Below are 56,390 nucleotides of genomic sequence, written 5' to 3'. Positions count from 1 at the left end.
CTCGATGACCTGCGGCGGCACCTCGATCGGGGTGAAGGGGAAGGGTAGGTCGCGGTAGCCGGTTTCCACATGGCGGCGCTCCGGCGGCCAGTAGGCGGCGATGGTCTGGTAGTAGAAGGTGTGCAGGTGGCGGTCCAGCTCGCCTTCCAGGTGCAGCACGCCGTAGGTGATCAGGGCGATGGCCGCCTGGGGCCGGGCGATGCGCCGGGCTTCTTCGTAGAACTTGTCGAGGTCCAGCCAGTGGGCGGCCTGGGCCACGGTGATGAGATCGACGCTGTTGGCTTCGAGGCCACTGTCCTCGGCCGGTGCGGTGCGGTAGACCACGCCCTCGCGGGGCTCGGCGGCGGCGATCTGCGCGGCGCTGGCGTCAGTGGCGATGACTTCGTCGAAACGCTCGGCCAGCAGCACCGACAGTTGCCCGGTACCGCAGCCGCAATCCAGGGCCCGGCCAGTGTCGGGGCTGATGCTGGTCAGCTCGTCGATCAGCTCCAGGGGGTAGCTCGGTCGGTAGGCCGCGTAGCCGGCCGAGCCGCTGGAGAAGTGATCCTTGAAAAGGGTGCTTGTCATGAAACCGGCCTCTGTCTTTCTTTTTGGATCCGGCGATCGTAGCGCGGCGCGGCGGCTGCGGACATTCGACTTTTTTCTGCCCCGGGCGACAGGAACTGCCTTTATTGCGACGGGGTCGGCAGGACTGGCTCGATGCCGCCGTCGGTCACCTGCACCTGCTGGTTGGCATTCAGGGTCAGTTGATCGCCGACCCGGCTGCTGCCGGCGAACTGGCTGATGCGGGTGGTGCCTTGTGAGTACTCGACCTTCAGGCGAGCGTCGTGGGTATCGATGCGGGTCTGCGGGGTGATGACCTGGAGCGGGGCAGGGCCGGCCTCCAGGAGTATCTGGCCGGCGATCAGGTGAATCCGGTGGGGATCTTCGTTGAACTGAAGGGTAACCGAGGAGCTTTCGGCCAGGGTCAGCAGGCTGCCGTCGGCAAGCCGTTCGCTGTGCGACTGGCCGCTGCCGGTGCTGAGGTCGGCGAGGGCGAACTCTTCACGCCAGTAGGGCAGGCCGAGCAGGGCCGAGGCCGCGATCAGGGCGACCATGCCGATAAGGACAGTGATGCGGTTGTAGGTTGAGCGGGACATGGCACAACCCTAGACCATCTGTTGTGTTCTTGCGGGCCTCATCGCTGGCAATGCCAGCTCCCACAGAGACCGCGCCGGGCGCAGGTACGATGGCGGGCCAGGAACCCTGTGGGAGTCGGCTTGCCGACGATGAGGCCAGCAGTCACAAGATCAATCTGCTTGCCTGCCGCCATAGAATCTCCCACAGGTTTTGTGTCGGGCCTGAATCAGGCGGTCGATCGGGGGCCTGTGGGAGCCGGCGTTGCCGGCGATGAGGCCGGTGAAGGCACAGCAGGACTAACGATCCTTCACCGCCCGCACATGCTTGACCAGCAACTTCTCCAGTTGCTCCCACAACGCCGGTTCGGTACTGAACGCCACGTTGAAGCGCATCCAGCCGGTGGCCTGGCTGTCGACCATGAACAACTGCCCGGGGCCGAGCATGATGCCCTGGTCCAGCGCATCGTCGAGCAGCGCGGCGCTGTCCGGGATGGCCGGGTGGCGGGTCCAGATGTACATGCCTTCGTCGCTGTCGATAAAACGCTCGAAACCCAGCCGCGCCAGTTGCCGGCCCACTTCCTGGTGCGCCTCGGCCAGGCGCTGGCGCAGGCGCTTGAGGTGCTTGCGCCAGCGGCCGTCGGTGATCGCGGCATACACCACCCGCTCCATCACCTGGGAGGTGGTCAGGCCCGAGCGCATTTTCAGTTGCAGCAGCTGCTGCATGGTTTCCGGGTTGGCCAGCATGTAGCCGACCCGCACGTTGGGCGAGATGCTCTTCGAGTAGCTGCCGACATAGACCACCTGCTGCAGGTGGTCGAGGCTGGTCAGGCAAGGCAGCGGTTCTTCGATCATGTCGGCGTACAGGTGGTTTTCCACCAGGCGGAAGCCGTGCTGGCTGGCCAGTTGCAGCAGGCGGTGCAGCTGCACCAGCGGGGTCCGGGTGCAGGTCGGGCTGTGCAGGTGCGGCTGGGTGAAGAACACCGTCGGTCGGTATTGGTCGAGCAGGCGCTCCAGGTGATCGAGGTCGTAGCCGTTGGGGGTACGCGGTACGCCGACCAGGGTCGCACCCTGGAAGCGCAGGATGCTCATCAGGTTGGGGTAGCCGGGATCGTCCACCAGCACCACGTCGCCCGGGCGCACCAGGGTGCGTACCGCGAGGTCCAGGGCCTGGCTGGCGCCGTGGGTGAGCATCAGCTGGTTCGGCGGCACGACGATGCGCAGGTCCTGTTGCAGGTTCTGCGCGGTGAGGGTGCGCAGTTCGGCCAGGCCCATCGGGTCGCCGTAGCCGCTCAGTTCCAGCACGCTGCTGGCGACCTGGCGCAGGCCGCGACGCAGGCCGTCCTCGAACATCCAGTCGTTGGGCAGCCAGCCGCAGCCGGGCTTGAACGCCAGCTGGCGGCTTTCGAAGATCTGTTGCAGGTACCACTCGGAATTGAACGCCGGCTTGGCCGTGTCCGGCTCGCTGGCCTGGGCCTCCAGCAGGTCGCCGGCGGCGCGGTTGACGAAGAAGCCGGCGGTGCCGCGGCTGACCAGCAGGCCCTGGGCCACCAGGCGATCGTAGGCCTCGACCACGGTGAAGGTGCTCACCGAGTACTTTGCCGCGAACGCGCGGATCGACGGCACCTTGGCGCCGGGCTTGAGGGTCTGGTTCTCGATCGCTTCGCGCAGTCCGTTGATGATCTGGTTGACCAGGGGAGGCGAGGCGTCGGGGCGGAGTTCGAACATGGGAAAACGGTGCCTTCGGGTGAGCGTAACGCCGGCCGCGCATGCGCTGTATTGCAATGACGACCTGTACAGTGCAGTGACAATCAGTGGGCACTGTGCATGGCTCTTGAGGCCGGACATTTTTACATTAGGTATCAGTTACCGCTAGATCAAAGCCGTGAAGCTTCATGAACAACCGCTCGTCGAACCATGAATTCCCGAGGCGGGGATCATTCTCCGCGTCTCACTCGCTGTCCGCCGCGCCCGCAAGCGTTGCCGACAGTGCCTTCGCAGTAACTTTCAGGCTTAGCGGACGAGCCTGAGCACGACAACTGACTGCCCAGCACTTAGCCGTTCGTCGGCCCGGGCAGTGTCGTGCACGTCGAATCAGAGCAGCTGATGCAACAGGGGGCGCGACGTCATGCCGCGCCCCTGTCGAGTTTTTCCTTGGATAAAAAGAACACGGGGTAGACCACTGATGGACGCAACATCCACATCGACTTCGGCAGCGAAGTCGGAGCATGAGAGCAAGCTGGCGGCTTCGCTCAAATCGCGCCACCTGACCATGATGTCGATCGCCGGAGTGATCGGCGGTGCACTGTTCGTCGGTTCCGGCAGCGTGATCCACAGCGCCGGCCCGGCCGCAGTACTGGCCTATCTGGCCGGCGGCATCCTGGTGGTGCTGATCATGCGCATGCTCGGCGAAATGGCGACGTCCTCGCCGGACACCGGCTCCTTCTCCACCTACGCCGAACGTGCCATCGGGCGCTGGGCGGGCTTCACCATCGGCTGGCTGTACTGGGGCTACTGGGTGATCCTGATGGCCTGGGAGGCCTATGTCGCGGGCAAGATCCTGCACGGCTGGTTCCCGTCCGTCAGCATCAACAGCTTCGTGCTGATGGCGACCCTGGCGCTGATCTGCGTGAACTTCTTCAATGTGAAGCACTACGGCGAGTTCGAGTTCTGGTTCGCCCTGATCAAGGTAGTGGCGATCGTCTGCTTCCTGGTGGTCTGCACCGCCGCAGTGATGAACCTGTGGCCGACCGGTGAAGTCAGCGGCATGGCCAACCTGACCGCCCACGGCGGCTTCATGCCCAACGGCATCGAGTCGGTAGTGGTGGCGATGCTCGGTGCGATGTTTGCCTTCCTCGGTGCGGAAATCGTCACCATCGCTGCGTCCGAGTCGAAAGACCCGGCCGGGCAGATCGTCAAGGCGACCAACTCGGTGGTGTGGCGCGTGTGCCTGTTCTACATCGGCTCGATCTTCCTGATCGTCTGCCTGGTGCCATGGAACGACCCGCTGATGGGCACCTCGGGCTATGGCTCGTACCGCCGTACCCTGGAACTGCTGGGCATTCCCGGCGCCGAGTTCGTGATGAACTTCGTGGTCCTGACCTCGGTCAGCAGCTGCCTGATCTCGGCCCACTACACCGCCTCGCGCATGCTGTTCTCCCTGGCTACCCGTGGCGATGCACCGAAGATCTTCAAGATGACCCGTGCCGGCACCGGCGTACCGGTGTTCGCCATCATCGGCTCGTGCGCCATCGCGATCTTCTGCGCGCTGATCAACTTCAACGAGGCCCTGCGTCCGAAGGACGTGCTGGACACCCTGATGAACACCACCGGCATGATCGCCATGCTGGTCTACCTGGTGATCGCCTGCTCGCAGCTGAAGATGCGCCGCAAGCTGGAAGCCGAGGGCAAGCAGATCCGCCTGAAAATGTGGCTGTTCCCGTGGCTGACCTACCTGAGCATCGTGTTCATCGTCGGCTGCCTGGTGACCATGGCTTTCGTCGAGGAGTACCAGGTGCTGGTGATCTCCACCGGTGCTGCGGCGATCGTCGTGGCGCTGATCGGTGTGATCGTGCATCAGCGGGCGCTGAAGCAGGCCGCTTGATCACATAGGCGCCGCTAAATCTGTGGGAGCTGGCTTGCCAGCGATTGCTGCTGTGAATTCACCATTGCAATCGCTGGCAAGCCAGCTCCCACAGGTTCTCCGCCTGCATCAAACCCTCAATGCTGCTTGGCCTTCCTGATCCGCAACAGGATCACCCCCAGGATCAAGCCCACCACCGGCGCCAGCCCGACCAGGGCATCCCGCGGCGCAATATGTGCCCCCAGGGTATCCAGCCCGGCATAGAACAGCTTGAACAGGCTCAGCAGGTAATAGGTGATGGCGATGATCGACAGGCCTTCCACCGCCCGCTGGATCTTGATCTGCGATTCCGCGCGGGCATTCAGGCTGTGCAGGATCCCGGCGTTCTGCTCCTCCATTTCCACCTGCACCCGCGCCTGCAACAGGTCGCCGAGGTTGGCCACGCCCTTGGCCAGATGATCGAGGCGCTGCTCCGTCGCTGCGCAATAGCGCACGGTGGGCTTGAAACGCCGCTCGATGAAGATCCCCAACCGCTGGCAATCGCCGACATGCCCCTCGCGCAGTTCCGCCAGGCGCTCGAACACCAGTTGCGCATAGGCCTGGGTGGCGCTGAAGCGGTGGCGGCTTTTCACCGTGGCGGCCACTACCTGGCGTGACAGCTCGGCGATATCTTCCAGCAGCACCTTGGCCTGTACCCCGCTGGCCCCGGCATTGCGCTGCGACAGCTGGACCAGCCCACGGTCGAAGCCATCCAGTTGCGGCGCGAGTTCCTTGGCGGTGCCCAGGGCCAGGGACGCCATCATCCGGTAGGTCTCGATTTCCAGCAGGCGGCGGATCATCCGCCCCAGGCGGTAGGCATTGAGCCGGCGATTGACGAACAGCAGGCGGTTGCTGCCCTGGTCGTCCAGGCGAAAGTCGCTCCACACCACCGCATCACCGCCGCCGACGCTGGAGCCGGCGGGGTCCTTGAAGCCGTAGCGCGCCAGTTGCAGGCCGTCTTCCTCGCGCACCAGCACCTGCATGGCATTGATGATCAGCTCGCGCCAGGGGGCGATGGCGTCGGCCAGCGCGGCGGGCAGCTCGCTCCAGTCCGGCGCGTGGTCGCTGGCGGGACGTACCAGGGTCAGGGTGAAGAACTCGGAATGCCGCTCCCATTTGAACGGGCAGCCATCGAAGCGGGTGATGCCCTGCACCGCGTCGGTATTGCCCGCATCGGGGCAGCAGCGCCGCAGCAGGTCATCGCACTGCTGCGGGCTGCCGACGAAGGCCAGGTGGAAGACATGCGCCGGGGCGTCGAAATACAACGAGGGGCGGGCGTGCAGCTCGTTGTGCAAGGCGGTGCGTTGGGGATGCATGGGTCAACCCTGATGTTGTGATTGTTGTCTTCAGAGAAAGACAACCACGGGTGACCGGCGGGTCACGTCCTGTGACCCGGGCGAAATGTCGCAGGCTGGGATCAGCCGTTGTCCGCCAGTGCAGCGCCTGCCTGGCGGCCACGGCGGCGGTACATCAGCAGGAGGAAGACGAACCAGAATGGCATCGCCAGCAAGGCCGCGCGGGTATCGGCTTCCAGCGCCAGCAACGACAGGACGAACAGCAGGAAGGCCAGGGTCGCCGCTGCCATGGGCACGCCACCCGGCATCTTGAAGGCGGAGCGCTGGTGGGCGGCCGGGTTGACCCGGCGATAGGCGATATAGGCAGCGAGAATCATCGACCAGGTGAAGATCACCAGCACTGCCGACACCGTGGAGATCAGGGTGAACACGGTCATCACCTCGGGAATCACGAACAGCAGGGTCAGCCCGACGAACATGCAGATCCCCGAGAACAGCAGGCTGTAGACCGGCACGCTAAGCCGCGACAGACGGCCGAAGATCCCCGGCGCATTGCGTCGCTCGGCCAGGCCGAAGAGCATGCGGCAGCCGGAATACACGCCGCTGTTGGCCGAGGAGGCGGCCGAGGTCAGCACCACGAAGTTGATCATCCCGGCGGCGGCGGGGAAGCCGGCGAGCAGGAACAGTTCGACGAAGGGGCTGCGGTTGGCCGGCACTTCGGCCCAGGACACCACGCTGATGATGCACACCAGGGCAAGGATGTAGAACAGCAGGATCCGCGCCGGAATGGTGTTGATCGCCTTGGGCAGGGTGCGCTCCGGGTTCTTCGCTTCGGCGGCGGTGGTGCCGATCAGTTCGGTGCCGGCGAAGGAGAACACGGCGATCTGGAAACCGGCGAAGAAGCCGCTCAGGCCGTGGGGGAAGATCGCCCCGGGCGTGACCATATGCGAGAGGCTCGCCTGCACGCCGTTGGGCGAGGTGAAGGCGGTGGCGATCATCACCAGTGCGGTGAGGATCAGGGCGACGATGGCGATGATCTTGATGATCGCGAACCAGAACTCGACCTCGCCGAAGATCCGCACCGCCAGCATGTTCAGGCCCAGCAGGAGGAACAGGGTGAAGAACGCCGGCATCCACGCCGGCAGGTCCGGGTACCAGTACTGCATGAAGCCGGCGACCACCACCACGTCACCGACCACCGCGACGCTCCAGCTCAGCCAGTACGACCAACTGAGGACGAAGCCGGCCCGTGGCCCGAGGTAGGCGGCGACGATATCGGCGAAGGACTTGAAGCGCAGGTCGGACAGCAGCAGCTCGCCCATGGCGCGCATCACGAAATACAGGAAGAACCCGATGATGGCGTAGACCAGGATGATCGAGGTGCCGGCCAGGGCGATGATCTTGCCGGAGCCCATGAACAGCCCGGTGCCGATTGCCCCGCCGATGGAGATCAGCTGGATATGGCGGTTTTCCAGGGTGCGCTGCAGGTGCCCGGCTGCCTCCGGGCGTGCGGAAGACGTGTGCATGATCGAACCTCTCTTGTTGTTCTAGTGGATCGCTGGAAAGCCCCGCCAAGGCGGGCGGGGCGGGGTTTCAGGTGTTGGCTTCGAAGCCTTGCAGGGTGTTCACCGCGTTGATGCCGATCTCGTCGACCATGTAGCCGCCCTCCATCACGAACAGGGTCGGCAGCCCGGCGCTGGCGATGCGTTGGCCCAGGCGCAGGAAGTCCTCGCTGGTCAGGCGGAAATGGCTGATCGGGTCGTCTTCGAAGGTGTCGACGCCGAGGGAGATGATCAGTTGCTCGGGGCGATAGGCGACGATGCGCGCCAGGGCATGGTCGAGGGCTTCGCTGAAGCGGCTCCACGTCGTGCCGCGGGCCAGCGGGTAGTTGGCGTTGCAGCCTTCGCCGGCGCCGATCCCGGTTTCCTCGGCATAACCGGAGAAGTACGGGTAGGACACATGGGGATCACCGTGGATCGAGGCGAAGAATACGTCGGCGCGGTCGTAGAAGATGTTCTGCGTGCCGTTACCGTGGTGGAAGTCCACGTCGAGGATCGCTACCCGCCGCGAGCCCTGGGCCAGGCAGCGTTCGGCGGCGATGGCGGCGTTGTTCAGGTAGCAATAGCCGCCCATGTACTCGCGGGCGGCGTGGTGTCCTGGTGGGCGGCACAGGGCGAAGGCGGCGTGATGCCCGGCGAGCACCTGGTCCATCGCGGTCAGCGCCACATCGGCGCTGGCGCGCACCGCCTCCCAGGTGCCGGCGGTGATCGGCGAGCCGGCGTCCATGGCATAGAAGCCGAGCTTGCCGTCGATGAAACCGGGCTCGGGGGCGCTGGCCAGGTCGCGCACCGGCCAGACCAGGGGCAGGGCATCGTGGGTCTTGCCGGTGGCGGACCACTCGCTCCAGGCGTTTTCCAGGAAGCTCACATAGCGCTCGCTATGGGCGGCGACATAGCAGGCGCGGTCATGCCGCTGCTCGCCGATCACTTCACCCAGGCCGCTGCTGCGCACCCGGGCCAGGACCGTTTCGGCCCGTTGCGGTTTTTCGAAGGAGGGCGTCAGCGCGCCGTCCTTGAGCTCGGTGCCATGGTGCAGGCGGTGGCTGGAACTGAAAACGGTCAGCACGGGGGAGTCCTCTTCGCGGTGTTGTTGTGAAGAAGATTTTCTCCCTGGGTCAGGAAAATTGTTTTGCTTTATTTCCGTTGAATCGGCTTAAGTGAGCAAATTCATTCCGCCAGGTGGGTTTCATGAGCAAAGACAGTTCTTTCGATTCGCTGGACGGTGTCGACCGTACCTTGCTGGGCCTGTTGCAGGAGGACGGCACCCTGTCCAGCGCGGCCCTGGGCGAGCGCCTGTCGATGTCGGTCACGCCATGCTGGCGGCGGCGCAAGCGCCTGGAGGACCTGGGCATCATCCGCGATTACCAGGCCAACCTGGACCGGCGCAAATTGGGCTACGACGTCATGGCCTTCGCCCAGGTGCGCTTCGGCAATGTCTCCGACAACGCCCCGGACCAGTTCGAACGGGCGATCAAGGCGCTGCCCCAGGTGCTGTCGTGTCACAAGGTCACGGGCGAGGCGGACTACGTGCTGACGGTGGTGGCCACCGACCTGGAAAGCTACGGGCGTTTTGTCGAGGACGTGCTGCGCCGCCAGCCGGGGATTGCCTCGATCCAGTCGAGCCTGTCGTTGCGCGAGGTGAAGGCAGTGACACGGCTGCCGGTACCGGAGTGAGATCCCGGAGGCTGCTCAGGGCCCCTGTGGGAGCTGGCTTGCCAGCGATAGGGCCGGCAGTGGCAACGATTTTGTCCGATCTGACCTCATCGCTGGCAAGCCAGCTCCCACAGGTCCCGCGGTGCATCGGCAAGCGGGAACCTTCACCCCAGAGCTGTTGCCTGATGTTGCCCGGAGTGATTTTCATTCGAACTCCGCCCCCGTTTTTGTCTAAGCTGCCCAAGCGTTTTTTCTGCAATGAAATAAGGAATGTGCCCAATGAAAAAGTGGATTGCTCTCTCAGTCGCCCTGTGTGCCAGCGCCGCGGTGCAGGCCGCTGACTCGATCAAGGTCGAACTCAAGGAAGCCACCGCCCAGGGCGAGGGCAAGAGCGTCGGCTTCGTGACCATCACCGAGAGCCCCTATGGTGCGGTGTTCACCCCCGAGCTGAGCGGCGTGGCGCCAGGTGTGCATGGTTTCCATGTACACGCCAATCCCAGCTGCGCACCGACCGAGGCCGACAGCAAGCCGGTTCCTGCCGGTGGTGCCGGCGGTCACTGGGATCCGAAGAACACCGGCAAGCACAGCTTCCCGTGGGATGACGGCGGCCATATGGGCGACCTGCCGGCGCTGATCGTCACCGCCGACGGCAAGGCCGCGCAGCCGCTGCTGGCGCCGAAGATCAAGAAGCTCGATGAGCTGAAGGGCCATGCCCTGATGATCCATGCCGGTGGCGACAACCATGCGGATCACCCGGCGCCGCTGGGTGGCGGGGCGGCGCGGTTTGCTTGTGGGGTTATCAAGTAAATAGCGCTTGAACATGAAAATCCCGGTCCATTGGCCGGGATTTTTATTGGATTCCGGGGCCTCATCGCTGGCAAGCCAGCTCCCACAAGGACCGCAAGCACAGCTGAACTTGTGGGAGCTGGCTTGCCAGCGATGAGGCCCGAAAGAACAGTAGAAAAGTCAGGCCACTGCCAGCCGTCTCCCCGGCACCGCCTCCAGCAACTCCCGGGTGTAGCGCTCCCGCGGCTGCTCCAGCACCTGCCGCGCTTCTCCTTGTTCCACCACTTGTCCCTGCTTGAGCACCACCACCTGGTGCGCCAGGCTGGCGACCACCGCCAGGTCGTGGGACACCAGCACGTAAGCCACGCCCAGCTCAGCCTGCAACTCGCGCAGCAGGTCAAGGATCTGCGCCTGCACCGAGACATCCAGCGCCGACACCGGCTCATCCAGCAGCAACAGGTCCGGCTTTAGCGCCAAAGCCCGGGCGATGGCGACCCGCTGGCGCTGCCCACCGGACAATTCCCGCGGCAGGCGGTCGAGGTAGCTGGCTGGCAACTGCACCTGCTCCATCAATTGGCGCGCCGCCTGTTCCAGTTCGCGCCCCTTGAGCAGACCGAAGGACACCAGTGGTTCGACCACGCTCTGGTACACGCTGAACCGCGGGTCGAGCGCGGCGAAGGGATTCTGCTGCACCAGTTGCATGCGCTGGCGCAGCGGCCTGAACTGCTTCCAGCCCAGCCCGCCGATTTCCTGCCCGGCAAAGCGCACCCGGCCGCTGCTGGGCTGTTCCAGGCCGAGGGCGATGCGCAGGCTGGTGCTTTTGCCCGATCCGGATTCGCCGACGATGGCCAGGGTCTGCCCCGGATAGACCGCCAGGCTGAGGTCCTGCAAGGCCTGGAAATGCTGGCCGCGAGGCAGTGCGAAACGCTTGCCGACAGCGTCGAACTCCAGCAGTGGCGCGGCTCCGCGTGTTTCCACAGGTACCGGTTTCGGGGTGGCACCGAACGCCGGCGCAGCGGCCAGCAGATCACGGGTGTAGGCGTGGCTCGGCGCGGAGAACACCTCCCGGGCGATACCACTTTCCACCACCTCGCCCTGGCGCATCACCAGCACCCGGTCGGCGCGGTCGGCGGCGACGCCGAGGTCGTGGGTGATGATCACCAGGGCGATGCCCCGTGCCCTGACCAGTTGTTCCAGGTGATCGAGGATGCGCTTTTGCACCGTCACGTCCAGGGCGCTGGTGGGCTCGTCGGCGATGATCAGCTGCGGCTCGCCGGCCAGGGCGATGGCGATCAGCACCCGCTGGCGCATGCCGCCGGACAGCTCGTGGGGATACTGCCCGGCGCGCAGGGCCGGGTTGTCGATGCCGACTTGCTCCAGCAGTTCCAGCACATCGGCATCCAGCCCCGGATAGCGCTTGCCATGGCGCAGCAGCAGGCTTTCGCCGATCTGCTTGCCGATGCTCAGGGTCGGGTTGAGGCTGACCATCGGGTCTTGCGGCACCAGCCCGACCACCCGCCCGCGCAGGCGCTGCTTGCTGCGCTCGCTGGCATGGCTGATGTCCTGGCCGGCGACCGCCAGGCGTCCGCCATCGATCCGCGCGGTGGTCGGCAGCAGGCCGAGCAGGGCGCTGGCGACGGTGGTTTTGCCCGAGCCGGACTCACCGACGATGGCCAGGGTCTCGCCCGGCTGCAGGTGAAAACTCACTCCGCGCACCGCCTCGGTGACCCGGCCGCCACTGTGGTAGCTGACCCGCAGGTCCTGCACATCGATCAGGTGGCTCATCGCTGGATCTCCTCGAAGGTGCGGGCGATATGGTTGAGGCTGAACACCACCAGCACCAGGAACAGCCCCGGCAGCAGCGAAACCCAGGGCGCGGTGATGAGGAAGTGGCGGCCATTGGCGATCAGGGTGCCCCATTCCGCCGCCGGCGGCTCGGCGCCGAAACCGAGGAAACTGAGGCCGGCAGTGGCGAGGATCGCCGCACCGATATCCAGGGTGGCGAGCACCGCCACCGGGCCCCAGGCATTGGGCAGCACATGGCGCAGCAGGGTGCTGGTCCAGCTCGCGCCGCCGAGACGCGCCGCCTCGACATAGGGCAGGGTCTTGATCCGCAGCACTTCGGCGCGGGTGGTGCGGGCGAAGCCGGGAATGATGCCGACGCCCACGGCGATGGCCACGGGGATGGTGCCGAAGCCGATGGCAGTGACGATGGCCAAGGCCAGCAGCAGGCCCGGCAGCGCCAGCAGCACATCGACGATGCGCATGATCACGGCATCGACCCGGCCGCCGATAAAGCCCGAGACGATGCCCAGGCCGAGGCCGCTGAGCAGCGCCAGGCCCACCGCCAGCAGCGCTGCCTCCACCGACAGGCGCGCGCCATACAGCACCCGGGTGTACAGGTCGCGCCCCAACTCGTCGGTGCCGAACCAGTGCAGCGCGCTGGGCGGCAGCAGCTTGGCCGAAGGCTGGGTCGCATAGGGATCGACCTGGGTGAACAGCCACGGCGCCAGTGCGGCGACCAGGGTGAACAGCACCAGGATCAGTGCCACCACGAACCCCGGCCGACGCAGCAAGGGGCCGGCCTGGTCGAACAGGCGTTGCAGGCGCCGCCGCGGGCGCCATGGCGCGGCGTCGCCGGCCACGGGAATCAGACGTTGCAGGACGGTCATCTCAGGTCACCTTGGGCGCATGGGTGATGCGCGGGTCGAGGATGGGGTAGAGCAGGTCCACCAGCAGGTTGACCAGCACGAAGGCGGCGGCGGACACCGTGACCACCGCCAGCACCAGCGGGATGTCCTGGCGCAGTACCGCTTCCTGGACCAGGCGGCCGACGCCGTTGCGGGCGAAGATGGTTTCCACCAGCACCGCGCCGGACACCGTGTTGCCCACCTGCAGGCCGATCAGGGTCAGCAGCGGCAGGGCGGCATTGCGCAGGCCGTGGCGGGCCTGGACCTGGGCGCGGCTCAGGCCCTTGGCGAAGGCGGTGGTGATATAGGGTTCGCGCCAGACATCGATAAAGCCCCGTTGCAGCACCTGGGCGTACACCGCCGCGCTGGGAATGGCCAGGGTCACCGCCGGCAGCACCAGGCTTTCGAAGCCGACGCTGCCGGTGGCCGGGAACCAGCCCAGGCCGAAGGCGAAGACCTGGATCAGCAGCAGGCCCATCCAGAACACCGGCACCGAGAAGCCCAGCGCCGGCAGGCGGGCGAGGAATACCTTGAGCGGCTGCCAGCGCACATAGGCGGCGAGGTAGGCCAGGCCGACCCCGCCGATCAGCGACAGGACGATGGCCAGGCCGGCCAGGGCCAGGGTCTGCGGCAGGCGCTCGGCGAGGATCTCGGTGACCGGGCGATTGAGGGTCAGGGACTGGCCGAGGTCGCCCTGCAGCACGCCGAGCAGCAGGTTGACGTAGCGCTCCAGCAGGCCCTGGTCCAGGCCATAGAAGGCCCTGGCCTTGGCCAGTTGCTCCGGCGACAGCGCATCGATCTCCATGCCCGAGGCGCTGAGCATGATGCTCAGCGGGTCCCCCGGCAGCAGGTAGAGGATCAGGTAGGTGATGCTGTAGGCGCCCCAGAGCACCAGCGCGGCCTGGGCGATGCGGCCGAGCAGGTAGCGGCTCATGGCTTGACCTCGATGTCATTGAGGAAGGCGAAGCCCTCGGCGCTCCAGCGGAAGTTCTGCACGCGCTTGGAAGTCGCCGCCTGCCAGACCCGCTCGTACACCGGGATCGCCGAGCCCTGGTCGATCAGCAGGTCCTGCAACTGGCCGTAGGCCTGGGCCCGCTGCTCGGGGGTGGTGGCGGTGAGGCCGGCGTCGAACAGGTTCTGGGCCAGGGGCAGCACGGCCGGGGCGTAGGTGTTGGTGGCCAGGGTCGAGCTGTTGGCGCTGCGCGGATCGAGGACGGTCTGCAGGATGATCGGATCGGCGCGGGTCATGTAGGTGAAGGTCAGGTCGTAGTTGCCGGCGGCGTTGGCCGCGGCCCACTCGGCGGTGGTCTGCACCTTGAGCTTGAGTTCGATGCCGAGCTTGCGCAGCTGGTCCTGGATCAGCACGTCGCCGGGGGTTTCCTTGCCGGCCAGGTTGTACACCAGGCTCAGGCGCTTGCCGTCCTTGTAGCGGTAGTTGTCCGCACCGAGGGTCCAGCCGGCATCGTCGAGCAGCTTCGCCGCACCCTGCGGGTCATAGGCGAGCTTGGTGCCCTGGCTGCGGAAGTACGGGGTGGTCACGTCGTAGACGCCGTCGACCACCGGGAACGCCTCGTTGTACACGGTGCTGGCGTAGCTCTTGCGGTCGATGGCTTTCTGCACGGCCAGGCGCACCTGCTGGTCGGCGAGGATGCGTTCGTTGCGGGTGTTGGGGTAGAGGTTCCACGCCGGGCCGGGCAGGGAGCGGCTCTGGATAGTGGCGTCGTTGCGCTGCAGCAGTTGCAGGTCGACCTCGGAGAACGGCACCCGTGGCCAGAGGATGTCCACCTTGCCTTGCAGGAACAGGCCGTTGCGCACGCTTTCCTCGGGCACATAGCTGACCTCGATGGTCGACAGGTGCGCGTCACCCTTGTTCTGCACGTTGGCCGACGCCCAGCGGTAGCCTTCGCGGCGGACCAGCTTGAGGCCGCTTTCCGGGGTGTAGTGCTCGATCTTGAACGGCCCGCTGCCGATCACCGCGCCGAGGGAACGCTCCTTGGCGCTCTTGCGATAGGACTCGGGAGCGAGGATCGACAGGTTGGTGGTCGAGGTGGCCTGGAGGAAGCCGGCGTTGGGCTTGCTCAGCACCAGCTTGATGGTGTGCGGGTCGAGGATCTCGGCGTGGTCGTAGCCGGCCAGGTAGGTGGCGCCGAAGGTGCTCGGCAGCTCGGCGGCGAAGGCCTTGTTGCTGTCGAAGGCGGTTTTCACCGCCTGGGCGTCGAAGGCCTCGCCGTTGCTGAAGGTCACGTCCTTGCGCAGATGGAAGGTGTATTCGCGGGCGTCCGGGCTGATCTCCCAGCGTTCGGCCAGCCAGGGGATGATCTGGCCGGTCTGCGGGTCCTGGTCGGTCAGCGCTTCGACCACGTTGCGCAGGACCACGCGGTGCTCGATCCAGTAGACCTGGAAGGGGTCGATGCTGACCAGTTGGGTGTTGTCGCTGAAGAAGGCGATCTTCAGCGTGCTGGCCGCCTGGGCGTCCGGTTGCGAGGGCGAGCAGCCCGGCAGGGTCAGGCCCAGGGCCAGCAGGATGGCCGCGCTGGCCAGGGTTCGTTGCAGTCTCATGGGCGTTCCTCCTCGAAGCATGGGTATCTTCATATCTCGGTCAAAGGTGACGCGGACCCTGTGGGAGCTGGCTTGCCAGCGATGACGTCGGTGAATTCAGTACCGCAATCGCTGGCAAGCCAGCTCCCACAGGATTCGCGTTGCGCTCTCAACCTTTGTTGTCTCTTGGATCAGAAGTCGTAGGCGATCTTGCTGTACCAGTAGCCGCCACCAGGGTGGAACGGCGGGTTGCCGTAGGGCGCCAGGCCCAGCGAGCTGTACACCGCGTTGCGCGACGGGCGCACGTCGAACAGGTTGGTGGCGCCGACGCTGATGGTGAGTTGGTCGAAAAAGGTGTAGGCAACGTCCAGGTCGGTGATCCAGCGCGCGTTGAAGCTGCGGTCGCCGCTGGGGTTGACGGCCAGGGTCTTGACGCTGCCGTAGCGGGTGGTCTGCAGGTTCACCGCCCAATCGTCGACCTTCCAGTTGGCGCCGAGGATCCACTTGGTCCGCGGGCTGGCCACGGTCAGGTCGCCCTCGCGGTCGCGGCCGACCAGGGTCACGCCGGAGCCGGCCAGGGACGCCGGGGTATCGCGCACGTCCTCGATGCTGGTCTTGTTCCAGTTGAACGCCAGGCTCCAGCGCACGTCGCCCCAGGCGCCGAAATCGGTGCTGTGGTCGGCGACGATGTCCAGGCCTTTGGTACGGGTGTCGTAGGCGTTGGTGTAGTAGTTGACCCAGGTCCCGGGGGCGACGCCCTGGCTTTGCAGGATCGAGGTGATGACGCCATTGCCCTGGTCGTAGATGTTGCTGGTCAGGGTGATGCGGTCGTCGATGTCGATCAGGTAGGCGTCGGCGGTAAGGCTGGTGCGCGGCGCCGGTTGCCAGGTCAGGCCAAGGCCGAGGTTGCGCGATTTCTCCGGCTTCAGCTTGTCGCCGCCGAGGGCCGCGGCCAGGCTGCTGTCGGACGGGGTCAGGCGGGTCACCGCCGGGACCACGTTGCCGTTGACGTCGGTGGCCACGCGGTTGTCGGCCACGGTGTAGCCGATCTGGGTCAGCGACGGCGCGCGGAAGCCGGTGCCGACGGTGCCGCGCACGGCGACCTGGTCGGTCAGTTCATAGCGCGAGTTGAGCTTGAGTCCGAAGGTGTTGCCGGAATCGTCGTCGTAGTGCTCGACGCGCCCGGCCAGATCGAGGAACCAGCGTTCGGTCAGGTCGAAGCCGAGGTCGAGGTAGGCCGCGTAGTTGTTGCGGATCAGGCTGACTTCGTCTTCCGGGCGCAGGGTCACTGCGGCCTGGGCCCCGGACGCGGCGGGGTAGCTGCCGGTGATGTAGGCCTCGGGGTCGCCGGCGAAGGTACTGAAGCGCTCCCAGCGGTGTTCCAGGCCGGCCGACACCTGCACCGGCGAGGTCAGGCCGAACAGGCTGTCGTAGCGGCGGGTCAGGTCGAAGTTGTTGACCCACTGCTCGAAGCGGAAGGTCGCCAGGTTGTCGAATTTGGTCGGGGTCGCGGTACCCAGCGACGGGTTGATGTTGAAGTCGCTGTAATGGTGGATGTTGTTGCGCCCGTAGGTGGTGCTCAGGTCCCAGTGCCAGTCGGCGCGCTCGCCCTTGCCGCCGAAGAGGAACTGGTAGTCGCGGTCCTTGATGTTGTTCAGCGGGTAGTAGCCGTCGGGGAACAGCTCGGGCACGGCGGCGGTGCCGGTGGGCAGGCGGAAGTAGTTGTAGGCCTCGGCCTCGCGTTCGCCGTAGGTGGCGTAGGAGTAGAGGGTCAGGGCGTCCAGCGGCAGCTCGGCGTTGTAGGCGAGGTTGAAGGCTTTCAGTTCCGGGTCGCCGTTCTTGATTGCCACGCGGTCCCAGGCGGCCTGCTTGGCCGGGTCGCTGAAGGCACGCACGCTGCTGTCGGCCTTGTCGTTCCAGGCGGCGGTGCCGCGCTTGCGGGCATCGGCGGACAGGTGCAGGAAGCCGCTTTCACCGAGCTTGAAGCCCTGGTCGCCGGCCAGCTTGAGGGTCTCGCCCTGGCCGGAGTAGAGCTTGCCGTAGCTGCTCTCGACATGGCCGCCGGAGGCGCTGGACTTGAGGATGATGTTGATCACCCCGGCCACCGCGTCCGAGCCGTACTGGGCGGCGGCGCTGTCCTTGAGCACTTCGATATGGTCGACGGCGCTGACCGGGATCAGGTCGATGTCCACCGCGTTGGCGCCGCTGTTGTCGATATTGCCGCGCTGGCCGACGGCGCCGTTGTGCCGACGTTTGCCGTTGACCAGCACCAGGGTGTAGGCCGGGCCCAGGCTACGGTTGCTCAGGGGGCGAGTGACCGAGTTGTAGCCGGCGATATTGGTGCCGAAGTTGAACGATGGCAGCAGCCGCGAGATGGCTTCCGACAGTTCGGCACGGCCGGTCTTGAGCAGTTGCTCGCTATTGATCACATCGATCGGCGCCGGGCTGTCGGCCACGGTACGTTCCTGGCCGCGGATACCGGTGGAGATCACGGTCACGGTGTCCAGGTGGGTGTCGTTGCTGGCGGCCTGGGTAGCGGGGGCGAGGCTGGCCAGGAGCAGGGCGGCGGTCAGGGCGCTGAAAGGGAAATGCTGGGGCATGCGGGCTTGGTCCATCGAAGCTGGCACTGGCCCTGGGTGCGGGTGCAGGTGGATCGCCTGGGGTCTTGAAGGGGTGACGAGATCGTCTGGTATTGATCTTATTTTTATAAGAATCGGAGTGGAAATTCTTTATTGGAATATCAATATTATTCTTTTGAGGAATTATTGATCTTTATCAATATGCTTAAAATTTATTTATTGCTGGGTCTGAAATGCACTCGTCAGGCTGATGGAAAAACCTGTGGGAGCTGGCTTGCCAGCGATAGGGCCCGACAGAGCAACAAAGGTTGTTCCTGCTGGCCTCATCGCTGGCAAGCCAGCTCCCACAGTGATTGTTGGGGTTTGAGAAAGAGTGCTGTGTCAGATCACGAAGAACCCATGGGTACCATCCCGACCCAACTGCTCCACCAACCCGAACTCCCAGTCCAGATAGCCTTGCATCGCCTCCCGCGGATTGTCGGTGCCTTCATACGGCCGGCGATAACGGTCGCTGCGCGGCACCGCCAGGTGCGTCTCGCCATGTTCCAGTGCACGGTCCTCGGCGATCCAGCGCCCGGTCCCACCTTCCAGCAGGAACACCGGCTTGCGCGTCAGCGCCTGCAGGTCGACGGCGGCAAAGCGCGCCAGCAGGCTGCTGCCGCAGGTCACAACGTAGCGCTCCGCCACCGGCAACTGTTCCAGAGCCTGGGCCAGTTGCGCGCGGATCGCCCAGTGCGCGCCGGGGATATGCCGCTGCACGTAGTTGGCGCTGGTGGTGAAGTCGAGCAGCACGGTGTCGCCGGCCTCCAGCCACTGCTGCAACTGCTCGCCCTGGATCGATGGCGGTTGCGGCAGCTCCGGCAGCGGTGCCTGCCAGTCGCCGGTTTCACTGAAGTCAGCGGAGTCCAGGCCATCCAGCACTGCTACCTGCCAGCCCATCTGCGCCAGCCAGGACCCGCTCATGTTGGCCCGCACGCCATCGTCGTCCACCAGCACGATGCGCGCGCCACGCACGCTGGCGTTGTGGTCGGTTTCCTGGACCAGTTGGCCGCCCGGGGTGGAGCGACTGCCCGGGAGGTGACCCTTGGCGTATTCCTCCGGCGTGCGCACATCGAACAGGTAGGTGGTGCGCTGGGATTCGGCTTGCCAGATCGCCAGGTCATCCTTGGAGATCCGCGCCACGCCGGCCTTGTCGGCCACCGCGCGGGCACGCTCGGCGGCGTTGTCGCGGGTCTCGTTGCTGACTTCGGCAAAGCGCTGCGCCTGGCCGTGGGCCAGTTGCTGCCCGGCCAGGGTCCAGCCGATGGTGCCGTTGCGCAGGGCCGACACCGGGTTGGGGATGCCGGCATTCACCAGCGATTGGGTGCCGATGATGCTGCGGGTACGCCCGGCGCAGTTGACGATGACCCGGGTCTGCGGATCCGGTGCCAGCTCGGCCACCCGCAGCACCAGTTCGGCACCCGGCACGCTGATGCCGCCGGGAATGCTCATGGTCTGGTACTCGTCGAAACGGCGGGCATCGAGCACCACCACGTCGGCCTTGTCATCCAGCAGTTGCTGGACTTCCTCGGCAGCCAGCGATGGCGTATGACGCTTGGCCTCGACCAGCTCGCCAAAGGCCTTGCTCGGCACGTTGACGTCGCGGAACAGCTCGCCACCGGCTTCGCGCCAGCCGGCCAGGCCGCCTTCGAGCAGGGCCACGTCGCTGTAGCCAAGGGCGCGCAGGCGCTCGGCGGCCAGCGCGGCGAGGCCCTCGCCATCGTCATAGACGGTGACCGCGGTATCGCGCCGCGGCACCCGGGCGTAGATCTCGATTTCCAGTTTCGACAGGGGAATGTTGGCGGCGAACAGCGGATGCTCCAGGGCGAAGGGCGCTTCTTCGCGCACATCGATCAGGGCCAGTTCATCCTTGGCCAGCAGGTGCTGGCGCAGCTCGGCGTAGGAGCGGGTAGGCACGGTACTCATGGGGCGGGGTTCTCTTTGGACAGGTCCCAGATATTGGGCAAGCGGGTGTTGGAATAGCCGGAAATAAAGGGTTTCTCGCTACCGTCGGCGAGGTAGACGGCGCGTTTTACCGCGCCGATGTTGGCGCCATAAACGTGGATGCTGATCGACACCTGGTCGTCGTGGGCATTGCGTACTTCGTGGATATCGCCGATGCGCGGCGACACCGCTTCGACCTGGCCAGGGGCGAGGCGCACGGCGTCACCGGCAGGAATCAAGGCACCGCTCTCGGTGCGGGCGAAACCCTGGGAATACTCGGCACCACGCAGCATGCCGATCAGCCCCCAGACCCGGTGATCGTGGATCGGCGTGCGCTGCCCGGGGCCCCAGACGAAGCTCACCACCGAGAAGCGCTGGCGCGAGTCGGCATGCAGGAGGAACTGCTGGTAGCGCTCGGGGCTGGGTTGGGCCAGTTCGTCCGGCAGCCAGTCGTCATGGGCTACCAGTTGCTGCAGCAGGTTCTGCCCGCGGTCGAGGATGGCGGCTTCTTCGTTCTCGTTGTCCAGCAGTTCGGCCAGGTCGCCGATGAACTGGCGCAGGCGGTCGAGACGTAGCGGTTGGGTCATGGTTGAAGGCTCAGGCTGCGGTTTTCCAAGAACCCTAGCAACGGCCAGATGATTCTCAAAATTCAAATTCCGCATAAGCTAATATGCGGAAAGAGAATTTTAAAGATAAAAGATTATTCTTTATTTTTTGTATTAGCTTATACCTTAAAAGAATTTCACAGCGGATGAAGCGATCGTTAGATTATAAGCGATCGTTTGGGGGAAGCCTCTTTCTATAACCAGCGGTCTTTCCCTTCCGCCTTCAAGGAGATCCAGCATGAGCGTTCAATTCATCGGCATGATCGGCCATCGACTGTCCTCGGAAACCATCGACGCCACCGGCCCGATCTTCGACAAGGCGTACATCACCCGTTTCGCCCAGGTCCATGAGGAGGCGGGGTTCGACCGCATCCTGGTGGGCTACTGGTCCGATCAGCCGGACGGTTTCCTGGTGACTGCCCTGGCCGGACTGGCCACTTCGAAAATCAATTTCCTCTTGGCTCACCGTCCCGGCTTCGTCGCCCCCACCGTTGCGGCGCGCAAGCTGGCGACCCTGGAACATCTGCTCGATGGCCGCCTGGCCGTGCATGTGATCAGCGGCGGCAACGACGGCGAGCAGCGCAAGGACGGCGACCACCTTGACCACGACCAGCGCTATGCGCGCACCGATGAGTTTCTTGACGTGGTGCGCAAGGTCTGGACCGAAGAGCAGCCGTTCGATCACCAGGGCGCTCACTACCAGGCGCAGAACGCCTTCTCGGCGATCAAACCGCTGCAAAAGCCTCATCTGCCGGTGTATTTCGGCGGCTCGTCCGAAGCCGCCTTGCAGGTGGCCGGCAAGCATGCCGATGTCTTCGCCCTGTGGGGCGAGTCGCTGGAGCAGACCCGCGAGACCATCGCCGCCGTGCGCGCCGAGGCTGCCCGCCATGGTCGCGAGATCGAGTTCAGCGTGTCGTTCCGGCCGATCATCGCCGACACCGAGGAAGCCGCCTGGGCCAAGGCCGAGACCATCCTCGGCAGCGCCCGCCAGCGTATCGAGCGGGCTGGCCCGGTGATCGCCAACAAGCCGCAGAGTGTCGGCGCCCAGCGCCTGCTCGACACCGTGGCCAAGGGTGATCGCGTCGACGAGCGCCTGTGGACCGGAATCGCCGGGCTGGTTGGCGGCGGGCACAACTCCACCGCGCTGGTCGGTACTCCGGAGCAGGTCGCCGATGCGCTGCTGGCCTACTACGACCTTGGCGTAAAGACCTTCCTCATCCGTGGCTTCGACCCGGTGGTCGATGCCGAGGACTATGGCCGCGAGCTGCTGCCGCTGACCCGGGCCAAGGTCGCCGCGCGCCTGTCCTAAGAGACCTTGGGGCTGCTTCGCAGTCCACAGGGACGCACTTGATCCGTGGGAGCGAGCTTGTCGGGGCGCCGAACCGTCGCGAAGAGCCGCACAGCGGCCCCAAAAAAGACCCCTCGTCACGAGACCGCACGCGCGGATCGTCCACCACCGTGCCTGCCAGCGGGCGCCTGGAGACTGCCGTGCAACACCCCCTGCGCACCCTGCTGTTCGATGCCCGCGAAGTGCTCGCCGGCCTGCTGTTCCTTGCTTTCGGCGTCGCCGGCCTGCTGATCGGTCGCGACTACGCCAGCGGCACCGCGATGCGCATGGGCGCCGGCTATTTCCCCTGGCTGGTCAGCCTGGCGCTGTGTGGCCTGGGCGCGGCCTTGCTGGTTCGCGGCCTGGCCCTGTGCCGTGAACGGGTGGCCCTGGGCGAGCTGTTCCAGGTCCGCCCGGGCCTGTCCATCGGCGGCAGTGTGCTGGCCTTCGCCCTGTTGCTGCCGAGCCTCGGCCTGGCCCTGTCGACCTTGCTCATGACCCTGCTCAGCGGCCTGGCCCGGCGCCGTGCCCACCTCGGCGAACTGACGGCGCTGGGCTGCGCGCTCGGGTTGTTCAGCGTGGCGCTGTTCGCCTGGGGCCTGGGCCTCAACCTGCCGGCCTGGCCGGTCTGAGGGCGCGCCATGGAACTGTTCGATCACCTGGCGCTTGGCCTGGAAGCGGCCTTTACCCTGAACAACCTGCTGTATTGCTTCGTCGGCGTGACCCTCGGCACCCTGGTCGGCGTGCTGCCCGGACTGGGACCGGTGGCGACCATCGCCATGCTGCTGCCGATCACTTACGGCCTGACACCGTCGGCGGCGCTGATCATGCTTTCCGGCATCTACTACGGCGCCCAGTACGGCGGTTCGACCACGGCGATCCTGGTCAATCTGCCGGGTGAGTCGTCCTCCGTGGTGACCTGCCTCGATGGCCATGCCATGGCGCGCAAGGGCAGGGCGGGAGTGGCCCTGGCCATCGCCGCGATCGGTTCGTTCATCGCCGGCAGCCTGGCGATCCTGCTGCTGGCTGCGGCGGCCACGCCTCTGGCGGAAGCTGCGCTGAAGTTCGGCCCGGCGGAGTACTTTTCACTGATGCTGCTGGGCCTGGTAGCAGCCATCGTCCTGGCCCAGGGCGATGTGCTCAAGGCCATCGCCATGACCCTGCTCGGCCTGCTGCTCGGGCTGGTGGGCACCGATGTCAATTCCGGGGCCGAGCGCTTTACCTTCGGCATTCCCGAGTTGAGCGACGGCATCAGCTTCGTGGTGATTTCCATGGGCATCTTCGGCATTGCCGAGATCATCGCCAACCTGGAGCGCGACCACGCCGGCAAGGCCCAGGTGGCGCGGGTCGGCAGCCTGATGCCATCTCGGGACGACTACCGGCGCAGCTGGAAACCGATCCTGCGCGGCACCGGCCTGGGTGCGCTGCTCGGTGTGTTGCCGGGCGGCGGGGCGATGCTCGGCTCGTTCGCCTCATACATGATCGAAAAGCGCCTGGCCAAACAGCCGGAGCGTTTCGGCCTGGGCGCCATCGAGGGCGTCGCCGGCCCGGAGTCGGCCAACAATGCCGGGGCGCAGACCTCCTTTATTCCCATGCTGGTGCTGGGCCTGCCGTCCAATGCGGTGATGGCGCTGATGGCCGGGGCCATGATGATCCACGGCATCGTCCCCGGACCGCAGGTGATCGACGAGCGTCCCGAGCTGTTCTGGGGCCTGATCGTCAGCATGTGGCTCGGCAACCTGTTGCTGCTGGTGCTCAACCTGCCGCTGGTAGGTATCTGGGTGCGCCTGCTGGCGGTGCCGTATCGCCTGCTTTACCCATCGATCCTGCTGTTCTGCTGTATCGGCGTGTACAGCGTCAACAACAGCCTGTTCGACGTGCTGCTGACCGTCGCTTTCGGCCTGCTCGGCTACCTGTTCATCAAGCTGCGCTGCGAGCCGGCGCCGCTGTTGCTCGGCTATCTGCTCGGACCGCTGATGGAAGAGAACCTGCGCCGGGCGATGTTGCTGTCGCGCGGCGATGTCACGGTGTTCTTCACCCGGCCCTTGAGCCTGACCCTGCTGATCCTCTGCGCGCTGGTGGTGCTGCTGATGCTCTCGCCACGGCTGCGTGCCACCCGCCAGGTGGCGTTCAGCGAAGACTGACTTTTCCCCTCATTCAGGAATTCACCATGAAGCTTGCCCGTTCCTTCAGATTTGCCCTGGCCGCCCTGGCCCTGGGCATCACCGGCCTGGCCCAGGCCGACAACTACCCGAGCCGCCCGGTGACGTTGGTCGTGCCGTTCCCGCCCGGTGGTGCGGCGGACACCATCGGTCGCTACTACGCCGAGCAGTTGTCTGCCTCCCTCGGCCAGCCGGTGGTGGTGGACAACAAGCCCGGCGCCGGTACCGCCATCGCCGCCGAAGCGGTGGCCAAGGCCAAACCGGATGGCTACACCCTGTCCCTGGCCACCGCCGGACAACTGGCGATCCTGCCCAACCTGCAGAAGGACCTGCGCTACGACCCGATCAAGGACTTCGTGCCGGTGGCGGTGGTCGCCTCGGTGCCCAACGTGGTAGCGGTGCAGGCTGGGAGCAAGATCGACTCGCTGCCGGCGCTGATTGCCGAGGCCAAGGCGCGGCCGGGAGCCTTGAGCTATTCCTCGTGCGGCAATGGCACGCTCTGCCACCTGTCTGGCGAACTGCTCAAGCACCTGGCCGGCGCTGATCTGCTGCATGTGCCGTACAAGGGCAGTGCGCCGGCAGTCACGGGGCTGCTGGGTGGCGAGGTGGATGTGGCGGTCGATACCCTCACCGTGCTGGCCCCGCAGATCCAGGCCGGCAAGCTCAAGGGCCTGGTGCTCAGCAGCGCCGAGCGTTCGCCACTGCTGCCGGGCGTGCCCAGTGCCACCGAAGCGGGCTTGCCGGGCTTCGTCGCCTCGGGCTGGTTCGGCATCGTCCTGCCCAAGGGCGCGGCGCCAGAGTTGGTGGAGAAGCTCGGCACGGCGATCGCGGTGATCGCCAAATCACCACAGACCGCCGAACGCTTTGCCCAGAACGGCATCAGCGTGGAGCAGGGCACGCCAGCCGGGTTTGCCGAGTTGATCGCGGCGGATGGCAAGCGCTGGGGGGAAGTGATCAAGGCGGGGAATATCACCCTGGAATGATGAGAACAGCTCCGGGGTTTGACCAGGGTTTTGTGGCGCGGCTGCCGGCTTCATCGCTGGCAAGCCAGCTCCCACAGAGTGGCGCCGAGCACAGATCCCATGATCGGCCCATGACCCTGTGGGAGCCGGCTTGCCGGCGATGAGGCCTGTGGATTCACCCAGGCAGACAGGATTGTCAGGCCATCTCCACCTTGCCCACCGGCACCACCTTCACCTTGCACAGCGGCACCAGTCGCGAACCCTGGTAGCAGCTTTCGCGGAACAGCTTCCAGCGCCCGAACAGGCCGTACACATGCAGCACACGCCCCTGTTCCTGGTAGCCCATGCGCAGGTGCAGTTTCAGCGCCGGCACGTTGTGCGTCTCGACCACATCCACCACCCGGGTGCAGCCCCGTGCATGCATGGCCTGCCACAGTTCGACCTGGGCATCCAGCGATAGCCGGCTGCCGAAGTACGCCGGGGTCATCTCGCCACCGAACTCGAAGAAGTCCCCCGGCGCCACCGGGAAGGTGCAGCCGTAGTAGTGACGGTCGTGATAGTCCCGGGTGCTGGCCCAGATAAAGGCCACGGCGTCTCCTGCATCGTCGAGGTACATATGCCCGGTATGCCCCTCCCGGGCCAGTTCGCGCATGGTTTCGACACGGTCGCCGAAATGCCGGGCGAAGGCGTCGGCGTTGGTCTCGGTGATGGCCACCAGGCGTACCGGAGGGTGCTCCTTGAGGGTGAGCGGGCCGACCGGGGTGACCAGGTCGCGCTCCATCCACAGCAGCTCCCAGTGGAAGAACACGTGGCGTTGCCAGAGGGTAACCAAGGTGCGGCGCAGTCCCTTGCGACGAATTCGGGCGAGTAGGGCAGGCAGTGCGCGCATGGAGCCTCCGGGGCAGGTTGCGTCAAGAAAATGAACTTTTTTTCATGTATAGCGCAGCGATTTGCCATGCCGTCAAAAAGCCAGCGGAGTAGTTGTTTCTAAATATGTACAAAGTACTGCTGCCGCTCTAGTCCGGGCGTTGTGGCTGCAATGAAAATCTGCGGGAGGCAATCGGCAATTTTGACGGGAATCTGGCGCCTGATTTTCCCTGTTTGGCAAAAAGCTCCCGTCCGGCGTTTGCGACGGGGGGATGGCTCACGTAGACTCCGGCCCATCATTCCTACAACGACCGCATGGCACATCCGAACCCCGGGTTCATGGATGCCTTTGTCACGCGTGCGATTTGTCCCTTTCAGGAGCCTTGTCCACCGCATGAATAGCCCCGTCGAACCCCGTAGCGGCAGTTGGCTCAGCGTCTTCGCCCTGGCCTTGGGCGCCTTCATCTTCAACACCACCGAATTCGTGCCGGTGGCGCTGCTCAGCGATATCGGGCGCAGTTTCGACATGCCCAGCGCCCAGGTCGGGCTGATGCTCACGGTGTATGCCTGGGTGGTGTCGCTGACCTCGCTGCCGATGATGCTGCTGACCCGCAATATCGAACGGCGGCGCCTGCTGGGCTTTCTGTTCGTGCTGTTCATCCTCAGCCATGTGATGTCGAGCATGGCCACCAGCTTCGGCATGTTGCTGGTCAGCCGGGTCGGAATCGCCCTGGCCCATGCGGTGTTCTGGTCGATCACCGCGTCGCTGGCGGTGCGTGTGGCGCCGCCGGGCAAGCAGGCCAAGGCCCTCGGGCTGCTGGCCACCGGCACCACCCTGGCCATGGTGCTGGGCATTCCGCTGGGGCGGGTGGTGGGCGAGGCGCTGGGTTGGCGCACCACGTTCCTTGGCATTGCCGTGGTTTCGGTGGCGACCCTGCTCTGGTTGCTGCGCTCGCTGCCGCTGCTGCCGAGCCAGAACTCCGGCTCGCTGCGCAGCCTGCCGATCCTGCTCAAGCGCCCGGCGCTGATGTCGGTGTATGCCCTGGTGGTGCTGGTGATTACCGCGCAGTTCACCGGCTACAGCTATATCGAGCCGTTCGCCCAGGAAGTCGCCGCGCTGAGCAGCGAGATGACCACGGTCCTGCTGCTGGTGTTCGGCGGTGCGGGGATCTTCGGCTCGTTCCTGTTCAGCCATTTCAGCGAACGCTTCCCCCGCGGCTTCCTGATCGCCGCGATCGCCATGCTCGGCCTGTGCCTGTCGTTGCTCCTGCCGCTGGCCGGGGTGCCCTGGTTGCTGTGCGCCCTGAGTGCGTTCTGGGGCATGGCGATCATGTGCTTCAGCCTGGCCTTGCAGTCCAAGGTGCTGCACCTGGCGTCGGACGCTACCGACGTGGCCATGGCCATGTTCTCCGGGCTGTACAACGTCGGTATCGGCGGCGGTGCGCTGCTGGGCAGCATTGTCGTCAGCCAGGTCGGCCTGGCCTACATCGGCGGGGTCGGTGGCGTACTGGCGGCGGCCGGATTGCTTCTGTGCCTGTACGCCACCTGGCGTTTCTTCGGGGTTCAGCAGGGCCTGAGCGAGCGTTCGGCGAAGTAGCGCTCCAGCGCTGCGGTGGAGGAAGACGACTCGGCCAGCGCCACGTAGCTGTCCGGGCGGATCAGGTAGAAGGCATTGCGCGCCAGCCCGGCGGCTTCATGGGCCGGGCTCCAGGCGAACACCTGCAAGGGAATCTGGCGCGCCGCGCACCAGCCGGTCAGGTCCTTGCTGGCCAGGCCGTAGACATGCACTTGCCAGCAGGGTCGTGCCAGTTCGGCGAAATTGTCCCCCGCTTCATCATGTGCCCAAGGCAGGCGATCGCCGCCATGCACATGCCCGGCGGTACCGAAGCTCAGGGGCATCAGCCGATAGTTGAGGGCGGTCTGCGAGACGGTGCGGAACATGAAGCTGCGCACCTTGGCCATGGCCACCAGGCGCGACAACAGCACCGGCGCCAGGCGCGTGCGCAGCAGGTTGGCGATGCGGCCATTGGCGCTGACGAAGTTGAAGACCTGGTCGGTGGTCGCCACCAGGCGTTCGGCGAAGGCCTTGCGCTCGACCTCGTAGCTGTCGAGCAACTCCTCGCTGGCCTTGCCGTGCAGCACGCTGGCCAGTTTCCAGGCCAGGTTGATGGCATCGCCGATCCCGGTGTTCATGCCCTGGCCGCCGGCCGGGCTGTGGACATGGGCGGCATCGCCGAGAAGAAAGGCGCGGTGGCGGCGGAACTGCTGGGCCACGCGGTGGTGCACGCGGTAGGTGGAGAACCAGTTGACCTGTTCCACCTGGATGCCCATGTGTTCGATGGCGCGCTGGCCGACATCGGCGAAGGTCAGGTTTTCCGGGTGTTCCGCGCGCTCGTCGCGCACCGTGCCGATCAGCCGCGCGCGGCCGGTACCGGCCAGGGGGAACACGGCGAGAAAGTCCGCGTCGTCGAGGTCCACATGCAGTTCGCCATCGATGGCAGTCCCCGAGGCCTGCACATCGGCGACATAGAACACCTGCTGGTAGGTGCCACCCGGAAAACCTATGCCCAACGCTTTGCGCAGTGCCGAGCGGGCACCATCGCAGCCGGCGACGAAGGTTGCGCTGTGCTCTTGCTCGCTGCCTTTGGCCAGGCGCAGGCGGGCCACGGCCTGCTGATCGTCCTGGGCCAGGTCGAGCAGTTCGGTGTTCCACTCGACCTCGACGCCGAAGCCCTGCAGGCGCTCGATCAGCAGTTTCTCGTGTTCGTCCTGGGGGTAGATTTCCAGAAAGGGGTAGGGCGTCTGGCCGGCGCCGATGTCCTGCAACGACAGGTGCGCGGCGCGCTGGCCCCTGACCCAGAGGTTGGCTGCCGGCACCTGGTGGCCGCGCTCGACCACAGTGTCTGCGAGATCCAGCTGGCGATACAGCTCCAGGGTCCGGGCCTGCACCGCCAGGGCCCGGGAGGTGGTGCCCGGCCCGCTGGCCTTGTCGACGATGCGCAAGCGCACGCCCAGCTTGCTCAACCATAAGGCGAGGACCAGGCCGGTGGGGCCGGCGCCGATGATCAGGACTTCTGTGTCAGTCATGCCACGCTCTCCGGATGATTGTCAGGAGAGTGTAGAAGTGGGCGTCAGTCTTCGCTGAAGGTGTCGAGCAGGAAGTCCCGTACTGTGGCGAGGATTTCCCGCGACAGCTCGTCATCCGCGCAGGCCCGGGACAGGCCCAGGGCGCCGACCATGGCACTGAAGGCGATGATTGCCTGCTGGCGTTTTTCGCCGTTGTCGCCGCCCAGCAGATGGCCGATGCCCTTGACGTTGGAGCGCAGCTTGCGGGTGTACAGCTCGCGGGCCTCGCCTTCGACCCGGCCGATATCGCTGACCAGCGCACCGACCGCGCAGCCGCTGCCGACGCCATCGCGGTGTTCCGGGCTGAGGTACTCGCTGACCAGGCTCGGGAAGTCGGCGCGGTGGGTGCGCTGCGGGTCTTCCGAGCGCTTGAACGCGGCGTCCAGTGCTTCCGCCACCAGTTGGTCGCGGGATTCGAAATGCTTGTAGAAGCCGCCATGGGTCAGGCCGGCTTCCTTCATCAGGTTGGCAATGCTCAGGCCGTCGAGGCCCAGCTCGCAGAAGCGCTCGGCGGCGATGGCGACGATGCGTTCGTGGGTGCTCTGCTTGCTGGCTTGGGAATGGCCCATGGTTGCATTTCTCCTGCGTGATCCGGGGGCGGATCATAGCACCCGTCCCCGGACGTGGCGTGGCTTACCAGGTCTCGCCGTAGGGGCGCACTTCGCTGAGGAAGCTCCAGGCGCTGCGCGGTTGCTGGATCAGATGGCTGACCTCGGCGGCGATGTCCGCTGGCTGGATGAAGAATTCGTCCGGCTTGCTCGGGTGCATCTTGCGCGTCCATTCCACGTCGATCACTGCATCGATGACCAGATAGGCCACATGCACGCCCTTCGGCCCCAGTTCGCGGGCGATCGACTCGCTGAGAATGCGCTGCGCCGCCTTGGTCGGGGCGAACCCGGCGAAATATCCCTTGCCGCGCAGGGCCGAGGTATTGCCGGTGACGATGATTGCGCCCTGGCCTTTCTCGACCATGGCCGGAGACAGCTTGCGGGCGAGCTGGAGCAGGGCCATGACGTTGGTCTGGAAGTTGGCTTCCAGGGCGGCTGGGTCGATCTCGAGGAAGGTGCCGAAGGTGGCGCCGACGGCGTTGTGCACCAGCACATCGGCGTTGCCCAGCTGCGTCTGGATCAGGTCAAGGGTGCGTTCCAGTTGCGCGCTATCGCTGACGTCTACGGCGAAGGCATGGGTATCCGCCAGTTCGCCCTGCAGTTCGGCGAGGCGTTCGGCATTGCGCGCGAGCATTGCCACCCTATAGCCATCGGCTACCAGACGGCGAACGATGGAGGCTCCGGTGCCCGGGCCGACGCCGGTGACGATGGCGAGTTTTTTCGTGGTCATGGTTCAAGCTTCCTTGGCGTGTTGAAGGGCGGCGCGGACGAAATCGAGACGGTCGTTGCCGAAGTACATTTCGTCGTCGCAGAAGAAGGTGGGGACGCCGAATACGCCGCGCTGGATGGCCAGTGCGTCGTTGGCGGCCAGTTGCTCACGGGCTTGCGGGCTGTCGGCGAGCTGCCAGAGGTCGACGTCCAGTTTCAGATCACGCAGGAAGTGCTCGCGGCCTTGCTTGCTCCACAGTTCGGTATTACCGGCCCAGACCGCGGCGAATAATGCTGGATGGACGGTCTCGAACACCCCGGCCTGTTGGGCCGCCACCGCAGCGCGCATCAGCAGCGCGCCGTCGAACTGGCCACCGCGCATGGCCTGGAACAAACCGCTGTTGACCGCGAACGGCACCTGGTACAGCGCCGCCCAGCGCGCGGCGTCAAGGCCGGAATAGCGGGCCTTGGGCGGGCAGGCGGGGGACGGCTGGTTATTCACCTGCTTCATCACCGCGATGACGTCGATGGGCAGGTACTCGACCGGGTGATCCAGACCGGGCAGGCGGGTGTTGGCGAGGTAGGCGTAGGGGCTGCGGTAATCGAAGACAGACTGGAGATTCATGGATCTCTTCCTGTGTCGGAGGTGGGAGGGGTGTTGCGTGGGTGGATGTTATTCATCATCCATGCTGGATGTCAATTGACATCCTCATGGGCGAGAGGTTTCGCGAAGGGTGTTTTTTCAGAAAGGGGTATTGGTGGTGTGGTGGATGGCCTTATCGCTGCATGGGTATCTACACAACTTCAGATCACCACAAATGATGCGCCGCCGCGTACCTGTGGGAGCGGCTGTTAGCCGCGATTGGGCGCGAAGCGGCCATAAAACCTGTGCCGTCGGTGTGTCAGGAAAACCTAGGATTCAGGTTTTACGACGGCTTCGCCGCCGATCGCGCGGTCCGGCGTCCCGGCTAACAGCCGCTCCCACAGGGGGTCGTGTTGTGCCTGATTGAGATGTGTAGATACCTATGCTTATCGCTGGCAAGCCAGCTCCCACAGGTACTACGCCGCTCGTGAGAGCAGTGGTGAACTTGTGGAGCTGGCTTGTCGGGGCGCCGAACCGCAGCGATGAGGCCCGAAGGCTGCCTACAGGCGTCCTGCAACCGCCAGTTGCCCCGCCGACGCCTGTGCCGGCGGAATCGCCGAGCCGTCCTGCGGGGTCACCGGGAAGATCGCGTTGATCTGCCCGGTGGCGGAGGAGCCGAAGTAAGGCGTGACCACCTCGACCTTGCCGTCGTACTTCGACCAGCCCAGTGCGCCCAGGAGCATGGCGGTGTCGTGCATGAAGCCTTCGCCATGGCCCTTGACCGCGTACTCCGGAAGCATGGTGCAGAAGTCATCCCACTCGGCGTTTTCCCACATCTGCACGACGCGGTGGTCGAGGGTTTCCAGGAACGGGCTCCAGACCTTGTCGGCGAATTCCGGCGCCTGGCCGTTCTGGGCGAAGCGGTGCGACAGCGAGCCGCTGGCGAGGAACGCCACGGTGCCGTCGTAGTGCTCTTCCACCGCCTTGCGCAGGGCCCAGCCCAGGCGTGCGCTGTCGTTGAGGTAGTGGGAGGTGCACAGTGCGGAAACCGAAACCACCTTGAAGTGCTGGTCTTCGTTCATGTAGCGCATGGGCACCAGGGTGCCGTATTCCGGGCCGAGGCTGGTGGCGTCGTGGGCCATGGTCTCGACCCCGTAGCGGTTGGCTTCTTCGGCCATCAAGCGGCCCAGCTCGGCGTTGCCCGGCACTTCGTAGTCCATGTTGGCGATGAAGTGCGGCAGCTCGTTGCTGGTGTAGGTGCCCTTGAAGTGCGGGTTGCAGTTGATGTGGTAGTTGGCGTTGACCAGCCAGTGGGTGTCGAACACCACCAGGGTGTCGACCCCCAGCTCGCGGCAGCGTCGGGAAATTTCCTTGTGGCCGTCGATCGCGGCCTGGCGATAGCCCTGGCGCGGGCCGGGCAGTTCGGACAGGTACATGGACGGAACGTGGGTGATCTTGGCAGCCAGAGCAAGTTTGCCCATGACGGTACTCCTGGTGGCGGACGCCCTCTTGGCGGGGCGCGGCGATTATCGGGATGTTGGCACGCAGGCGATACCGGCCAGTGGCTGGCTCTTGTGGCCCATCCCGGCGTTGGGAATGCGGGCTGCCCATTGGACACGGATGGCAAGGCTGCCGCTTGCCTTCCTCTGCCAGACACTTGATCGAGCTTGCCACGGGTTGCCACGGGCCACCAGTGGCGCCCGACTTACGCCCACCAATACCGGACGAAATGGAAGAAGATCGGCGCAGCGAAGCACACCGAATCCATGCGATCGAGCATGCCCCCGTGGCCCTCGATCATGTGCCCCCAGTCCTTGACCCCGCGATCGCGCTTGATCGCCGACATCACCAGCCCGCCGAAGAAGCCCATCACGTTCACCACCAGCGCCATCAAGGCCGCCTGCCAGGGGGCAAACGGAGTGATCCAGTACAGCGCGGCGCCGACCAGGGTGGCCAGGGCCACGCCGCCGACCAGGCCTTCGAGGGTTTTCGAAGGTGACAGGGTCGGCGCCACCTTGCGCTTGCCGAACAGCTTGCCGCAGACGTACTGCAGCACGTCGCTGATCTGCACCACGAGGATCAGCCAGGCGATCAGCAGCAGGTTGCGCCCCTCGAAGCCGGGAATGTCCAGGGTCATCAGCGCCGGTACCGAGGACAGGCAGTACACCGCGATCATCAATCCCCACTGCACCTTCGACGCCCGTTCGAGGAAGCGCGTGGTGTCGCCGCCGAAGCTGGCCAGGATCGGCAGCAGGAGGAACAGGTAGACCGGGATGAAGATGCTGAACAGTCCGTACCAGTCGAAGCCGATCAGCAGGTACTGCACCGGCAGGGCCACGTAGAAGGCCAGGACCAGGGCCGGGTAGTCGCCGCGACGGGTCGGGGTCAGGGTGATGAATTCGCGCAGGGCGTAGAAGGACACCAGGTAGAACAGCACGATCACCCCGGTCTTGCCGAAGGTGAAGGCCAGGCCGATGACCAGGACCATCACCCACCAGGCGTCGATGCGTGCGTTGAGGTTGTCGATCACCGCATGGGGGGCCGGGCCGGCCCGCCATTTCAGGGCGCGGCCGATCAGGCTGGCGAGCAACAACAGGGCGCCGATGCCGGCGAACAGTGGCCAGGTGTTGTGTTCCATGATCAGACCTCCTTCGGGGCCAGGGCCAGCAGGGCCTGGCTGGCGCGGTCAAGGAAGGCCTGCTTGCTCTCGTCGGCACCGAGCAGCAGCGGTTCGCCGAAGCTCAGGGTGCACAGCAGCGGCAGGGGCAGGGTGCGGCCCTTGGGCATGACCCGGTTGAGGTTGGCGATCCACACCGGCACCACCTCGATGCCAGGTTGCGCCGTCGCCAGGTGGAACAGGCCGCTCTTGAACGGCAGCAGCGCCTCGTCGCCGAGATTGCGCGTGCCTTCGGGGAAGAAGATCAGCGAATCGCCCTGGGCCAGGGCCTCCTTCACCGGTTGCAGCGGGTCGGCGTGCGGTTCGCTGCGCTGGCGGTCGAGCAGCACGCCGTTGAACACCTTCTGGATCAGAAAACTGCGCACACCCGGTTTGAGCCAGTAATCGGCACCCGCCACCGGGCGGGTACGGCGGCGCAGCGTTTCGGGCAGCGAGGCCCAGATCAGCACGAAGTCGCCGTGGCTGCTGTGGTTGGCGAAGTACAGGCGCTGGATGGGCAGCGGGCTGCAGCCCAGCCACAGGGCGCGGGCACCGGTGACCAGGCGGGCGAAGGAGGTGATGAGAAAGGCGGTGAAGGCAGCGAGCATGGATGCGTCCTTATGCAACCGATGGAAGCCAGGGCAGGATCAGCAGCCCCGACAGCGCCACTGAAACCTGCAGGCCGAAACAGATACCCTGCCAGCGCAGCAGGCGCAAGGCACCGCGACAGCGGGCGAGCCAGTCGCGCTCCTGGCTGCTGCGCTTCAGGCCCAGTTCGTACAACGCCTGGTCGAGGGCGCGGGTGCGGCTGCTCAGGCGTCCGGCATCGCTGGCCAGGGCGGCGATCAGCTCGGCATCCAGCGCGACCCGCAGGGCGTGGTATTTCTGCGCCAGGCCGAGGATCACCAGCCCGGCGCAGAGCGCGCTGGCCAGGCCGGGATGCCGGGCCGCCACCAGTAGTGGTGCCAGGCCGAAGGCCAGGGCCAGCAGGCTGATGCCATCGGACAGCCGTTCGATCTGCCGACCGCGCTCCAGCAGGCGTGCGGTCAGGGCCAGTTGCGGTTCTTCGCTCATGGACAGGCTCCGTGGGGCAATTGTTCCAGCATGCGCCGATGGGCCGGGTACAGCACCACGCCGGGACGGGCGTGGCGGATCAGCGCCTCGGCGGCATCGATGTCCTTGCAGCGCCCGCTCTGTACCAGCCAGGCGGCTACCGCACAGGCGCTGCGGGAATAACCCAGGGCGCAGCAGACCAGTACCGGGCCGTGGTTGCGCAGGTTCTCGATGGTCGCCGCCGCCTCGGCGCACAGCTCGGTCTGGGGGACCACCAGGTCCAGGCTGGGCAGGCTGCGATAGTGCTGGCCGGGGGCGGGCGTGATGGGCAGTTCTGCGCACAGGTCGACGACAGCGGCGAATGCCGTGGCCTCGCCCTGGCCCGGCAGGCGGCCGAGATAGACACCGTCGCAGACCTCGTCGGCCTGGGGATGGCGACGGGTCCACAGTCGCGAGTTGATCCATGCCGCCGCCAGATAGGGCGCCAGCAGCCAGCGCACCGCACAGGACTGGCTGCCGTCGGCGCGCTTCTGGAAGCCCTCGGCACCGAACAGCGCGTAGTTCAGCGCCACCATCAACAACGCCATGCCGGGCCACAGGAGCCATAGCCAGGCCCCGTGCAGGGTGAAGGCGACCGCAGCCAGCAACCCTGCGCCAAGCCCGTAGCGCACCGCCAGGCCCAGGCGGCGCGCCGAGGGTGGCTGGCGCATCAGGCGCAATGGCAAGGTACCTTCCCGCGGCCAGAGCCACAGGCACAGGAAGCCGGCCAGCGCGCCGGTGGGCAGGTCGATGAAGTGGTGCTGCCAGGTGGTCAGTACCGACAGCCCGATCAGGGCCATCCAGCCATGCATCAGGCCGCGCAGCCAGCGGCCCTGGACATGCCGGGCGAACATGGCCCAGATGATCACCAGCAGGGTGATGTGCAGCGACGGCGCCTGGTTGTAGGGCTTGTCGAAACCCATCAGCACGTCGAACAGCCAGCCGAACACACCGTCCAGCGCCGGGCGCTCGAAGGTGAAGCGCAGCGGCCAGAGCAGGAAGCAGGCCACGCAGATCAGCTGGGCGCTGAGCAGGCGCAGGGCGTGCAGGTCCATTTCCCGACGGCTGCGCGGTAGCAGGAAGGACAGGCCATAGAGCAGGTCGATGGACCAGTAGGGGACGATGGTCCAGGCCCACAGCGGAATGCCGCGCTCCCAGTCGAACACCAGGCTGCCGACATCGTCGCGGTTGGCGGTGAAGCTGTTGCTCAGGCCGTAGCTGAGGAAGAACAGCGGCCCGAGCAGCAACAGCCAGAGCACGCCGCGCTTGATCAGTCCCTCTTCGCGCGGAACCGGCATCAGCGCACCCGCCGGGCCAGGCTGACGCTGAAAATGCCCCATTCGTCGATGCGCTGCTCCAGCTTGCGGAAGCCGGCGGCCTCGACCAACTGGTCCATTTCCGCCTGGCTGCGGCGGCGCATGACCCAGGCCTGGCCGTCGCGGTGGCTGGTCAGGGCGCGGGCGATCATCTCCAGTTGCGGGTGCCAGGGCTGGCCGGTGTAGACCAGGTAGCCGCCGTCCTCGACGGCATCGGCCAGGCCGGCGAGGGATGCGCGCACCAGCTCGTTGCTCGGGAACAGCTCGTACAAGCCGGAAACCACCGCCAGGCTCGGGCGTGGATCGAGGGCGGCGAGGGAAGCGCGGTCGAAGGCGTCGCCACGGACGAAGCGGGCGATGTCCCCCAGGCCTTTTTCCTCGATCAGGGCGCTGCCCTGGCTGACGTTCAGTTCGCTGTAGTCGCGCAGCAGGATCGAGTCGGGGCGCTGCTCCAGGCCTTCGAGGGCTTCGAGGATGTAGCGGCCGTGGCCGGCGGCGATATCGACGATATGCACCGGCAGGCCCTGCTCGCGCAGGAGGGCGATGGCCAGGCGCAGCAGTTCTTCGGCGTGCAGCTTGCGCTGGCGGATGCCGCGCCAGCCGATGGCATCGAGGTAATTGCGATCCACCAACTGGCCGAAGTTGCCCTTGCCGGTGGGCTGGTTGCGGTAGACGTAGTCGAGGGTGCTGCCGGAATCGAAGCCGGTGTCGAAGCCCAGGCGGATCCCGTCGGACAGGCCCTTGCCCAGGCGCAGAGAGGCGCGGGTGACCTGCCAGTAGAGGTTGCGCGGCGAGTACTTCGGCAAGGGCGCGGCCAGGCTTTCGGCTTCGGCGCAACTGGCGCCTTGCCGGTCGGCGTCGAGCAGGCCGGGGCGGGTCGCGGGTTGCTCGAAGCCGTGCAGGACGAAGCGCCGGATCCGCGCCAGGGCGTGGCCACGATCGCGTTCGCCGAGGGTGTCGTGGAAGAAACCGGGGAGAATGTGCTTTTCCTTGTGCAGCGTGCCGAGACGGTCGAAGAAGTCTTCCTGCGGCTTGCGTCGGACCACCACGTCGGCCCCGGAAATCAGCAACTGGGTGGGAATCTGGATGGCCTGGGCATCGGCCACCACGCGGTCGGCGGCGTCGTACAGGCCGAGCAGCATGTTCACCGAGATCGGCCGGGTGATCAGCGGGTCGCTGCGGTAGCTCATGACCCGCTCGGGGTCATGGGTGAGCAGTTGCGGCTTGACGTAGCTGTTGACGAAGAAGTTGCCGCGCCAGGCGCGCAGGGCCTTGAGGCCGGGGCGGGCGAAGGGCACGTAGAGCTTGATGTCGAAGGCCGGCGAGGCGAGCACCAGGCAGCGCACCTTGGGCGCATAGTCATGAGCCCAGGTCGCCACCAGCACGGCGCCAACGCTCTGCGCCAGCACGGCGATGTCCGGCTCGGGGATGTCGTGCTGCTGGCCGATGTGGTCGATGAAGGTCTGCACGTCGCGCACGCTGTGGGCGAAGCCCGGGCTGTCGCCGCGGGTGCCGGGCGACTGGCCATGGCCACGGGCGTCCCAGGCGAAGAAGTCGTGGTCGGGCAGGTCCAGTTCATCCACCAGGTGGGCCATGCGCCCGCCGTGCTCGTGGCCGCGGTGGAACATGACCACGGCGCGTTTCGCCTGGCCGGGCTCGCGTTGTGCCGGCCAGTGCCGGTAGAACAGCTCGACGCCGTCGTGGGTGGTGAAGTGCGATGAGTGCGCCTGGCGCATGGGGCGGTTCCTTATTCGTCGGGATCTTCAGCGGGCTTCGGCGAGACCGCGGCGTACCCGGTTGCAGAGGGTGTAGAAGCACAGCAGCAGGACCACCAGCAGCACGCCGTTGATCCAGGTGGCGGGCAGGGCGAAGGCCACCCCCAGGCCCAGGGCGCCGAAAACGAAGGCCCGGTCGCTCTTGCCCATCGGGCCGTCGTAACGACGCGAGGCACCGGCCAGCGGGCCCATGACCCCGGCGTACTCGCTGACCAGCGCGGCCACAGCCACCAGCACCACCAGCAGCGGCGATACCCCCGGCAGCAGGGCGAAGGGCAGGTACAGCGCGGTGTCGGCGATCACGTCGCAGAGTTCGTTGAGGTAGGCGCCGAGGCGCGATTGCTGACCGAACTCCCTGGCCAGCATGCCGTCCACGGCATTCAGCGCCATGCGCAGCAGCATCCACAGCGGCAGCAGGGCGAACAGCCAGGCATGCGTTGCGCCCCAGGCCAGCAGCAGGCCGAGCAGGATGGAAACGATGGCGGCGGCCAGGGTCACCTGGTTGGCGGTGACGCCGCGTTGATGAAGACGGGTGACACCAGGGCGCAGCAGCGCCTGGAAACGGGGCTTGAGTTGGTAGATCGAGGGCACCGGGGACTTCCTTGGTCTGTCGTTGCAGGTTACCGATAGAGCGTAAGCCTGAAACTGTGCTTTTCCAGCGAAGCGTCGTACAGCGGTTCAAGCGGGAAATGTTACCCAATGCAAATTTTCGGTTAATATACGAATCGTCTGCGTTTCGTATAGGAATTTTCCATGGGTATCGTAAAGATCTCGGAAAACATGCATGAGAGTCTTCGCGTCGCCAGCAATGCCCTCAGCCGCTCCATCAATGCCCAGGCCGAACACTGGATGCGCATCGGCATGCTCGCCGAGCTGCACCCCGACCTGAACCACAATGAAATCTGCCGCCTGCTGATCCAGGCCGAACAACAGGGCGGCCTGGACCTGCAGCGCGTCTGCGCCCTCGACGGCGTAGCGGTGAACCGTGCCATGGAGGCCCAGCATTGAGAAACATCACCCTGCATTCCCCCGAACAGATCGCCCAGGCGCGCATCGCTGCCGAACTGGCCGCCGACGTGCTGGCGATGATCACCCCCCATGTCCAGCCCGGGGTCAGCACCGATGAGCTGGACCGCATCTGCAACGACTACATCGTCAACGTGCAGCAGGCCATTCCGGCCAACGTCGGTTACCACGGCTTTCCCAAGACGATCTGCATTTCGGTCAACGAGGTGGTGTGCCACGGCATTCCTTCGGCGCGGGTGCTGCAGGACGGCGATATCGTCAATATCGACACCGCAGTGATCAAGGATGGCTGGTACGGCGATACCAGCCGCATGTATTGCGTCGGCCAGGTCAGCGCCGAGGCGCAGCGCCTGGTGGACGTGACCTTCGATGCCATGTGGGCGGGTATCCGTGTCGTGCGCCCGGGGGCGACCCTCGGCGATATCGGCCATGCCATCCAGTCGGTGGGCGAGGGCGCCGGCTTCAGCGTGGTCCGCGAGTACTGCGGCCACGGCATCGGCCGGATCTACCATGGCGAGCCGCAGATCCTCCATTTCGGCCAGCGCGGCTACGGCATGCGCCTGAAGGAAGGGATGATCTTCACCATCGAGCCGATGCTCAACTACGGCAAGCGCCAGACCCAGACCCTGGCCGACCAGTGGACCGTGGTCACCCGCGACAACTCGCTGTCGGCGCAGTGGGAGCACATGGTGGCGGTCACCGCGGATGGCTTCGAGGTGCTGACCACCTGGCCGGAGCTGCGCTGAGGTTCAGGACTCGAGCGCCAGCGCCACGCAACTGCGGGCGAGCACGGTGGTCGGGTCCACCAGCGGTACCTGGTAGCCATTGAGGGGGAAGGCCTCGCAATGGCCGAGCACCAGCGGCAGCTCGGTGCAGCCCAGCACCAGCACCCCGGCGCCGAGGTCGCAGAGATGCTCGGCGGCCACCAGCAACTGCTCGCGGCAGATGCCTTCGGTAAAGCCGGCCTTGATCCCCCGTTCGCCGTAGATCGCCTGCATGACCATGGCCTGGTAGTCATGGCCGGGGGTGATCAGTTGCAGGCCCAGTTGCCCGGCGGCCTGGTGGTAGACCTGGCTTTGCAGGGTGCCCGAGGTGGCCAGCAGCCCGACCGGGCGGTCCGTGCCGTAGCGCTCGCGGATGTACGCCAGCGTCTGCTGCAGCATGTTGACGATGGGCACTCGCAGATGCCCCTGGATCCGCTCGACGAAGGCGTGGGCGGTGTTGCAGGGAATGGCGATCGCCTGCGCTCCGGCACTTTCCAGGCGTTTGCAGGTGGCGTACAGGGCCAGGGTCGGATCTGTTTCGGCGTGCAGCAGGTTGGCGGTGCGGTCGGGAATCTGCGGGTTCTGCTCCACCACCATCTTCAGATGTTCCTGGTCCTTGCCCGCCGGGGTGCAGGCCACCACCTTGCCCATGAAGTCCACGGTCGCCGCCGGCCCGACGCCGCCGACGATGCCCAGCTTGAATGGCGGCCGCTGCGCCTGGCCCGCCCTGCGGGTGGCGAAGGTGGCGTAGATATCGTTGATATCCAGCACGGCGATGCCGCGATGTTGCAGATCGGCGCAGATCAGCGACAGCTCGGTCAGGCCCGGCACTATCCATTGCGCTCCCTTGGCCTGGAGCGACAGGCAGACCTGGGACAACGTCTCCAGCGGCATGCCCTGGAGATGGCCGTCCTTGATTCCGCCGGCGTCGTACATGGCCTGCATCAGCGCCTGCTGTTCGGCTGCGTCGGGATAGAGCAGGGGGAAGCGTTCGCCCAGGTAGCGTTGCAGCAGGCCGGAATGACGCACGAAGTCCGACGCGATCACCCCCAGCGGCGTGCCCGGCTCGACGCTGTGGTGCAGGTGCTGGGCCAGCGCATCGAGCATGTCCAGCACCGGGATGCCCAGCTCGGCCTGGACCTCGTCGCGGAAGGTATGGCTGGCGAAGCACGGCAGCAGCACCGCATCGACCCCGCTGGCCTCGAACGAGCGGCAGACCTGGAACACATAGAACTTGCGCGCGGTCATGTTCGCCTGGCGATCCAGTGGCAGCCGCAGGTCGCGGAACGGGTGCTGCTCGAAGAGGAAGTGATAGTGGTCCTGGGCTTCCAGCACGGCACGGGAGCGCACCAGCTTGTAGAACAGATCGCCGCCAGCCAGCGAACCGAGCCCGCCGACGATACCGAGTTTGCGTGGAGTGGAAGTCATGGTCGGTTCCTCAGGCAATCGATGGCGCGGCTTGGCGGACAGGCTCGTCCTCGGCTTCGGGCTGCCCGGCTTCGGCCTTGGCGACCACGGCGGTGGCGATGCTGTTGCCCACCACATTGGTGGCGGTACGGGCCATATCGAGGAACTGGTCGATGCCGAGGATCAGCAGCAATCCGGCTTCCGGCAGGTTGAACATCGGCAGGGTCGCGGCGACCACCACCACCGAGGCCCGGGCGACGCCGGCCATGCCCTTGCTGGTGATCATCAGGGTCAGCAGGATCAGCACCTGCTGGGTGAAGCTCAGGTCGATGTTGTAGGCCTGGGCGATGAACAGGATGGCGAAGGCCTGGTACATCATCGAGCCGTCGAGGTTGAACGAATAGCCCAGTGGCAGGACGAAGCTCGACACCCGTTTCGGCGCGCCGAATTTCTCCAGGGCTTCCATGGTCTTGGGGTAGGCCGATTCGCTGCTGGCGGTGGAGAAGGCCAGTAGCACAGGTTCGCGGATCAGCTTGCCGAGGGTCAGCACGCTGCGCCCGAGGAACAGGTAACCGGCGCCGAACAGCACCAGCCAGAGCAGGCCTATGCCGAGGTAGAACTGGGCGATCAGCTTGCCGAAATCCAGCAGCAGGGACAGGCCCTACACGGTGATGGCCGAGGCGATGGCGGCGAATACGCCGACCGGGGCCAGGGCCATGACGTAGTCGGTGATGCGGAACATGACCTTGGCCAGTTCATCCACGGCTTGGCTGATACCGCTGTAGCCGGCGCGTTTCACCGCCGCCAGGGCGAAGCCGAAGAACAGCGAGAAGACCACGATCTGCAGGATCTCGTTGTTGGCCATGGCCTCGGCGAAGCTGCGCGGGAACACATGGCTGATGAATACCTTGAGGCTGAAATCACCGGTATTGACCGCCAGCGGCACGGCGGCGTGCTGGCTGATGTCCATGTTCAGCCCGGCGCCGGGCTGGAACAGATTGACCAGGCCCATGCCGATGCTCAACGACACCACCGACGCCGTGACGAACCAGGCCATGGCGCGCAGGCCGATGCGCCCCACCGAGCGCGAATTGCCGAGGCTGGCGATGCCGCCGACCAGGGTGGCGAACACCAGCGGCGCAATGATCATCTTGATCAGGCGCAGGAAGATGTCAGTGATCATCGAGAAGTAGGCGGCGATGTCCTTGGCCTGCTGTTCGCTCCCTGCGAAATGATGGCAAGCCCAGCCGGTGAGCACGCCGAGGGCGATGCCATAGGCGATGCGACGGGGAAGTCGGTTGTTCTTCACGGAGCGATCCTCTTGTTGTTGTGCGGGGTTGAAGCGGGATTGACCGGATTCTAGGGACGCGCTTGCGGCGGCTTGATGAGTAATCCCGATGGCCCCATGCGCTTTTGGAATAGTTCGTGGAAAAGGCTGCGGATCCGGGGCCGGCGCGCAGTACACTGCGGCCACGCAGCGAGGTGGCGGTATGCAAATCAAATGGCTGGACGATCTGCTGGCGATTGCCGAGTGGAAGAACTTTTCCCGCGCCGCCGAGGTGCGCTGCATCACCCAGTCGGCGCTGTCGCGGCGCATTCGTTCACTGGAGGAATGGGTCGGGGTCGAGTTGGTGGACCGCGGCACCTACCCGGTGCAACTGACCGCCGCCGGGCGCATCTTCTGCGACGAAGGCCGCCAGGCCCTGGACGGCCTGCTCAAGCTGCGCGCGGCACTGCGCGAGGTGGAGCGCATGCCCGGGCGTTCGATCCAGGTGACTGCCGGGCACAGCCTGTCGATGACCTTCCTGCCGCAATGGCTCGGTCAGTTCCAGGCGCGCAATGGCCAGTTCAGCGCGCGGGTGGTGGCGGCCAATATCCATGACGCGGTGATCGCCCTGGAGGAGGGCAGTTGCGACCTGATGATCGTCTATCACCACCCGCTGGCGCCGATCCTGATGGACACGGCGCGCTTTGGCAGCCTGACTCTCGGCCACGACGTTTTCCTGCCGCTGTGCGCGCCGGATGCCGCCGGCAAGCCACGCTTCCGCCTGCCGGGCAGCTCGGCGCGACCGGTGCCGCACCTGGCCTACACCGCCACCACCTTTCTGGGTCGGGTGGCCGATATCGTCATCAAGAACGGCCCGACTGCCTGCGTGCTGGAGCGTTGCTACGAGGCCGACATGGCCATGTTGCTGATGCGCATGGCGGTGGATGGCCATGGTGTTGCCTGGCTGCCACAGAGTGCGGTGGCCGAGGAGCTGGAGCGTGGCAGGCTGGTGCGGGCGGGGGGCGAGGACTGGAGCACCCGGCTGGAAATCCGTTCGTACTGCGCCCATGCCAACCAGAATCCGACCATGCGGCGGTTGTGGAAGACCTTGGAGGAAGGGGCGAGGGAGCGGTGAGGTGAAAGCGCATGCCGGTGTTTCTCTGGCGTTCTCAAGATCGAGCGCCGTCCACACGGCGCTCGATCTCAAGGGCGCTGCAAAGCCCAAGACAGGCGCCTGGCCGCCTTGATGCGATGTTCTCCTCAAGGCGCCAGCATCCGCCAACTCTCTGTGATCTCCCGACACAGCCGCTTCACTCGGGAGACCCCGTCGGCTTTGGGGCGAAGCCCTGCCACCAGCCGGGGCGATCGGCTTGTTGCTGGTAGGTCTCGACCCGGTCCGCCGCACTGCCGAGCAACTGCTCGACACTGCTGTTGCGACTCGCAACATACCCGTCAAGCTCTTCAATGGCCCGACTCAACACCTCGTAACCCCCGGTAAACACCGCCGAGGTCATCTCCGTGGCACAGGCTCCGGCGAGCAGGAAGCGCGCCACGTCCAGGCCGTTGCGGGCGCCGTTGGTGGCGATCAGCGGGTAGTCGTCGCCCATGGCCCGGCGCGTCAGCATCAGCCAGCGCGCGGTCAGCGGCAGGGCCCAGGCGCCACCGATCGCGGCGCTGGTGCCGAGCATTGGCAAACCCGTGTCGAGGTCGGGCAAAAAGCCCATGAAACGGCCCATCATCACCACGCTGTCGGCACCCCCACGGCGTGCTGCCTGGGCCAGGCCGACCACGTCCTCGCTCTGCCCGGTGAGCTTGATCCACAGCGGCAGCGTGGTCGCTTCGCGCAGACGGCGGACGATGCTCTCGATCCGCGCTGCACCGCGCTCCAGCACGATCGCACCCTTGGCCGCTTCCTCGCCATGGGGCGCGCCGATATTCAGCTCCAGCACGCGCAGGCCGGCCTGTTCGATACGCTGGGCGAACGCCGCGCATTGCTCCAGGTCGCTGAGGATCAGGCTCGGCACCACATAGCTGTCCAGCAGCCGCGCCTCGCGGTCGAGAACGGCCAGCTCTTCCAGCCATTCATCGAACTCCCGCTGCACCAGCCCGGAGCGGCCGAACAGATGGGCATCGGCCGGTGGCGCGAAGTTCCACGGCAGGCGCCGCCACTGGCTGTCCAGCAGGACGTAGTCGGTCTTGTCCAGTTGCTGCTTGGCGGCCAGGGATTCGTTGGTGGACTTGGCCACCACCGCCCCGGCGCCGCTGTGCAGGGCGGCGCGGATCGCTTCAGCGGTCATGGTCTGCTCGCCGGCACCGCAGATCACCGGGTTCTTCAGCGTAAGCGAGCCGATACGGGTAGTGAGTCGGGTCATGGCGGCGCTCACAGGTTCATCAGCCGGGCAGCGTTGCCGGAGATCATCTTGCGGATGTCGGCATCGCTGTATTCCAGGTCGAGCAACTGGCCGATGACGTTGCGGAAACCGTCGGCGATGCTCGGGTTGCCCTGCTGGCCAAGGTCGGAACCGAGGATGGTCAGGTCGATGGTGCCGGCCTCGATCACCTGGCGCAGGAAGGTGTCGTCATAGAACTTGAACTTCGAACCCGGTACCCACATGCACATCGAGTGCTCCATGAACACGCCTTCGCTGGCCAGTTGGCGCATGTCGTCGAGGCTGGCGTCGACCACGTAGGTCGGGTGGTTGACCAGCAGGCGCTTGACCCCGCGCTTGCGCGCTTCCTCGAACAGTGGCCAGATCTCGCGGATGTTCAGGTGGCCGGCGGAGAGCACCACGTCCTGGGCGGCGATCAGGTCGAGGATGGCCTTGACCTCTTCCTTGAGCTTGCCGTCGTCGTCGAGCACGGTCAGCGGGATCGGCTGCAACATGCGCTGGGTGGTCTGCGGGAATTTGTCGACGAACTTGACGTCCTGGTGGTGGTGGGCGATGTGGTTGGCCGAGGAGAAGGTCGGCATCCACACCAGCTTGGCGCCGAGGTTGAGTCCGTGTTCCACCGCATGCACGTTGAGCCCGCCTACCGAGTTGTTCAGCGGCACGCCGGAGAGCATGTGCACGTTGAGTTCGCTGAAGTGCTTGTTGAGCAGTTCGGTGACCGGCGTGCAGCTGTAGTAGTGGTCCTTGAGCAGCACGGCCTTGAGCCCGGCCTCGGAGGCTTCGCGCATGGCTTCGATATGGTCGCAGTAGCGCGGCATCACCGATGGGCCGCTGTGGCAGTGCAGGTCGATGGCGCCGACCAGCAGGTCGTTGATGCGCGCCTGGCGTTCGTCGTTGGCGGCAGGGGTGAGGATGGCGTTCATAGTTGTGGCCTCTTTTATTGTCGGGTGGGGTCAGCGGGCGCGGTTGCGCAGGTGCTTGACCTGATGGCTCCAGCCGGCGCGCAGCAGCGCCTGGTCGGAACCGAGAATGAACAGGGTCACGCCGCGTTCGGCGAAACGGTCGAGGTCGTCGAGGCTGGCGACGAAGATGCCGGCGGCCTTGCCGGCGCTGCGCGCGGCATCGATGGCGCGCAGGGTGGCGTCTTCCACGCGCGGGTCGTCCAGGCTGCTGGCGCCGAGGGACACCGCCAGGTCGGCGCGACCCACCAGCAGGCAGTCGATCTCGCTGACGGCGGCGATTTCGGCCAGGTGGTCGAGGGCTTCGCGGTCTTCGATCTGGGCAACGATGGCGTGGCGACCGTCTTCCGCGGTCAGGTGTTCGGCCAGGTTGGCGCGGCCATAGCCGCCAGCCCGGGGCGAGTTGGAGAAACCGCGGCAGCCGTCGCGGTAGCGGGTCGCCGCGAGAATCTGCCGGGCCTGGGCGGCGCCAACGATATGCGGCAGCACCAGGCCGTCGGCGCCGAGGTCGAGGGCCTGCTGCAAGGTGGCCGCACGGGCGTCGGCCACCCGCACCAGGCCGCCCACGGCCGCCGCGCGGCAGGCTAGCAGGGCGCTGTCCAGGCTGCCGGCGTCGAACGGCGCGTGCTCGGCATCCAGCACCACCGCATCGAGCCCGGCATCCCCGGCGATCTCCACCACGGCGTGGGCCGGGGTCTTGATGAAGCTGGTCAGCAGGCTGTCTCCGGCGCGCAGCCGTTGGGCAAAGGTCGACGCGCTCATGCCGTGGTTTCCACGTCGGCGAACTCGGCGGCCTGGTATTCGATCAGGTGGCGGTAGTCGTCACGGATCGGCGAGAACACATCGAGGTTCATCACCACCTCGTCGCCCAGCGGCTCGGCGTAATGCACTACATGCGGCGGGATGCGGATCATGCTGCCGGGACCGCCCTCGACCACCTCGTCGTCCAGGTGAAAGCGCACCCGGCCCTGCACGATGATCACCAGTTGCTCGAAGGTGTGGCTGTGGGGGAACACATCCATGCCCGGGCTCAGCCAGTTCATCACGCACAGGGTGTCGTCGCCGCGAAAGGCGACGCGCTCCACGCCCTTGCGCACCACTTCGCGGGGCAGATCGTTCCAGTTATGCAGCAGGGCTTGGGCGAGGCTCATCGGTATCACTCCTTTTGTTTCTTTTGTAAGAATGTTGTTTCGTTGTGAGATAAAGCTAATCCTCGCTCATGGCGTCGGTCAAGTGCCTTTTCACGCCTTGACAGGCGCCGATTTCGCCTCATAGGATGTGTCGCACATCAGAACAAAATTTCTCTGCAAGAAATACAAGCCTTGAAGGAGTGGTCCATGCGCGTTATCGAGTCTCTTCTTATCGACGGTCAATGGTCGGCGGGTGGCCATGAGCGCCAGGCCGAGGTGTTCAACCCGGCCACCGGCGAGCTGATCGCCCACCTAGGGCTGGCCTCGACCGCCGATCTGGATCGTGCGCTGGCGGCTGCGCAGCGTGGTTTCCAGACCTGGCGCAAGGTGTCCGCCTACGAGCGTTCCAAGGTGCTGCGCCGTGCCGCCGACCTGGTGCGCCAGCGTTCCGACGAGATCGCCGCGCTGATCACCCTGGAGCAGGGCAAGCCGCTGGCCGAGGCCAAGCTGGAAGCCTTTGGCGCCGGCGACCATATCGACTGGTACGCCGAGGAAGGCCGCCGTGCCTATGGTCGAGTGATTCCGCCGCGTGCCCGCGGTGTGCGGCAGACCGTGCTGCGCGAGCCGATCGGCCCGGTGGCGGCGTTCAGCCCGTGGAACTTCCCGGTCAGCCAACTGGTGCGCAAGATCGCCGGGGCCCTGGCCGCAGGTTGCTCGATCATCGCCAAGGGGCCGGAAGAGACACCGTCCTCGTGCATCGAGCTGTGCCGCGCCTTCCAGGACGCCGGGGTGCCGCCGGGCGTGCTCAACCTGGTGTTCGGCGTGCCGGCCGAGGTGTCCGACTACCTGATCCGCTCCGAGGTGATCCGCAAGGTGTCGTTCACCGGCTCGGTCCCGGTCGGTCGTGCCCTCGGCGCCCTGGCCGGGCAATACCTCAAGCGCTGCACCCTGGAGCTGGGCGGACATGCGCCGTTCATCGTCTGCGATGACGTTGACGTGGAGGCGGTGGCAGCACTTGGCGCCGGCCTGAAGTTCCGCAATGGCGGGCAGATCTGCGCCTCGCCGACCCGCTTCTATGTGCAGGACGGGGTCTACGAGCAGTTCGTCGCCGCCTTCTGCCGCGCCGGCGCGGCATTGAAGATGGGTGACGGCCAGGACCCGTCCAGCCAGCTCGGCCCGCTGGCCAACCCGCGGCGGGTGGCGGCGATCCAGGACTATGTCGACGACGCCCTGGCAGTGGGTGCGCAACTGGCCCTGGGCGGCCAGCGCGGGGAGGGCGAGGGCTTCTTCTACCCGGCCACGGTGCTCACCGACGTCCCGGACAACGCCCGGGTGATGAGCGAAGAACCCTTCGGCCCGATCGCCTCGATCGTGCGGTTCTCCACCCTGGAAGAGGTGATCGACAAGGCCAACTCCCTGCCGTTCGGCCTGGCGGCATTCGCCTTCACCCGCTCGATCCAGCGCGCCACCTTGCTCGCCGACGAGCTGGAGTCGGGCATGGTGTCGATCAATCACTTCGGCCTGGCCGCCCCGGAGACGCCGTTCGGCGGGGTGAAGGACAGTGGCTACGGCAGCGAAGGCGGCAGTGAAGGGCTGGACGCCTACTTCACCACCAAGTTCGTCAGCCAGGTGGGCTGATTCGACACAGAGCTCACTGAGCGAACAGAGAACCTGTGGGAGCTGGCTTGCCAGCGATGACGGTAGGGAATTCACTGCTGCTATCGCTGGCAAGCCAGCTCCCACAAGGACCGCGCCACACCAGAGAACAACAACAATGCAAACCTTCGACTACATCGTCATCGGCGCCGGCTCCGCCGGTTGCGCCCTTGGCGCACGCCTGGCATCTGCCGGCAAGCAGGTCCTGCTGCTGGAGGCTGGCCCCGCCGACAACCATCCCTATATCCACATCCCCGGCACCTTCATCCGCGTCCACGGCACCCGCCGCACCTGGATGTACCGCACCGAGCCGGAACCCTTTGTCAACCAGCGCCAGGTGTTCATTCCCCAGGGCCGCACCCTGGGCGGCGGCAGCGCGGTCAACGCGATGATCTATATCCGCGGCCAGGCCGAGGACTATGAAGAGTGGAAAGCCAGCGGCTGCCCCGGCTGGGGCTGGGACGACGTGCTGCCGGTGTTCCGCCGCTGCGAGGCCAACGCGCGCCTCGGCGGGCAACTGCACGGCCAGGCCGGGCCGCTCAAGGTCAGCGACCCGCGTCACCGCCATCCGCTGAGCGAAGCGTTTGTCAGTGCAGCGGTGCAGGCCGGTGTTCCCGCCAACGACGACTTCAATGGTGCCCGCCAGGAGGGTGCCGGCTTCTACCAGACCACCACCAGCCAGGGACGTCGCGCCAGTTCGGCGGTGTCCTATCTCAAGCCCCTGCGTGGCGATCCGCGCCTGACCGTGCTGACCGAAACCCTGGCTACCCGGCTGCTGTTCGAAGGCGAGCGGGTGGTGGGCGTCGAGGCCGTGGACAGCCATGGCGCCACGGTGAGCTTCCGTGCCAGCGCCGAGGTGATCGTCAGCGCCGGGGCCATCGCCTCGCCCAAGCTGCTGATGCTTTCGGGCATCGGTCCACGGGCCCACCTGGAAGATATGGGCATCCCGCTGCGCATCGACCTGCCCGGCGTCGGCGAGAACTTCCAGGACCACCTCAGCGCCTCGGTCTACGCTCGCACCCGCAAGCCGGACAGTCTGCTCGGCCATGACCGCGGCCTGCGTGCCCTCGGCCACGGCCTCAAATACCTGGCCTCGCGCAGCGGCCTGCTCAGTTCCAACGTGGTGGAGAGTGGTGCCTTTGTCGATGCCACCGGCTGCGGCCGCCCGGACGTGCAGTTCCATGTGGTGCCGGCGCTGGTCGGCGATATCGACCGCCTGCCGCCGGAGGGCCATGGCATCTCGGTCAACCCCTGCGCCCTGCGTCCCCGTTCCCGTGGCCGCCTGCGCCTGAAAAGCGCCGACCCTCAGGATGAAGTGGCGCTGAATGCCAACTACCTCAGCGATCCGGAAGACATGCGTACCATGGTCGCCGGCGTGAAGCTGGCCCGGCGTATCCTGCGTGCCCCGGCCCTGGCCGCAGTGGTGGAAAGCATGCTGTTGCTGCCGGAAGAGGACGACGTTCCCGACGAAGTCTTCGAGGACTACGTGCGCAAGGTCGCCAAGACCGTGTTCCACCCCGCCGGCACCTGCCGCATGGGCCAGGATCGCGACGCGGTGGTGGCGCCGGACCTGCGTGTGCACGGGGTCAAGGGCCTGCGCGTGGCCGATGCTTCGATCATGCCGACGATTGTCAGTGGCAATACCAATGCGCCGAGCATCATGATCGGCGAGCGCTGCGCCGATTTCATTCTGGCCGCCCAGGCCTGACCGGAGGTTTCCAGGCCGGCGCCAGCGCCGGTCTCGCAGGGATGCGTCTACATCACTTCGCCGAGACAACAATTACAAGAGTGCCGCGATGAACCTCATAGCCCGCAATACCTTCGACAACGAGCAGGACAGCCGCCTGTACAACCGCATCGCCTGGCGCCTGCTGCCGTTTCTTTTCGTGCTCTACATCATTGCCTTCCTCGACCGGGTCAACGTCGGTTTCGCCAAGCTGCAGATGGCCGCCGACATCGGCCTCAGCGACCTGGCCTTCGGCTTTGGCGCCGGGGTGTTCTTCATCGGCTACTGCCTGTGCGAGATCCCCAGCAACATGATGCTGCAGCGGGTCGGCGCGCGTTTCTGGATCACCCGGATCATGGTGATGTGGGGGCTGCTGTCGGTGTCGATGATGTTTGTCAGCACGCCGAACCAGTTCTACGTCCTGCGTTTTCTCCTGGGCATGGCCGAGGCCGGTTTCTATCCCGGGGTGGTGCTGTACATGACCTACTGGTTCCCGTCCCACGCCCGCTCCCAGGGCATGGCCTGGTTCAACCTCGGCATCGCCATGGCCGGGGTGATCGGCAGCCCGCTGTCCGGCTGGATCATGCAGACCTTCGCCGGAGTGCATGGGCTTGCCGGCTGGCAGTGGCTGTTCCTGCTCGAAGGGATGCCGGCGGTGATCCTTGGCATCGTGGTGTTCTTCTACCTCGATGACCGTCCCGGCCAGGTGCACTGGCTGACGGCCGAGCAGAACGCGCGGGTGGTCAGCCAGCTGGCCGAGCAGCGCCGCCAGCAGGAGCAGGCCGGGGCCGGGCACAACTTCCGTGCAGCCTTCGTCAACAAGGACCTGTGGCGGCTGATCTATGTGAACTTCGCCTTGCTCTGCGGCACCTACGGGGTATCGTTCTGGCTGCCGCAGATCGTGCGCAATCTGGGCATCGAGAGCCTGACCCGCACCGGGCTGATCGCCGCCGTGCCGTTTGCCGTGGCCTCGGTGGTGATGATCCTGGTCAGTCGTCATTCCGACCGCACCCGCGAGCGGCGCTGGCATGGCACCCTGTGCAACCTGGCGTCGGCAGCGGGGCTGGCGATGGCGGCGCTGTTCCATGACCAGCCGGTGCTGTCCCTGGCCGGTCTGAGTCTGGCGATGTCCGGCGGCCTGGCCGGGTTCTGTGTGCTCTGGGCCTTGCCCGGGGTGCTGTTGACCGGCACTGCGGCGGCGGCGGGCATCGCCCTGATCGCCACCATCGGCAACCTCGGTGGCTATGCCAGCCCGTTCATGATGGGTTGGGTCAAGCAGAGCAGCGGGCACCTGGAATACGGCCTGTACGTGCTGGCGGCGATGACCGTGCTTGGCGCCCTGGCAATGTTCTCGGTGAAGACTCCGGGCAGCGGCCAGGCCCAGCGAATCGGCCAACCTTCGGCAATTTAGTATTACGCAGCAACACAAGCGTTTCGCCGAGCGATACAATCGATCACTTTCCCGTAGCTGTTACGAGGTGATCGATTGGACCAGAATGAAGAGAAGCCCAGCAGCGGTCCCGCGCTGCTGGAGTCGGTGGAAATGGTCTTCCGCCTGCTCGACGAACTCACCGCCGCCCGCCGTCCCCTGGGCGTGACCGAACTGGCGCAACTGCTGCAGACCGCCAAGCCGCGTACCTACCGTCACCTCGCCTCGATGCGCCAGCTGGGCATCCTCGAACAGGACCCGGCCAGCGAGAAGTACATGCTCGGCGCGCGCCTGGTGGCCTATGGCGAGGCGGCTGGCGAGCAGTTCGACCTGCGTGCCATCGCCGACCCCTATCTCACCCGCATCCGCGACGCCACCGGGCAGACCGCCTTGCTCGCCGTGGCCACTCATGACACCGCGCTGGTGGTGTCCTGCGTCGAATCCAAGGCCAACGTGTGCATCTCGGTCAAGCCGGGCAACCGCGTGCTGCCGTACTGCTCGGCCCAGGGCCGCACGGTGCTGGCCTTCGCCGATGCCGCCAGCCAGCAGCGGGTGATGCGGCGCAAGATGCCGCAACTGACCGAGCGCACCCTGCACGAGCCGGAGGCGCTGGCGGCGCGTCTGGAGCTGATTCGCCAGCGGCTTTACGACGATGCGGACGGGGAGGTGACTTTGGGGATCAATGCCTTGTGCTGCCCGCTGTTCAGGGAGAACGACCAGATCGTCGGGACTATCGGCATTGTCGGACCGAGTGCGGCGATCCCGTCACCGCCGCCGGCGGCGATGTTGCGGGAGTTGCAATCGGCTGCGGCGGAGATCAGCGAGCGGCTGCATGCGGGGACGTATCAGCGACTGTAGTGAGTGATTCACTACCGCAATCGCTGGCAAGCCAGCTCCCACAGGTCCAGCGGTGTACGCGGTCACTGTGGGAGCTGGCTTGCCAGCGATGAGTCCCTTGAATCCTCAGAAGATGTTGAGTGGATACTCGGTAATCAGCCGCACCTCATTGAAGTTCAACCCCCGGTCCGGACTGCGGAAGCTGGCCTGGCGCACGCGGAAGGACAGGTCCTTGGCACTGCCCGATTGCACCACGTACTTGACGTCGATATCCCGCTCCCAGGCGCGGCCATTGTCGGTCTGCGCGGTGTGGAAATCGGTGCCGCGCAGGTAGCGGGTCATGAAGGTCAGCCCCGGCACGCCCAGCGCGGCGAAGTCGAAGTCATAGCGCGCCTGCCACGAGCGCTCGTTCTCGTAGTTGAAGTCCGAGTACTGTACCGAGTTGGCCAGGAACACCGTGCTGTTGCCGTCCACGCCATAGCTGTAGTTGCCGTCGCCGCTGACCCGCTGGTGGGCGATCATCACGCTGTGCGGCCCGTAGTTCAGTGTTGCCGAGAGGCTCCAGATACGGTTGTCCAGCTTGCCGCCCAGCGCCCGACCCTGGCTGCGGGTGTCGTAGCCGTTGAAGTCGAACTTGGCCAACCAGCTGGGCGCCAGTTGCCATTGCGCGGTGGCGCCGGCATAGGTCTTGCGCCAGTAGTCGTCGACATCCGAGTGGTACAGGCGGGCACTGAGGTCGCGGTTGAACTGGTAGTTGCCGCCGACCAGGTCGAGGCTGGTCATGCCGCCGCTGTCGTGCTCGCTCTGATCGCGGCTACGCAGGGCGGTGAAGTGGCCGGCATGCAGGGTCAGTCCTTCGATTTCCTTGCTGGTCAGCAGCCAGCCCTGGGTGGTTTCCGGGAGCAGGCGGTTGTCGCTGGTAGCGAGGACCGGCAGGTTCATCAACTGATCGCCGTACTTGAGCACGGTATTGGAAATCCTCGCCTTGATCGCTGCGCCGCCATAGCCGTAGCTGTCCTTGGCGCCGTCGCTGTCCTCTTCCAGCAACAGGGTGCCGCCGCCCTTGCGGCCATTGCCGGTGTCGAGCTTGATGCCGAGCAGGCCGATGGCATCGACGCCAAGGCCGACCGTGCCCTGGGTGAAGCCGGATTCGAATACGCCGATAAAGCCCTGGGCCCATTCCTCCGAGTAGTTCTGCGCGGTGCGGTCGTCGAGGAAGTTGCGGTTCATATAGAAGTTGCGGGCCTTGATCGAGAAGTGCGCGTCCTCGACGAAGCCACCGCCCTCGGCCAGGGCGTTGAAGGGAAGGACGCAGGGGATCGCCAGGGCGAGAAGGGTTTTGCCGTTCATTGTTTTAGGTTTCCAGGCAGGTGCGCGGGCACGCGGCCTGCTCCGGGATCGGAACAGGGCGTGGACCGCAGGGGTGGTGAAGCGAAAAGGAGTAGGGCGGCGGGGCTCAGGAACCCTCGACCCGCTGGCGCCAGCGCCGCGCGCCACGGTCGATGACGTCGCGCTGGAAGGCAACGCAATCGGCATCCGGCTGCTGGGCAACCAGCATGTCGAGCATCGGGTCGGCCACCGCGGTACGCACGCCGGCCAGTTCCTCGATCGCCGCCAGGCCGCAGAACGGCACGTAGGCTTCGGCGTAGCCACCTTCGTGAACCAGCACCAGCTTGCCCTGGCACAGGCGTTCGGCCACTTCCCGGGTGATGCGGGTCAGCACGCGGAAGCTGTCGCTGTGCAGCAGCATGCGTCCCAGCGGGTCGACGCCGTTGGCGTCATAACCACAGGCAACGATGATCAGTTGCGGCTCGAAGGCTTCCAGGGCCGGCACTACCAGGCTGTGCATCGCATGCAGGTAGGCGTCGTGACCGCTGCCCGGGGGCAGGGCGATATTCAGGTTGCAGCCGTGTCCGGCGCCGCTGCCGATATCGTCTTCGCCGGTATAGCCGCGTGGGTAGGCGCGCTGCTGGTGGATCGACAGGGTCAGCACATCGTCGCGCTGGTAGTAGATCGACTGGGTGCCGTTGCCGTGGTGCACGTCCCAGTCGAGCACGGCGACCCGCAGCGTGCCGAATTGCTCACGGGCCTCCTCGATGGCGATGGCGATATTGTTCAGGTAGCAGAAGCCCATGGCCTGGTCGGCCAGGCAGTGGTGTCCCGGCGGCCGGCTCAGCACATAGGCGTTGCGGCATTCGCCGTGCAGCACCTGGCGCACCGCGTTGCACACCAGCCCGGCGGAGACCCGCGCGACCTGCCAGGTATCCGGTCCGACCGGGGCGCCGGGGTCGAGCAGACCGCCGCCGCGCTCGCACAGTTGGCGGAAACGCTCCAGATAGCCGGGTGTATGTACCCGCAGCATCTGCGTCATCGACACCGGCTCGCCGCCATGCTGGCGCAGCTGGCGACCGAGTCCGGAGACCTCCACCAGGTTCTTCAGGCGCCGTTTGGACTCCGGCGATTCGGCATGGGCCGAGCCCGAGGGCGGTTCGACCCAGCCGCCGACCGGCAGGGTCAGGGCGAACATGCCGCCGCTGTGCCAGAAACAGTGTTCGTCATGGAAAAAACCGGTAGCGCTCATGGCGGCTCCTTAGTGCGAGGCGGCGAAGGCGGGCTGGGCTTGCGGGCGCAGACGCGCCATCACCAGGGCCGCGGCGAAGGTCAGGGCGGCGAGGATGTACAGGCCGTACTCCAGATGGCCGCTGGCCGACTTGACCCAGCCCATCATGAACGGGCTGGCATAGCCGCCGAGGTTGCCCACGGTGGTCATCAGGGCGATGCCGGCGGCGGTGGCGCTGCCGGTCAGCAGGGTGCCGGGGATCGCCCAGAGCACGTTGAACGCCGACAGGCAGCCGGCCATGGCGATGCACAGGCTGAACAGGCAAAGGAACGGCTGGGCATGCAGCGCGGCGCTGAGAATCAGGCCAATGCAGGCGGCGAGTATCGACAGCGACGCGTGCCAGCGCCGCTCGCGGGTGCGGTCGGAGTGCTTGCCGACGATCAGCATGCACACCGAGGCCACGGCGAAGGGAATGGCCGAGATCAGCCCGGTCTGCAAGAGCGACTGCTCGCCGAGGCTGCGGATGATCTGCGGCAACCAGAACGACACGCCGTAGGTGCCGCAGAGCAGGGCGAAGTTGACGAACACCAGGCACCACAGGCCTCGATGGCGGAAAGCGCTGGCGAAGGTGTGGGTGGCGCCGGCCTGCTCGAAGCCCTGGCGTTGACGGTCGAGATCGGCCACCACCCTGGCGTTCTGCTCCTTGCTCAGCCAGCGCACCTTGCCCGGACGGTCGTCGAGATAGAAGAACACCACGATACCGAGGATCACCGCCGGCAGGCCTTCGAGCAGGAACAGCCACTGCCAGCCGGCCAGGCCGTGCATGCCGGCGAAGGTCTGCATGATCCAGCCCGACAGTGGCCCGCCGATCACCCCGGCGATGCCCACGCCGAGGCTCAGGCAGGCCAGGCCCTGGGACTGGGCGTAGGCCGGCAGCCAGTAGGTCAGGTAGAGCACCACGCCGGGGTAGAAACCGGCTTCGGCGACCCCCAGCAGAAAGCGCAGGATGTAGAAGGAGGTCGGGCTGGAGACGAACATCATCGAGGTCGAGATCAGGCCCCAGGCGACCATGATGCGGGTGATCCACAGCCGTGCGCCGACCTTCTGCAGCATCATGTTGCTGGGGATCTCGAACAGGCAGTAGCCGAGGAAGAACACCCCGGCGCCGAAGCCGAAGGCCATGTCGCTGAGGCCGATATCGGCGGCCATCTGCAACTTGGCGAAGCCGACGTTGACCCGGTCGAGGAAGGCCACCACGTAGAGCACGAAAAGGAAGGGGAGGATGCGCCAGGCGATGCGGTTGTACAGGAGGCTGTCCTGTTCGCTGGCGAAGGTGCGACGGGAGATCAGGTTCATTGCGTCTCTCTGTTATGGGAATTGTTGTCGGCAGTGAGCAATGTGTTTTGTTCTTTTTGTAGAAACAGTGTTTCTCTGGCTGGTGAGAATATGGAGTGGTTGGGAGGGCTGTCAAGGCACTTTCAGGGGTATTTCTGCAGGCTTTTCCAGGCACGGCTGAACCCTGTGGGAGCTGGCTTGCCAGCGATTTGGCCGGTACTGACAAAGAGGTTGTCAGGACTGGCCTCATCGCTGCATGGGTATCTACACAACTTGAGATCAACCACAAAGCCACAG

The 56,390-nt window shown here is 65.8% G+C and carries 48 protein-coding genes and 1 pseudogene (1 of these 49 running past the window's edge); 15 read left to right on the top strand and 34 right to left on the bottom strand.

Features of this window, described 5'->3' with window-relative positions:
- From ACODSK_RS18730 to ACODSK_RS18720, 3 genes are all read right to left on the bottom strand, one after another.
- Positions 1-567, bottom strand: the 5' portion of a protein-coding gene (locus tag ACODSK_RS18730; RefSeq protein WP_489018136.1) for a class I SAM-dependent methyltransferase. 189 nt of this gene lie to the left of the window's left edge; only the first 567 of its 756 coding nucleotides appear in the window; its start codon is at positions 565-567; the stop codon falls past the left edge of the window.
- A 101-nt stretch (positions 568-668) separates the two neighbouring features.
- Complete coding sequence (locus ACODSK_RS18725; protein ID WP_489018134.1) at positions 669-1,139, bottom strand: FecR domain-containing protein; 471 nt, start codon at positions 1,137-1,139, stop codon at positions 669-671.
- Between the two features lie 276 nt (positions 1,140-1,415).
- Positions 1,416-2,843 (bottom strand): aminotransferase-like domain-containing protein, encoded by a 1,428-nt coding sequence (locus ACODSK_RS18720; protein ID WP_489018132.1) that lies wholly within the window; start codon positions 2,841-2,843, stop codon positions 1,416-1,418.
- Positions 2,844-3,300: 457 nt separating this feature from the next.
- Between ACODSK_RS18720 and ACODSK_RS18715 the strand changes: the two genes are divergently transcribed.
- Positions 3,301-4,719 carry an amino acid permease gene (locus ACODSK_RS18715; protein ID WP_489018130.1) on the top strand — a complete coding sequence of 473 codons (1,419 nt, stop codon included), beginning with the start codon at positions 3,301-3,303 and terminating at the stop codon, positions 4,717-4,719.
- Positions 4,720-4,835: 116 nt separating this feature from the next.
- Here ACODSK_RS18715 and ACODSK_RS18710 read toward each other — a convergent pair whose 3' ends face one another.
- The 3 genes from ACODSK_RS18710 to ACODSK_RS18700 all read right to left on the bottom strand — a co-directional run bounded on the left by ACODSK_RS18710 (position 4,836) and on the right by ACODSK_RS18700 (position 8,657).
- Positions 4,836-6,053, bottom strand: a complete 1,218-nt coding sequence (locus ACODSK_RS18710) for a DUF3422 domain-containing protein (RefSeq protein ID WP_489018128.1) — start codon at positions 6,051-6,053, stop codon at positions 4,836-4,838.
- Between the two features lie 101 nt (positions 6,054-6,154).
- Positions 6,155-7,558, bottom strand: a complete 1,404-nt coding sequence (locus ACODSK_RS18705; RefSeq protein ID WP_489018126.1) for an amino acid permease — start codon at positions 7,556-7,558, stop codon at positions 6,155-6,157.
- 67 nt (positions 7,559-7,625) lie between these two features.
- The gene (locus ACODSK_RS18700) at positions 7,626-8,657 is read right to left on the bottom strand and encodes a histone deacetylase family protein (RefSeq protein ID WP_489018125.1); all 1,032 of its coding nucleotides are present in this window, start codon (positions 8,655-8,657) and stop codon (positions 7,626-7,628) included.
- A 122-nt stretch (positions 8,658-8,779) separates the two neighbouring features.
- On the opposite strand from ACODSK_RS18700, the gene ACODSK_RS18695 reads away from it, so the two are divergent.
- Together ACODSK_RS18695 and sodC are read left to right on the top strand one after the other, a co-directional pair.
- Positions 8,780-9,265: an Lrp/AsnC family transcriptional regulator gene (locus tag ACODSK_RS18695; protein WP_279900147.1), complete on the top strand. Its 486-nt coding sequence runs from the start codon at positions 8,780-8,782 to the stop codon at positions 9,263-9,265.
- A 258-nt stretch (positions 9,266-9,523) separates the two neighbouring features.
- The gene (sodC, locus tag ACODSK_RS18690; RefSeq protein ID WP_489018123.1) at positions 9,524-10,051 is read left to right on the top strand and encodes a superoxide dismutase [Cu-Zn] SodC; all 528 of its coding nucleotides are present in this window, start codon (positions 9,524-9,526) and stop codon (positions 10,049-10,051) included.
- Between the two features lie 159 nt (positions 10,052-10,210).
- Here the strand turns inward: sodC and ACODSK_RS18685 are convergent, their stop codons facing one another.
- The 7 genes from ACODSK_RS18685 to ACODSK_RS18655 all read right to left on the bottom strand — a co-directional run bounded on the left by ACODSK_RS18685 (position 10,211) and on the right by ACODSK_RS18655 (position 20,407).
- Complete coding sequence (locus tag ACODSK_RS18685) at positions 10,211-11,815, bottom strand: dipeptide ABC transporter ATP-binding protein (protein ID WP_489018122.1); 1,605 nt, start codon at positions 11,813-11,815, stop codon at positions 10,211-10,213.
- A complete protein-coding gene (locus tag ACODSK_RS18680) occupies positions 11,812-12,702 on the bottom strand; it encodes an ABC transporter permease (RefSeq protein WP_489018121.1) in 891 nt (296 codons plus the stop codon). Before ACODSK_RS18680 ends, ACODSK_RS18685 begins: the two co-directional genes overlap by 4 nt.
- A gap of 1 nt (position 12,703) precedes the next feature.
- A complete protein-coding gene (locus ACODSK_RS18675) occupies positions 12,704-13,654 on the bottom strand; it encodes an ABC transporter permease (protein WP_489018120.1) in 951 nt (316 codons plus the stop codon).
- Positions 13,651-15,279 carry an ABC transporter substrate-binding protein gene (locus tag ACODSK_RS18670; RefSeq protein WP_489018119.1) on the bottom strand — a complete coding sequence of 543 codons (1,629 nt, stop codon included), beginning with the start codon at positions 15,277-15,279 and terminating at the stop codon, positions 13,651-13,653. The genes ACODSK_RS18675 and ACODSK_RS18670 overlap by 4 nt, the downstream gene beginning before the upstream one ends.
- A gap of 170 nt (positions 15,280-15,449) precedes the next feature.
- On the bottom strand, positions 15,450-17,858 hold the full coding sequence (locus tag ACODSK_RS18665) for a TonB-dependent receptor plug domain-containing protein (RefSeq protein WP_489018118.1): 2,409 nt from the start codon (positions 17,856-17,858) through the stop codon (positions 15,450-15,452).
- A 360-nt stretch (positions 17,859-18,218) separates the two neighbouring features.
- Positions 18,219-19,802 carry a rhodanese-related sulfurtransferase gene (locus tag ACODSK_RS18660; RefSeq protein WP_489018117.1) on the bottom strand — a complete coding sequence of 528 codons (1,584 nt, stop codon included), beginning with the start codon at positions 19,800-19,802 and terminating at the stop codon, positions 18,219-18,221.
- Positions 19,799-20,407 (bottom strand): cysteine dioxygenase family protein, encoded by a 609-nt coding sequence (locus tag ACODSK_RS18655; RefSeq protein WP_489018116.1) that lies wholly within the window; start codon positions 20,405-20,407, stop codon positions 19,799-19,801. The genes ACODSK_RS18660 and ACODSK_RS18655 overlap by 4 nt, the downstream gene beginning before the upstream one ends.
- 256 nt (positions 20,408-20,663) lie before the next feature.
- Here ACODSK_RS18655 and ACODSK_RS18650 point away from each other — a divergent pair, with 256 nt between their 5' ends.
- From ACODSK_RS18650 to ACODSK_RS18635, 4 genes are all read left to right on the top strand, one after another.
- Positions 20,664-21,734 carry an LLM class flavin-dependent oxidoreductase gene (locus tag ACODSK_RS18650; protein WP_489018114.1) on the top strand — a complete coding sequence of 357 codons (1,071 nt, stop codon included), beginning with the start codon at positions 20,664-20,666 and terminating at the stop codon, positions 21,732-21,734.
- A 179-nt stretch (positions 21,735-21,913) separates the two neighbouring features.
- Positions 21,914-22,384 carry a tripartite tricarboxylate transporter TctB family protein gene (locus tag ACODSK_RS18645; protein WP_489018112.1) on the top strand — a complete coding sequence of 157 codons (471 nt, stop codon included), beginning with the start codon at positions 21,914-21,916 and terminating at the stop codon, positions 22,382-22,384.
- Between the two features lie 9 nt (positions 22,385-22,393).
- A complete protein-coding gene (locus tag ACODSK_RS18640; protein WP_489018110.1) occupies positions 22,394-23,896 on the top strand; it encodes a tripartite tricarboxylate transporter permease in 1,503 nt (500 codons plus the stop codon).
- A 26-nt stretch (positions 23,897-23,922) separates the two neighbouring features.
- Positions 23,923-24,897 (top strand): Bug family tripartite tricarboxylate transporter substrate binding protein, encoded by a 975-nt coding sequence (locus ACODSK_RS18635; protein ID WP_489018108.1) that lies wholly within the window; start codon positions 23,923-23,925, stop codon positions 24,895-24,897.
- Between the two features lie 175 nt (positions 24,898-25,072).
- Here the strand turns inward: ACODSK_RS18635 and ACODSK_RS18630 are convergent, their stop codons facing one another.
- Positions 25,073-25,765, bottom strand: a complete 693-nt coding sequence (locus ACODSK_RS18630) for a GNAT family N-acetyltransferase (protein ID WP_489018106.1) — start codon at positions 25,763-25,765, stop codon at positions 25,073-25,075.
- A 372-nt stretch (positions 25,766-26,137) separates the two neighbouring features.
- Between ACODSK_RS18630 and ACODSK_RS18625 the strand changes: the two genes are divergently transcribed.
- Complete coding sequence (locus tag ACODSK_RS18625; RefSeq protein WP_489018104.1) at positions 26,138-27,340, top strand: sugar transporter; 1,203 nt, start codon at positions 26,138-26,140, stop codon at positions 27,338-27,340.
- Here ACODSK_RS18625 and ACODSK_RS18620 read toward each other — a convergent pair.
- The 11 genes from ACODSK_RS18620 to ACODSK_RS18570 form a co-directional block, all read right to left on the bottom strand.
- Complete coding sequence (locus ACODSK_RS18620) at positions 27,307-28,830, bottom strand: FAD-dependent monooxygenase (protein WP_489018102.1); 1,524 nt, start codon at positions 28,828-28,830, stop codon at positions 27,307-27,309. The genes ACODSK_RS18625 and ACODSK_RS18620 overlap by 34 nt on opposite strands.
- A gap of 44 nt (positions 28,831-28,874) precedes the next feature.
- Entirely contained in the window at positions 28,875-29,438 is a 564-nt protein-coding gene (locus ACODSK_RS18615; protein ID WP_489018101.1) for a TetR/AcrR family transcriptional regulator, read from the bottom strand.
- Between the two features lie 64 nt (positions 29,439-29,502).
- On the bottom strand, positions 29,503-30,207 hold the full coding sequence (locus ACODSK_RS18610) for an SDR family NAD(P)-dependent oxidoreductase (protein WP_489018100.1): 705 nt from the start codon (positions 30,205-30,207) through the stop codon (positions 29,503-29,505).
- Between the two features lie 3 nt (positions 30,208-30,210).
- The gene (locus ACODSK_RS18605) at positions 30,211-30,810 is read right to left on the bottom strand and encodes a DsbA family protein (RefSeq protein ID WP_489018099.1); all 600 of its coding nucleotides are present in this window, start codon (positions 30,808-30,810) and stop codon (positions 30,211-30,213) included.
- A 518-nt stretch (positions 30,811-31,328) separates the two neighbouring features.
- Complete coding sequence (hpaD, locus tag ACODSK_RS18600; protein WP_489018098.1) at positions 31,329-32,249, bottom strand: 3,4-dihydroxyphenylacetate 2,3-dioxygenase; 921 nt, start codon at positions 32,247-32,249, stop codon at positions 31,329-31,331.
- A gap of 224 nt (positions 32,250-32,473) precedes the next feature.
- Entirely contained in the window at positions 32,474-33,406 is a 933-nt protein-coding gene (locus ACODSK_RS18595; RefSeq protein WP_489018097.1) for a phosphatidate cytidylyltransferase, read from the bottom strand.
- Between the two features lie 2 nt (positions 33,407-33,408).
- A complete protein-coding gene (locus ACODSK_RS18590; RefSeq protein ID WP_489018096.1) occupies positions 33,409-34,032 on the bottom strand; it encodes a lysophospholipid acyltransferase family protein in 624 nt (207 codons plus the stop codon).
- 10 nt (positions 34,033-34,042) lie between these two features.
- Complete coding sequence (locus tag ACODSK_RS18585; protein WP_489018095.1) at positions 34,043-34,498, bottom strand: hypothetical protein; 456 nt, start codon at positions 34,496-34,498, stop codon at positions 34,043-34,045.
- Positions 34,495-35,814 carry a phosphatase PAP2/dual specificity phosphatase family protein gene (locus ACODSK_RS18580; RefSeq protein ID WP_489018094.1) on the bottom strand — a complete coding sequence of 440 codons (1,320 nt, stop codon included), beginning with the start codon at positions 35,812-35,814 and terminating at the stop codon, positions 34,495-34,497. Before ACODSK_RS18580 ends, ACODSK_RS18585 begins: the two co-directional genes overlap by 4 nt.
- Positions 35,814-37,568 (bottom strand): bifunctional alpha/beta hydrolase/class I SAM-dependent methyltransferase, encoded by a 1,755-nt coding sequence (locus ACODSK_RS18575; protein ID WP_489018093.1) that lies wholly within the window; start codon positions 37,566-37,568, stop codon positions 35,814-35,816. Before ACODSK_RS18575 ends, ACODSK_RS18580 begins: the two co-directional genes overlap by 1 nt.
- Positions 37,569-37,595: 27 nt before the next feature.
- Positions 37,596-38,198, bottom strand: coding sequence for a CDP-alcohol phosphatidyltransferase family protein (locus ACODSK_RS18570; protein ID WP_489018091.1), 603 nt, complete (start codon positions 38,196-38,198; stop codon positions 37,596-37,598).
- Positions 38,199-38,360: 162 nt separating this feature from the next.
- Here ACODSK_RS18570 and ACODSK_RS18565 point away from each other — a divergent pair, with 162 nt between their 5' ends.
- Together ACODSK_RS18565 and map are read left to right on the top strand one after the other, a co-directional pair.
- Positions 38,361-38,615 (top strand): ParD-like family protein, encoded by a 255-nt coding sequence (locus ACODSK_RS18565; RefSeq protein WP_489018089.1) that lies wholly within the window; start codon positions 38,361-38,363, stop codon positions 38,613-38,615.
- Positions 38,612-39,379: a type I methionyl aminopeptidase gene (gene map / locus ACODSK_RS18560; protein ID WP_489018087.1), complete on the top strand. Its 768-nt coding sequence runs from the start codon at positions 38,612-38,614 to the stop codon at positions 39,377-39,379. Before ACODSK_RS18565 ends, map begins: the two co-directional genes overlap by 4 nt.
- 3 nt (positions 39,380-39,382) lie before the next feature.
- Here the strand turns inward: map and cuyB are convergent, their stop codons facing one another.
- Together cuyB and ACODSK_RS18550 are read right to left on the bottom strand one after the other, a co-directional pair.
- Positions 39,383-40,825 carry a cysteate racemase gene (cuyB, locus tag ACODSK_RS18555; protein WP_489018086.1) on the bottom strand — a complete coding sequence of 481 codons (1,443 nt, stop codon included), beginning with the start codon at positions 40,823-40,825 and terminating at the stop codon, positions 39,383-39,385.
- Positions 40,826-40,835: 10 nt separating this feature from the next.
- Positions 40,836-42,113: pseudogene (locus ACODSK_RS18550) on the bottom strand (dicarboxylate/amino acid:cation symporter).
- Positions 42,114-42,294: 181 nt separating this feature from the next.
- On the opposite strand from ACODSK_RS18550, the gene ACODSK_RS18545 reads away from it, so the two are divergent.
- Entirely contained in the window at positions 42,295-43,206 is a 912-nt protein-coding gene (locus ACODSK_RS18545; RefSeq protein WP_489018084.1) for a LysR substrate-binding domain-containing protein, read from the top strand.
- A 175-nt stretch (positions 43,207-43,381) separates the two neighbouring features.
- Here ACODSK_RS18545 and ACODSK_RS18540 read toward each other — a convergent pair whose 3' ends face one another.
- The 4 genes from ACODSK_RS18540 to ACODSK_RS18525 are packed head-to-tail and all read right to left on the bottom strand — an operon-like array spanning position 43,382 to position 46,571.
- Positions 43,382-44,443: a beta/alpha barrel domain-containing protein gene (locus ACODSK_RS18540; protein ID WP_489018082.1), complete on the bottom strand. Its 1,062-nt coding sequence runs from the start codon at positions 44,441-44,443 to the stop codon at positions 43,382-43,384.
- Between the two features lie 8 nt (positions 44,444-44,451).
- Positions 44,452-45,384 (bottom strand): DUF6282 family protein, encoded by a 933-nt coding sequence (locus ACODSK_RS18535; RefSeq protein ID WP_489018080.1) that lies wholly within the window; start codon positions 45,382-45,384, stop codon positions 44,452-44,454.
- A gap of 30 nt (positions 45,385-45,414) precedes the next feature.
- Entirely contained in the window at positions 45,415-46,182 is a 768-nt protein-coding gene (locus ACODSK_RS18530) for an HpcH/HpaI aldolase family protein (protein WP_489018079.1), read from the bottom strand.
- Positions 46,179-46,571, bottom strand: a complete 393-nt coding sequence (locus ACODSK_RS18525; RefSeq protein WP_489018077.1) for a cupin domain-containing protein — start codon at positions 46,569-46,571, stop codon at positions 46,179-46,181. Before ACODSK_RS18525 ends, ACODSK_RS18530 begins: the two co-directional genes overlap by 4 nt.
- Before the next feature lie 186 nt (positions 46,572-46,757).
- Between ACODSK_RS18525 and ACODSK_RS18520 the strand changes: the two genes are divergently transcribed.
- The 4 genes from ACODSK_RS18520 to ACODSK_RS18505 all read left to right on the top strand — a co-directional run bounded on the left by ACODSK_RS18520 (position 46,758) and on the right by ACODSK_RS18505 (position 52,219).
- On the top strand, positions 46,758-48,188 hold the full coding sequence (locus tag ACODSK_RS18520) for an NAD-dependent succinate-semialdehyde dehydrogenase (protein WP_489018075.1): 1,431 nt from the start codon (positions 46,758-46,760) through the stop codon (positions 48,186-48,188).
- Positions 48,189-48,324: 136 nt separating this feature from the next.
- Positions 48,325-49,914, top strand: a complete 1,590-nt coding sequence (locus tag ACODSK_RS18515) for a GMC family oxidoreductase (protein ID WP_489018073.1) — start codon at positions 48,325-48,327, stop codon at positions 49,912-49,914.
- Between the two features lie 88 nt (positions 49,915-50,002).
- Entirely contained in the window at positions 50,003-51,343 is a 1,341-nt protein-coding gene (locus tag ACODSK_RS18510; RefSeq protein WP_489018072.1) for an MFS transporter, read from the top strand.
- Positions 51,344-51,418: 75 nt separating this feature from the next.
- Positions 51,419-52,219: an IclR family transcriptional regulator gene (locus ACODSK_RS18505; RefSeq protein ID WP_489018071.1), complete on the top strand. Its 801-nt coding sequence runs from the start codon at positions 51,419-51,421 to the stop codon at positions 52,217-52,219.
- Between the two features lie 105 nt (positions 52,220-52,324).
- Here the strand turns inward: ACODSK_RS18505 and ACODSK_RS18500 are convergent, their stop codons facing one another.
- The 3 genes from ACODSK_RS18500 to ACODSK_RS18490 all read right to left on the bottom strand — a co-directional run bounded on the left by ACODSK_RS18500 (position 52,325) and on the right by ACODSK_RS18490 (position 56,114).
- A complete protein-coding gene (locus ACODSK_RS18500; protein WP_489018069.1) occupies positions 52,325-53,548 on the bottom strand; it encodes an OprD family porin in 1,224 nt (407 codons plus the stop codon).
- Between the two features lie 106 nt (positions 53,549-53,654).
- A complete protein-coding gene (locus tag ACODSK_RS18495; RefSeq protein ID WP_489018068.1) occupies positions 53,655-54,779 on the bottom strand; it encodes a class II histone deacetylase in 1,125 nt (374 codons plus the stop codon).
- A 9-nt stretch (positions 54,780-54,788) separates the two neighbouring features.
- On the bottom strand, positions 54,789-56,114 hold the full coding sequence (locus tag ACODSK_RS18490; protein WP_489018066.1) for an MFS transporter: 1,326 nt from the start codon (positions 56,112-56,114) through the stop codon (positions 54,789-54,791).
- Positions 56,115-56,390: the final 276 nt, after the last annotated feature.

The organism is Pseudomonas sp. FG98, assembly GCF_057808595.1.
This window is presented reverse-complemented; position numbering and strand designations above follow the sequence as displayed.

What these genes read in the sequence shown, in the direction of transcription:
- ACODSK_RS18725 (WP_489018134.1), bottom strand. Translation starts at nt 1,139, where the DNA reads ATGTCCCGCTCAACCTACAACCGCATCACTGTCCTTATCGGCATGGTC.
- ACODSK_RS18720 (WP_489018132.1), bottom strand. Translation starts at nt 2,843, where the DNA reads ATGTTCGAACTCCGCCCCGACGCCTCGCCTCCCCTGGTCAACCAGATC.
- ACODSK_RS18715 (WP_489018130.1), top strand. Translation starts at nt 3,301, where the DNA reads ATGGACGCAACATCCACATCGACTTCGGCAGCGAAGTCGGAGCATGAG.
- ACODSK_RS18710 (WP_489018128.1), bottom strand. Translation starts at nt 6,053, where the DNA reads ATGCATCCCCAACGCACCGCCTTGCACAACGAGCTGCACGCCCGCCCC.
- ACODSK_RS18705 (WP_489018126.1), bottom strand. Translation starts at nt 7,558, where the DNA reads ATGCACACGTCTTCCGCACGCCCGGAGGCAGCCGGGCACCTGCAGCGC.
- ACODSK_RS18695 (WP_279900147.1), top strand. Translation starts at nt 8,780, where the DNA reads ATGAGCAAAGACAGTTCTTTCGATTCGCTGGACGGTGTCGACCGTACC.
- sodC (WP_489018123.1), top strand. Translation starts at nt 9,524, where the DNA reads ATGAAAAAGTGGATTGCTCTCTCAGTCGCCCTGTGTGCCAGCGCCGCG.
- ACODSK_RS18685 (WP_489018122.1), bottom strand. Translation starts at nt 11,815, where the DNA reads ATGAGCCACCTGATCGATGTGCAGGACCTGCGGGTCAGCTACCACAGT.
- ACODSK_RS18680 (WP_489018121.1), bottom strand. Translation starts at nt 12,702, where the DNA reads ATGACCGTCCTGCAACGTCTGATTCCCGTGGCCGGCGACGCCGCGCCA.
- ACODSK_RS18675 (WP_489018120.1), bottom strand. Translation starts at nt 13,654, where the DNA reads ATGAGCCGCTACCTGCTCGGCCGCATCGCCCAGGCCGCGCTGGTGCTC.
- ACODSK_RS18670 (WP_489018119.1), bottom strand. Translation starts at nt 15,279, where the DNA reads ATGAGACTGCAACGAACCCTGGCCAGCGCGGCCATCCTGCTGGCCCTG.
- ACODSK_RS18665 (WP_489018118.1), bottom strand. Translation starts at nt 17,858, where the DNA reads ATGCCCCAGCATTTCCCTTTCAGCGCCCTGACCGCCGCCCTGCTCCTG.
- ACODSK_RS18660 (WP_489018117.1), bottom strand. Translation starts at nt 19,802, where the DNA reads ATGAGTACCGTGCCTACCCGCTCCTACGCCGAGCTGCGCCAGCACCTG.
- ACODSK_RS18655 (WP_489018116.1), bottom strand. Translation starts at nt 20,407, where the DNA reads ATGACCCAACCGCTACGTCTCGACCGCCTGCGCCAGTTCATCGGCGAC.
- ACODSK_RS18650 (WP_489018114.1), top strand. Translation starts at nt 20,664, where the DNA reads ATGAGCGTTCAATTCATCGGCATGATCGGCCATCGACTGTCCTCGGAA.
- ACODSK_RS18640 (WP_489018110.1), top strand. Translation starts at nt 22,394, where the DNA reads ATGGAACTGTTCGATCACCTGGCGCTTGGCCTGGAAGCGGCCTTTACC.
- ACODSK_RS18635 (WP_489018108.1), top strand. Translation starts at nt 23,923, where the DNA reads ATGAAGCTTGCCCGTTCCTTCAGATTTGCCCTGGCCGCCCTGGCCCTG.
- ACODSK_RS18630 (WP_489018106.1), bottom strand. Translation starts at nt 25,765, where the DNA reads ATGCGCGCACTGCCTGCCCTACTCGCCCGAATTCGTCGCAAGGGACTG.
- ACODSK_RS18625 (WP_489018104.1), top strand. Translation starts at nt 26,138, where the DNA reads ATGAATAGCCCCGTCGAACCCCGTAGCGGCAGTTGGCTCAGCGTCTTC.
- ACODSK_RS18620 (WP_489018102.1), bottom strand. Translation starts at nt 28,830, where the DNA reads ATGACTGACACAGAAGTCCTGATCATCGGCGCCGGCCCCACCGGCCTG.
- ACODSK_RS18615 (WP_489018101.1), bottom strand. Translation starts at nt 29,438, where the DNA reads ATGGGCCATTCCCAAGCCAGCAAGCAGAGCACCCACGAACGCATCGTC.
- ACODSK_RS18610 (WP_489018100.1), bottom strand. Translation starts at nt 30,207, where the DNA reads ATGACCACGAAAAAACTCGCCATCGTCACCGGCGTCGGCCCGGGCACC.
- ACODSK_RS18605 (WP_489018099.1), bottom strand. Translation starts at nt 30,810, where the DNA reads ATGAATCTCCAGTCTGTCTTCGATTACCGCAGCCCCTACGCCTACCTC.
- hpaD (WP_489018098.1), bottom strand. Translation starts at nt 32,249, where the DNA reads ATGGGCAAACTTGCTCTGGCTGCCAAGATCACCCACGTTCCGTCCATG.
- ACODSK_RS18595 (WP_489018097.1), bottom strand. Translation starts at nt 33,406, where the DNA reads ATGGAACACAACACCTGGCCACTGTTCGCCGGCATCGGCGCCCTGTTG.
- ACODSK_RS18590 (WP_489018096.1), bottom strand. Translation starts at nt 34,032, where the DNA reads ATGCTCGCTGCCTTCACCGCCTTTCTCATCACCTCCTTCGCCCGCCTG.
- ACODSK_RS18585 (WP_489018095.1), bottom strand. Translation starts at nt 34,498, where the DNA reads ATGAGCGAAGAACCGCAACTGGCCCTGACCGCACGCCTGCTGGAGCGC.
- ACODSK_RS18580 (WP_489018094.1), bottom strand. Translation starts at nt 35,814, where the DNA reads ATGCCGGTTCCGCGCGAAGAGGGACTGATCAAGCGCGGCGTGCTCTGG.
- ACODSK_RS18575 (WP_489018093.1), bottom strand. Translation starts at nt 37,568, where the DNA reads ATGCGCCAGGCGCACTCATCGCACTTCACCACCCACGACGGCGTCGAG.
- ACODSK_RS18565 (WP_489018089.1), top strand. Translation starts at nt 38,361, where the DNA reads ATGGGTATCGTAAAGATCTCGGAAAACATGCATGAGAGTCTTCGCGTC.
- cuyB (WP_489018086.1), bottom strand. Translation starts at nt 40,825, where the DNA reads ATGACTTCCACTCCACGCAAACTCGGTATCGTCGGCGGGCTCGGTTCG.
- ACODSK_RS18545 (WP_489018084.1), top strand. Translation starts at nt 42,295, where the DNA reads ATGCAAATCAAATGGCTGGACGATCTGCTGGCGATTGCCGAGTGGAAG.
- ACODSK_RS18540 (WP_489018082.1), bottom strand. Translation starts at nt 44,443, where the DNA reads ATGACCCGACTCACTACCCGTATCGGCTCGCTTACGCTGAAGAACCCG.
- ACODSK_RS18535 (WP_489018080.1), bottom strand. Translation starts at nt 45,384, where the DNA reads ATGAACGCCATCCTCACCCCTGCCGCCAACGACGAACGCCAGGCGCGC.
- ACODSK_RS18530 (WP_489018079.1), bottom strand. Translation starts at nt 46,182, where the DNA reads ATGAGCGCGTCGACCTTTGCCCAACGGCTGCGCGCCGGAGACAGCCTG.
- ACODSK_RS18525 (WP_489018077.1), bottom strand. Translation starts at nt 46,571, where the DNA reads ATGAGCCTCGCCCAAGCCCTGCTGCATAACTGGAACGATCTGCCCCGC.
- ACODSK_RS18520 (WP_489018075.1), top strand. Translation starts at nt 46,758, where the DNA reads ATGCGCGTTATCGAGTCTCTTCTTATCGACGGTCAATGGTCGGCGGGT.
- ACODSK_RS18515 (WP_489018073.1), top strand. Translation starts at nt 48,325, where the DNA reads ATGCAAACCTTCGACTACATCGTCATCGGCGCCGGCTCCGCCGGTTGC.
- ACODSK_RS18510 (WP_489018072.1), top strand. Translation starts at nt 50,003, where the DNA reads ATGAACCTCATAGCCCGCAATACCTTCGACAACGAGCAGGACAGCCGC.
- ACODSK_RS18500 (WP_489018069.1), bottom strand. Translation starts at nt 53,548, where the DNA reads ATGAACGGCAAAACCCTTCTCGCCCTGGCGATCCCCTGCGTCCTTCCC.
- ACODSK_RS18495 (WP_489018068.1), bottom strand. Translation starts at nt 54,779, where the DNA reads ATGAGCGCTACCGGTTTTTTCCATGACGAACACTGTTTCTGGCACAGC.
- ACODSK_RS18490 (WP_489018066.1), bottom strand. Translation starts at nt 56,114, where the DNA reads ATGAACCTGATCTCCCGTCGCACCTTCGCCAGCGAACAGGACAGCCTC.